At 66.2% G+C, this 55295-nt stretch carries 53 protein-coding genes, 1 pseudogene and 1 riboswitch (1 of these 55 running past the window's edge); of the genes and pseudogenes, 23 read left to right on the top strand and 31 right to left on the bottom strand.

All coding sequences use genetic code 11. The features are described 5' to 3' along the window. The 5 genes from QHC78_RS19400 to QHC78_RS19380 form a co-directional block, all read right to left on the bottom strand. A protein-coding gene (locus tag QHC78_RS19400) for a glycosyltransferase family 4 protein (protein ID WP_319747505.1) crosses the window boundary here: on the bottom strand, positions 1–703 show its 5' portion. Its footprint begins 590 nt before the window's first position; only the first 703 of its 1293 coding nucleotides appear in the window; its start codon is at positions 701–703; its stop codon lies beyond the left edge, outside the window. Positions 704–849: 146 nt separating this feature from the next. Next, the gene (locus QHC78_RS19395) at positions 850–1368 is read right to left on the bottom strand and encodes a hypothetical protein (protein WP_319747503.1); all 519 of its coding nucleotides are present in this window, start codon (positions 1366–1368) and stop codon (positions 850–852) included. After that, positions 1365–4142 (bottom strand): ATP-binding cassette domain-containing protein, encoded by a 2778-nt coding sequence (locus QHC78_RS19390; RefSeq protein ID WP_319747500.1) that lies wholly within the window; start codon positions 4140–4142, stop codon positions 1365–1367. Before QHC78_RS19390 ends, QHC78_RS19395 begins: the two co-directional genes overlap by 4 nt. Before the next feature lie 68 nt (positions 4143–4210). Beyond that, on the bottom strand, positions 4211–5146 hold the full coding sequence (locus QHC78_RS19385; RefSeq protein WP_319747498.1) for a glycosyltransferase family 2 protein: 936 nt from the start codon (positions 5144–5146) through the stop codon (positions 4211–4213). Further along, a complete protein-coding gene (locus QHC78_RS19380; RefSeq protein WP_319747496.1) occupies positions 5133–5816 on the bottom strand; it encodes a PIG-L deacetylase family protein in 684 nt (227 codons plus the stop codon). Before QHC78_RS19380 ends, QHC78_RS19385 begins: the two co-directional genes overlap by 14 nt. A 131-nt stretch (positions 5817–5947) precedes the next feature. Here QHC78_RS19380 and QHC78_RS19375 point away from each other — a divergent pair, with 131 nt between their 5' ends. Then, on the top strand, positions 5948–7318 hold the full coding sequence (locus QHC78_RS19375; RefSeq protein ID WP_319747494.1) for a UDP-glucose dehydrogenase family protein: 1371 nt from the start codon (positions 5948–5950) through the stop codon (positions 7316–7318). 18 nt (positions 7319–7336) lie between these two features. Here QHC78_RS19375 and QHC78_RS19370 read toward each other — a convergent pair whose 3' ends face one another. Next, positions 7337–8215, bottom strand: coding sequence for a manganese catalase family protein (locus QHC78_RS19370; RefSeq protein WP_319747493.1), 879 nt, complete (start codon positions 8213–8215; stop codon positions 7337–7339). 255 nt (positions 8216–8470) lie between these two features. Here QHC78_RS19370 and QHC78_RS19365 point away from each other — a divergent pair, with 255 nt between their 5' ends. From QHC78_RS19365 to aspS, 5 genes are all read left to right on the top strand, one after another. Then, on the top strand, positions 8471–10504 hold the full coding sequence (locus QHC78_RS19365) for a methyl-accepting chemotaxis protein (RefSeq protein ID WP_319747491.1): 2034 nt from the start codon (positions 8471–8473) through the stop codon (positions 10502–10504). A gap of 145 nt (positions 10505–10649) precedes the next feature. Next, a complete protein-coding gene (locus QHC78_RS19360; RefSeq protein ID WP_319747489.1) occupies positions 10650–11927 on the top strand; it encodes a putative Na+/H+ antiporter in 1278 nt (425 codons plus the stop codon). 217 nt (positions 11928–12144) lie between these two features. Continuing rightward, positions 12145–12459 (top strand): FmdB family zinc ribbon protein, encoded by a 315-nt coding sequence (locus QHC78_RS19355; protein ID WP_319747487.1) that lies wholly within the window; start codon positions 12145–12147, stop codon positions 12457–12459. Positions 12460–12507: 48 nt separating this feature from the next. Further along, a complete protein-coding gene (locus QHC78_RS19350; RefSeq protein ID WP_319747486.1) occupies positions 12508–13107 on the top strand; it encodes a DUF502 domain-containing protein in 600 nt (199 codons plus the stop codon). Between the two features lie 75 nt (positions 13108–13182). Beyond that, the gene (aspS, locus tag QHC78_RS19345) at positions 13183–14982 is read left to right on the top strand and encodes an aspartate--tRNA ligase (RefSeq protein WP_319747484.1); all 1800 of its coding nucleotides are present in this window, start codon (positions 13183–13185) and stop codon (positions 14980–14982) included. Between the two features lie 91 nt (positions 14983–15073). Here aspS and QHC78_RS19340 read toward each other — a convergent pair whose 3' ends face one another. Further along, on the bottom strand, positions 15074–15502 hold the full coding sequence (locus QHC78_RS19340; RefSeq protein WP_319747482.1) for a VOC family protein: 429 nt from the start codon (positions 15500–15502) through the stop codon (positions 15074–15076). A gap of 107 nt (positions 15503–15609) precedes the next feature. Beyond that, on the bottom strand, positions 15610–16491 hold the full coding sequence (locus tag QHC78_RS19335; protein ID WP_319747480.1) for a LysR family transcriptional regulator: 882 nt from the start codon (positions 16489–16491) through the stop codon (positions 15610–15612). Between the two features lie 124 nt (positions 16492–16615). On the opposite strand from QHC78_RS19335, the gene QHC78_RS19330 reads away from it, so the two are divergent. Together QHC78_RS19330 and QHC78_RS19325 are read left to right on the top strand one after the other, a co-directional pair. Then, positions 16616–17038 carry a VOC family protein gene (locus QHC78_RS19330; protein WP_319747478.1) on the top strand — a complete coding sequence of 141 codons (423 nt, stop codon included), beginning with the start codon at positions 16616–16618 and terminating at the stop codon, positions 17036–17038. A gap of 51 nt (positions 17039–17089) precedes the next feature. Next, entirely contained in the window at positions 17090–17470 is a 381-nt protein-coding gene (locus QHC78_RS19325) for a DUF423 domain-containing protein (protein ID WP_319747476.1), read from the top strand. A 275-nt stretch (positions 17471–17745) separates the two neighbouring features. Here the strand turns inward: QHC78_RS19325 and QHC78_RS19320 are convergent, their stop codons facing one another. Beyond that, on the bottom strand, positions 17746–18306 hold the full coding sequence (locus tag QHC78_RS19320; protein ID WP_319747475.1) for an NADPH-dependent FMN reductase: 561 nt from the start codon (positions 18304–18306) through the stop codon (positions 17746–17748). Between the two features lie 201 nt (positions 18307–18507). On the opposite strand from QHC78_RS19320, the gene QHC78_RS19315 reads away from it, so the two are divergent. Continuing rightward, entirely contained in the window at positions 18508–19380 is an 873-nt protein-coding gene (locus QHC78_RS19315) for an endonuclease/exonuclease/phosphatase family protein (RefSeq protein WP_319747473.1), read from the top strand. Here QHC78_RS19315 and QHC78_RS19310 read toward each other — a convergent pair. Further along, positions 19372–20724, bottom strand: a complete 1353-nt coding sequence (locus QHC78_RS19310; RefSeq protein WP_319747471.1) for an MFS transporter — start codon at positions 20722–20724, stop codon at positions 19372–19374. The two genes, QHC78_RS19315 and QHC78_RS19310, sit on opposite strands and share 9 nt — an antisense overlap. Before the next feature lie 35 nt (positions 20725–20759). Continuing rightward, positions 20760–21539, bottom strand: a complete 780-nt coding sequence (locus QHC78_RS19305; RefSeq protein WP_319747470.1) for a M15 family metallopeptidase — start codon at positions 21537–21539, stop codon at positions 20760–20762. A gap of 73 nt (positions 21540–21612) precedes the next feature. Continuing rightward, positions 21613–21747: riboswitch (yybP-ykoY riboswitch) on the top strand. A gap of 47 nt (positions 21748–21794) precedes the next feature. Between QHC78_RS19305 and QHC78_RS19300 the strand changes: the two genes are divergently transcribed. The 6 genes from QHC78_RS19300 (at position 21795) to phhA (ending at position 29575) form a co-directional block, all read left to right on the top strand. Further along, complete coding sequence (locus QHC78_RS19300; protein WP_319747468.1) at positions 21795–22355, top strand: TMEM165/GDT1 family protein; 561 nt, start codon at positions 21795–21797, stop codon at positions 22353–22355. A gap of 110 nt (positions 22356–22465) precedes the next feature. Beyond that, positions 22466–24421, top strand: coding sequence for a bifunctional metallophosphatase/5'-nucleotidase (locus QHC78_RS19295; RefSeq protein WP_319747466.1), 1956 nt, complete (start codon positions 22466–22468; stop codon positions 24419–24421). 230 nt (positions 24422–24651) lie between these two features. After that, the gene (locus QHC78_RS19290) at positions 24652–27057 is read left to right on the top strand and encodes a 3-hydroxyacyl-CoA dehydrogenase/enoyl-CoA hydratase family protein (RefSeq protein WP_319747464.1); all 2406 of its coding nucleotides are present in this window, start codon (positions 24652–24654) and stop codon (positions 27055–27057) included. 45 nt (positions 27058–27102) lie between these two features. Then, positions 27103–28302, top strand: coding sequence for an acetyl-CoA C-acyltransferase (locus tag QHC78_RS19285; protein ID WP_319747462.1), 1200 nt, complete (start codon positions 27103–27105; stop codon positions 28300–28302). 81 nt (positions 28303–28383) lie between these two features. Beyond that, the gene (locus tag QHC78_RS19280) at positions 28384–28686 is read left to right on the top strand and encodes a 4a-hydroxytetrahydrobiopterin dehydratase (RefSeq protein WP_319747461.1); all 303 of its coding nucleotides are present in this window, start codon (positions 28384–28386) and stop codon (positions 28684–28686) included. A gap of 1 nt (position 28687) precedes the next feature. Then, a complete protein-coding gene (gene phhA / locus QHC78_RS19275; RefSeq protein ID WP_319747459.1) occupies positions 28688–29575 on the top strand; it encodes a phenylalanine 4-monooxygenase in 888 nt (295 codons plus the stop codon). Positions 29576–29626: 51 nt separating this feature from the next. Here the strand turns inward: phhA and QHC78_RS19270 are convergent, their stop codons facing one another. Beyond that, complete coding sequence (locus QHC78_RS19270; protein WP_319747457.1) at positions 29627–30319, bottom strand: substrate-binding domain-containing protein; 693 nt, start codon at positions 30317–30319, stop codon at positions 29627–29629. A gap of 91 nt (positions 30320–30410) precedes the next feature. Beyond that, on the bottom strand, positions 30411–30806 hold the full coding sequence (locus tag QHC78_RS19265; protein ID WP_319747455.1) for a GFA family protein: 396 nt from the start codon (positions 30804–30806) through the stop codon (positions 30411–30413). Between the two features lie 120 nt (positions 30807–30926). Here QHC78_RS19265 and QHC78_RS19260 point away from each other — a divergent pair, with 120 nt between their 5' ends. Continuing rightward, positions 30927–32171, top strand: a complete 1245-nt coding sequence (locus QHC78_RS19260) for a DUF445 domain-containing protein (RefSeq protein WP_319747580.1) — start codon at positions 30927–30929, stop codon at positions 32169–32171. Between the two features lie 29 nt (positions 32172–32200). On the opposite strand, the gene QHC78_RS19255 is transcribed toward QHC78_RS19260, so the two are convergent. The 6 genes from QHC78_RS19255 to QHC78_RS19230 all read right to left on the bottom strand — a co-directional run bounded on the left by QHC78_RS19255 (position 32201) and on the right by QHC78_RS19230 (position 37090). After that, a complete protein-coding gene (locus tag QHC78_RS19255; RefSeq protein WP_319747453.1) occupies positions 32201–33757 on the bottom strand; it encodes an MFS transporter in 1557 nt (518 codons plus the stop codon). Continuing rightward, complete coding sequence (locus tag QHC78_RS19250; protein ID WP_319747451.1) at positions 33754–35046, bottom strand: RNA polymerase sigma factor; 1293 nt, start codon at positions 35044–35046, stop codon at positions 33754–33756. Before QHC78_RS19250 ends, QHC78_RS19255 begins: the two co-directional genes overlap by 4 nt. A gap of 4 nt (positions 35047–35050) precedes the next feature. Beyond that, positions 35051–35458, bottom strand: a complete 408-nt coding sequence (locus QHC78_RS19245; RefSeq protein ID WP_319747449.1) for a VOC family protein — start codon at positions 35456–35458, stop codon at positions 35051–35053. A 46-nt stretch (positions 35459–35504) separates the two neighbouring features. Continuing rightward, positions 35505–35918: a YciI family protein gene (locus QHC78_RS19240; protein ID WP_319747447.1), complete on the bottom strand. Its 414-nt coding sequence runs from the start codon at positions 35916–35918 to the stop codon at positions 35505–35507. A 120-nt stretch (positions 35919–36038) separates the two neighbouring features. Continuing rightward, positions 36039–36392: a YciI family protein gene (locus tag QHC78_RS19235; RefSeq protein ID WP_319747445.1), complete on the bottom strand. Its 354-nt coding sequence runs from the start codon at positions 36390–36392 to the stop codon at positions 36039–36041. Between the two features lie 119 nt (positions 36393–36511). Beyond that, complete coding sequence (locus tag QHC78_RS19230; RefSeq protein WP_319747443.1) at positions 36512–37090, bottom strand: type 1 glutamine amidotransferase domain-containing protein; 579 nt, start codon at positions 37088–37090, stop codon at positions 36512–36514. Between the two features lie 130 nt (positions 37091–37220). Here QHC78_RS19230 and QHC78_RS19225 point away from each other — a divergent pair, with 130 nt between their 5' ends. Then, a complete protein-coding gene (locus QHC78_RS19225; RefSeq protein ID WP_319747441.1) occupies positions 37221–38669 on the top strand; it encodes an MFS transporter in 1449 nt (482 codons plus the stop codon). Between the two features lie 20 nt (positions 38670–38689). On the opposite strand, the gene QHC78_RS19220 is transcribed toward QHC78_RS19225, so the two are convergent. Next, positions 38690–39289, bottom strand: a complete 600-nt coding sequence (locus QHC78_RS19220; protein ID WP_319747439.1) for an SRPBCC family protein — start codon at positions 39287–39289, stop codon at positions 38690–38692. A gap of 136 nt (positions 39290–39425) precedes the next feature. Further along, on the bottom strand, positions 39426–39797 hold the full coding sequence (locus tag QHC78_RS19215; RefSeq protein ID WP_413816493.1) for an acyl-CoA thioesterase: 372 nt from the start codon (positions 39795–39797) through the stop codon (positions 39426–39428). A gap of 178 nt (positions 39798–39975) precedes the next feature. Here QHC78_RS19215 and QHC78_RS19210 point away from each other — a divergent pair, with 178 nt between their 5' ends. The 6 genes from QHC78_RS19210 to QHC78_RS19185 all read left to right on the top strand — a co-directional run bounded on the left by QHC78_RS19210 (position 39976) and on the right by QHC78_RS19185 (position 45810). Continuing rightward, entirely contained in the window at positions 39976–40887 is a 912-nt protein-coding gene (locus QHC78_RS19210; RefSeq protein WP_319747438.1) for a LysR family transcriptional regulator, read from the top strand. Positions 40888–41038: 151 nt separating this feature from the next. Beyond that, entirely contained in the window at positions 41039–42478 is a 1440-nt protein-coding gene (gene aspA, locus QHC78_RS19205) for an aspartate ammonia-lyase (protein ID WP_319747437.1), read from the top strand. A gap of 90 nt (positions 42479–42568) precedes the next feature. Next, entirely contained in the window at positions 42569–43474 is a 906-nt protein-coding gene (locus QHC78_RS19200; protein WP_319747436.1) for an amino acid ABC transporter substrate-binding protein, read from the top strand. A 129-nt stretch (positions 43475–43603) separates the two neighbouring features. Beyond that, on the top strand, positions 43604–44356 hold the full coding sequence (locus QHC78_RS19195) for an amino acid ABC transporter permease (protein ID WP_319747435.1): 753 nt from the start codon (positions 43604–43606) through the stop codon (positions 44354–44356). Between the two features lie 9 nt (positions 44357–44365). Continuing rightward, the gene (locus QHC78_RS19190) at positions 44366–45058 is read left to right on the top strand and encodes an amino acid ABC transporter permease (protein WP_319747434.1); all 693 of its coding nucleotides are present in this window, start codon (positions 44366–44368) and stop codon (positions 45056–45058) included. 17 nt (positions 45059–45075) lie between these two features. Continuing rightward, positions 45076–45810, top strand: coding sequence for an amino acid ABC transporter ATP-binding protein (locus tag QHC78_RS19185; RefSeq protein ID WP_319747432.1), 735 nt, complete (start codon positions 45076–45078; stop codon positions 45808–45810). A gap of 288 nt (positions 45811–46098) precedes the next feature. Here the strand turns inward: QHC78_RS19185 and QHC78_RS19180 are convergent, their stop codons facing one another. The 10 genes and pseudogenes from QHC78_RS19180 to QHC78_RS19135 all read right to left on the bottom strand — a co-directional run bounded on the left by QHC78_RS19180 (position 46099) and on the right by QHC78_RS19135 (position 55095). Continuing rightward, positions 46099–47514, bottom strand: coding sequence for an aldehyde dehydrogenase family protein (locus QHC78_RS19180; RefSeq protein WP_319747430.1), 1416 nt, complete (start codon positions 47512–47514; stop codon positions 46099–46101). Next, entirely contained in the window at positions 47511–48137 is a 627-nt protein-coding gene (locus tag QHC78_RS19175; RefSeq protein ID WP_319747428.1) for a thiamine pyrophosphate-dependent enzyme, read from the bottom strand. The genes QHC78_RS19180 and QHC78_RS19175 overlap by 4 nt, the downstream gene beginning before the upstream one ends. Then, on the bottom strand, positions 48134–48685 hold the full coding sequence (locus QHC78_RS19170; RefSeq protein WP_319747425.1) for a thiamine pyrophosphate-binding protein: 552 nt from the start codon (positions 48683–48685) through the stop codon (positions 48134–48136). Before QHC78_RS19170 ends, QHC78_RS19175 begins: the two co-directional genes overlap by 4 nt. Positions 48686–48736: 51 nt before the next feature. After that, positions 48737–49723, bottom strand: a complete 987-nt coding sequence (locus tag QHC78_RS19165) for a Bug family tripartite tricarboxylate transporter substrate binding protein (RefSeq protein ID WP_319747424.1) — start codon at positions 49721–49723, stop codon at positions 48737–48739. Positions 49724–49768: 45 nt separating this feature from the next. After that, positions 49769–50770, bottom strand: a complete 1002-nt coding sequence (locus QHC78_RS19160; RefSeq protein ID WP_319747576.1) for an MmgE/PrpD family protein — start codon at positions 50768–50770, stop codon at positions 49769–49771. 74 nt (positions 50771–50844) lie between these two features. Next, positions 50845–51165, bottom strand: a pseudogene (locus QHC78_RS19155) (MmgE/PrpD family protein); the annotation flags it as partial. A gap of 12 nt (positions 51166–51177) precedes the next feature. Continuing rightward, on the bottom strand, positions 51178–52044 hold the full coding sequence (locus tag QHC78_RS19150) for an isocitrate lyase/PEP mutase family protein (RefSeq protein ID WP_319747422.1): 867 nt from the start codon (positions 52042–52044) through the stop codon (positions 51178–51180). Next, entirely contained in the window at positions 52041–52907 is an 867-nt protein-coding gene (locus tag QHC78_RS19145; RefSeq protein ID WP_319747420.1) for an amidohydrolase family protein, read from the bottom strand. The genes QHC78_RS19150 and QHC78_RS19145 overlap by 4 nt, the downstream gene beginning before the upstream one ends. Positions 52908–52916: 9 nt before the next feature. Beyond that, on the bottom strand, positions 52917–54035 hold the full coding sequence (locus QHC78_RS19140; RefSeq protein WP_319747419.1) for a ketopantoate reductase family protein: 1119 nt from the start codon (positions 54033–54035) through the stop codon (positions 52917–52919). A gap of 70 nt (positions 54036–54105) precedes the next feature. Continuing rightward, positions 54106–55095, bottom strand: a complete 990-nt coding sequence (locus QHC78_RS19135) for a Bug family tripartite tricarboxylate transporter substrate binding protein (RefSeq protein ID WP_319747417.1) — start codon at positions 55093–55095, stop codon at positions 54106–54108. Positions 55096–55295: the final 200 nt, after the last annotated feature.

Below are 55295 nucleotides of genomic sequence, written 5' to 3'. Positions count from 1 at the left end.
CGCCTTTGCGGGGCACCATGCGGCCCAACTGAAGTATGGAGTAGCGGTTCGCCTCCCATCCCAGCGCCTGGCGCGCATAGGCCTTGTCCATGGGAACGAACTCCTGCGCGTCGAACCCGCAGGGGATGATGTCGATCTTGGCCGGGTCGGCGCCGTAGAGTTCAACCAGGTCCTCGAGATCCTGCGGGCATTCGGCAATGAGCTTCTCGGCCCGCCGGACCAGCTCGAGTTCTATGGCGTAGCGTTCGGGCGGGAAGTGGTCGGCGTTGCCCTGATGTAACCGGCGCACCCGGTCCAGCGCGTGGAAGGTCATGACCAGCGGGACGCCGAACTCGCGTGTCGCAGGCAGCGAAGCCAGCCCCGACATAAAGAAGTTGGCGTGCACGACGTCGTAGATGGGCCAGTTATTGCGGAAGTAGTGCAGCAGGAATTCGCCGAACTGCCCCATGTAGGGCAGCAGCGATTCCTTGGGTATGGGACGCGCCGGTCCGGCCGGTACGTGAATCACCCGGACGCCCGGTTGCCACGCGAGCGTGCGCGGCTGCGAGGGATCGTCCTGGCGGGTAAAGACATCGACCCGGTTGCCCTGCGCCGCAAGCTCCCGGGCCAGATTTGCAACATAAATGTTCTGACCGCCGCTATCGATGCTGCCCGGCGGCGCAAGCGGGGAGGCGTGTTCACTGACGAGGGCAATGGCGCGCATGGTTGGTATCCCTTCTTGTTGATCAGCACAACGACTGGGGACACCATTCGCATCTTCTGTTCCCGGTTCGAGAAGCGGTTCTCGGTCGGGCAGGGCTTCCTATTCGTCAGTAAGGCTTACACGACCTTGCACTTCTTGCCATGCCTCTACAAGGTCAGTCCGCGCGGCTCGGACAGCGCCCGGCCCTTGACGATGGCTTTCAGGCAGGCGGCGACCGCCATCGCGAAGGCTTCGTCGTACCAGGGATTGGCACCGCTGGCGGCGACCACGTAGCCATCGAGGCAGGCCGTTCCCCACAACGTGGAATCGTTCTTTTGTAACAACTGGGGGTAAACGGTCTGGACTAGATGGCTATCGAGACCGGTGCGCCAGCTCAGGTAGGCCTTGCCCCGCGCGAACGAGGCGTAGTCGGCATCCCATTGTTCAGGGTCGCCGACCGAATGCTCATACAGGATGGCTTCTTCGAACTGGTCGCGGACCGGGGAGCTTGCCGGGTCCATGACGACGATGTAGAGAAAGCCGCTTTCCCCCACCTTCGGGTCCTTCATCGCGGTTTCGATCAGCGGCAGGGCCATGCGGACCGCCTGCGCGGCGGCCTGCCGGTCGGCATAGAAGCTGGGAGCCGAAACAGTCGGCGAGGCGGCGAGGAAAGGATTGCTGTTCATGGGGCGCTCCTGCTCCGGAAATCGTGGTGCGGTTCAGGCCTGCGGTCCCGCGGAGGGTCCGAAGGTATCGAAGAGGCCCTGGGCGGCCTGGAAACCCGAGCCAGCGTCGCGATGGTACCGGCCAGTTCGGCCGGCTCCACCGGTTTGGCGAGATGGACCTGGAAGCCCGCCAACAAGGCGCGCATGCGGTCCATGGGGCGCGTGCGGCCGGTCAGCGCGACGGCCGGCATCAGGTCGGGCAAGGCGGTGGCGCGCTGCGATTCGATACTGCGTATTTCCTGCAATACCTGGTGGCCGTCTTCGTCGCCCAGGGAAAGATCGCACAGCAGCACGTCGGGCCATTGTTCCGAGGGCGTGCGCGTCAGATGCTCCAGCGCCGCCTTGCCGGAGTTCATGGGCAGTACCGAGGCGTCGTAGGTCTCGAGCACCGCGCCTATCTGTTCCAGCACGTCGGCCTGGTCGTCCACCACCATCACGCTTATGCCGGCCAGCGATATTGTGCCGCCTTCGGTCCGGTCGGGGCCGGCGGCCTCGCTGGCCACGGCGCGCAAGGGCAGGGAGAGGAGCCGGGTTTCGCCTCGGCCGGACGGCGGGACGCTGGTGAGCAGCTTCCCGCCTTGACCTTCGACCAGTGCTCGGATGTGCATGGGGTCGAAAATGGTCGACGCTTCCATGGGCAGGGCCGATTCGATCCCGTCTTCACGGGCCACGATGGCCTCGTCGTCCCGGCCGTCGGTAATCGACAGCAGCGCATTGCCGTCCGCCGCGTCCAGCCGCAGCTCCATGCGGCCACCGGGCGGGCTGACCGCAATGGCATTCATGCACAGCTCGGACACGACCTGCTGCAAGGTGCTGGGATCGCCGGTGACCCGATAGGCCTGCGATCCCATGAAGGTGTAGAGCTCGATGGACCGTTCTTCGATGAGCGGACGCAGGCCGTCCAGCACGCTGGCCACCAGCGTCACCATGTTCACGGGCTGCTTGCTCAGTCTGCGCGCAGTGCGTTCCAGCTCGCTCTGTTTGAGCTGCAGGTTCCACATTTGGGCGTATATGCCCTGGCTCGCCAGCAGGGCCTCATGCGTTCCGCGCTCCACGATGCGGCCTTGATCGAGCACCAGGATCTCATCGGCATCGACCACCGTCGAGAGCCGATGAGCGATGATGAGCGTGGTCCGGTCGCGCGACAGCTGGGCCAGTTCGTTCTGGATCGCGCGCTCGGCCATGGTGTCCAGGGCTGAGGTGGCTTCGTCGAAAATCAGTATGGGAGGGTTCTTCAGAATGGCCCGCGCGATGGCGATGCGTTGCCGTTCGCCGCCGGACAGTTTGACGCCGCGCTCGCCCACCATGGTGTCGTACTGCGCGGGCAGGGCGTTGATGAACTCGTGGATGTGCGCCGCCCGCGCCGCTTCGATGATCTCCGCCATGGAAGCGCCCGGACGTCCATAAGCGATGTTGTAGGCCACGGTCTCGTTGAACAGGGCAGTGTCCTGGGGGACCATGCCGATATGCGCGCGCAGGCTCTTCTGGTCGACGGCGTTCAAGGCCTGATCGTCGATCGTGATGCGGCCGCTGTCTGGGTCGTAGAAGCGGAACAGCAGGCGGGCCAGGGTAGATTTGCCGGAGCCGCTGCCTCCCACCACGGCCACCGTGGCGCCTGGCGGAATGCGGAAGTCTACGTTCCAGAGTATCTGGCGCCCCGGTTCGTAGCTGAAGTCGACCGACTCGAAGCGTACTTCGCCGCGGGTCAGCTGCAACGGAGCGTGCGTGCGGGTTTCGTCGATCTCCGGCGGCGTGGCGAGCAGCGAGAACAGCCGCTCGGCATTGATGACCGCGTCTTTGGATTGCCTGAACACCATGCCGAGCGTATTGAGCGGCAGGCTGATCTGGATGATGTAGGCATTGACCAGGACCAGGCTTCCTACCGTCATATTCCCCAGCGCCACCTCGCGTCCTGCCAGCAGCATGACCGAGGCCACGCCCACGGCGATGATCGCACTTTGTCCGATATGCAGGACGGACAAGGCATGCTGGTTCGATACGCCGGTCTGCCGCCAGCGTTTGAGCAGCTTGCGAAACCGCACCAGCTCGTAATGTTCGTTGGTGTAGAACTTGACGGTCTCGTAATTGAGCAGCGTGTCGACCAGCCGGCCGCTGGTCGCCGAATCCGCCGCGTTCATCGCGCGCTGCAGGACGGCCCGCCGCTCGGTCAGTGCGAAGGTGAAGGCGCCGTAGCCGAGCAGCGCGAGCACCACGATGATCGTAAAGCCGATGTCATAGCCTATGGCCAGCACCGCGGCCACGACCACTATCTCGAACAAGGTAGGCAGTACGGTGAACAGCGTGGTACCCAACAGGAAGGTAATGCCGGCGGTGCCCCGTTCCACGTCGCGCGCAAGGGATCCGGTTTGCCGCGTTACGTGAAAGCGCGGTCCGAGCCGGTGCAGGTGCGCAAACGTGCGCTCGTTGAACTCCGCCACCACCTGGTGCAGCACCGGCGAGAAGACCACGTCGCGCAGCTCGTTGAACAAGGTGCCGAGGAAACGCAGCAAGGCGTAGGCAATCAACAGGAACACCGGCAACACCAGGACATTGCTCGGCTGGCTCAGCTCGTCGACGACGACCTTGAGCACCATGGGTACTGCCACCATGACGAGCTTCGCCAGGATAAGCAGCCCGAGCGAGGTCAGCACGCGCCGGCGGGCCGCCCAGACGGGCGGGCCGAGCGTACGCGCCAAGTGTCGGCTGAGGGGCACGGTGCCCTGGTCTGTGGGCATGGACCGCAAACTCCAGGAGTGGCCGCAAGGCCGGTGCGCGGCCGGCAGCAATATGCGTACCTAACACCTCATTGCTCTGGAGACGACGAGGCCGGGGCGTGGCGTGACATAGCGGCGGCGCCGTCGGCGAGGACTGCTTCGTTCCTGAGCAGGCGGCGCATGGCCATGACCTCCGGCGGCACGACCCGGCGTTGAGCGACGATCCAGGGCAGGCCGCGCAGGGCGGCAAGCACGAGCGGCATGAAGCCCCCCAGCTCTTCGCGGGCGCGGCGCCCGACGCGCACGGTTTCGTCCAGCGCATCCAGCAGCGGCAGACGCAGCCAGGCGGTCCAGAGTTCGTTGCGGGCCAGCAGGAACCGTCTTGCGGGTACGTCGCGCTGCGGCGATGGTTCATGGCGCGTGACGATTTCCGGGCAATACACCATATGCCAGCCGGCAGCGGCAAGGTCCAGGGCGAGCAGGGCTTCCTCCGCGCCGATGAAGAAGGCGGGATGGTAGCCGCCTGCCTGCAGGAAGGCACTTGCGCGCATGACGCTCGCGCCCGCCAGGAACCCGAGCAGTGCCTTGCCGGGCAAGCCGTGCGAAGGCAGGGGGCTTTGGGCCATGCGCTCGCAGGTCGGGTCGCTGCGTCCCTCCGCTCCGACGCGAACCTGCGCGCAAAGCGTCGCGACGCGGGGGTGGAGATCGAGAATGTCGGCGGCGCGTTCCAGTGCATGCGGTTCCCAGCAGGTATCGTCGTCGCAGAAGGCGACATAAGGCGTGCGGGCCCATTGCACGCCGAGATTGCGGCCCGCTGCGCCGAGATTGCGGGCGGCGGCAATGACGTGGAGGTCAGGAAAGGCCGCGCGCAGAGCGTCCGCCGTGCCGTCGCTGCTGGCGTTATCGACCACGCACAGACAGATAGGGTCCGGTAACCGGCGCAGCCGGCCTACGGTGCGCAGAACCTCCTCACGCCGGTTGTGCGTCAGGATTACGACGGTGACGCGCATCTCAGTGCGGCTCATGGGCGTCCACCTTCCAATATCGCTCCGGCAGCGCCGTGTCTTCGTAGCCGCCCTTGCCGAAAGCGCGCAGCTGGCTGGCATACGCGCTCACGGCCCGTTCTTTGGCGCGGGGTGGCAGCCGCGGGCCGGCCACGGGCGTCAGCCGCAAACCCTTTTGGAGCAGTTCCGCCAGCCGCTGCTGCAGCAGTCCGGGCAGGCGCCGGTACAGCGCATCTTCGTAGAACAGCCATCTCAGTTCCTGGTGCTCGTCATAAAGCCGCATGCAGGCTTCGTGCGTCAGGATGTGGTCCGAATGGAACAGACCCAGCGGGACAGCCAGCGCTCCCTTCTGGAACCGATCGATAAGAGGGGCAAGGTGCTGCGCAACTTCCTCGGGCGGATGGTTGCCGCCGTATTGGGCATCCAGCAGGTCCAGCCATACCGGCTTGGCGCCGAGTTCGGCCAGCGCGGCGGCGTCTTCCTCGCGGCGCATGCGCACCGCTTCCTCTGCGGTGAGGAAACCGCAGCGCCGGTCCCAATCCGTCAACGGCACATCTCCGGGAAAGCCTGCAAAGACCGTAATGACCTGGCACGAGCGCGCGCGCTCGAGCAGCGCGCCACAGCTGAATACCGCATCGTCCAGATGGGGCGATACCACGGTCAGCCTATCGAGGGTATCGAGCGATTTCATCGGCACATGCGCGGTCTGGCCTTGAACGGCACCTACCTTGCCACCGTTCGTCTGGCACAGGTGTAACGATGTTGGGCGCGATCCGGGGTATGGAACTTGCTGTGCATCGGCGGTTTCATGGGAGCAAGACGATGAATCTAGCTGTCATCGGCGCGGGCTATGTGGGCCTGGTGACCGGCGCCTGCCTGGCCGACGTGGGCAACAAGGTGCATTGCGTGGATAGCGATCCAGCCAAGCTTCGTCTGTTGCGCGGCGGCCATCTGCCTATCTATGAGCCGGGGCTCGAGGCATTGGTGGCCCGCAATACCGCCTCGGGCCGCCTGGTGTTTACGGCTGACCTCGCGTCCGCCGTGGCCGATGCCGACGTCGTCTTCATCGCCGTGGGTACGCCACCGTGCGAGGATGGGGCAGCCGACCTCGGGCATGTCCTGCAGGCGGCTCTTGATATCGCCCGGACGGCGGCCCGTGACACGCTGGTCGTGGTCAAGTCGACCGTTCCCGTGGGCACGTGCGACCGGGTCAGGGAGGTCATGGAAGCCGAGTTGGCTCGCCGGGGTGTTCCTCACGAACTGCGGGTCGCGTCCAATCCGGAGTTTCTCAAGGAAGGCCACGCTATCGACGACTTCCAGCGGCCCGACCGGATCGTGATAGGGACTGACGATGACGAAGGCTGCGCGCTGCTGCGGGCGCTCTATGCGCCGTACAACCGGAATCGCGATCGGCTGATATGCATGGACATCCGCTCGGCGGAGTTCACCAAGTACGCCTCGAACGCGATGCTGGCCGCGCGGATATCGCTCATGAACGAACTCGCAGACCTGGCCGAACGGGTCCAGGCTGACATCGAAGCGGTGCGGCGGGGCACCGGAGCCGACCCGCGCATCGGCTATCACTTTCTATATGCCGGCGCCGGCTATGGCGGCTCGTGCCTGCCCAAGGATGTCCGCGCCTTGATCCGGCTGGCAGAGGAATACGGCGCGCCCACCGACATCCTGAGTAGCGTGCAAGCAGTCAACCTCCGCCAGCGCACGCTGCTCTACCAGAAACTGGAGCGGTTCTTCCGGGGCCGGCTGGCCGGCCGGACCGTGGCAGTCTGGGGCTTGGCTTTCAAGCCCGAGACCGATGACATACGTGAGGCGCCTGCCATCTACCTCGCGGGCCGTCTCTTGCGTGCGGGCGCTACCGTGCGCGCGTACGACCCGGCGGCCGGCGCCAACGCGTTGCGCGCGTTGGGCGGCGAGAGGTTTTCCATCGCGGAGGACGCCTATGCGGCATGCCAGGATGCGGATGCGCTGGTCGTCATGACCGAATGGCGGGAGTTCAAGTCGCCGGATTTCCGGGGGCTGGCTCGGTTACTGCGGGGACGGGCCGTGTTCGACGCCCGCAATCTCTACGACCCGCGCTACGTCGAAGCCTGCGGCCTGCGTTATGAAGGGGTGGGGCGGATGGGCCAGGAGGCGGCCCGGCCGGCGCCGGCTGCCACCTCCGAGACAGCGAGGTAGCGGCCGGCGGACGGCCGCTTAGCGAACCTCGCCCGAGCCCAGCTCGGCGCCGGTAGTGGGATCCACGTCGGGATCCGACATGGTCCGCGTGGCCAGCGCGTCCAATGCGGTTTCCTCGTCCGGCGTCAGCGCCACCTCGGGCAGCCCCTCGCCGCCATCCACCGCGCATTGCTCCTCGCGCTCCGAGACATAGTCGAAGTTCTCGTCGCTGTTCCACGAGCCGCGCATGTCGCCTTCGCCCTGCGACATATTGAAGTAGACGTTGGTGAAGTTGGGGTCTCCCGGCAGCTTGCCCGGAGGGAAGTTCGGCGTCATCGAATACAGCGCCTTCTCGAACGATTGCTGATGCGCGACTTCGCGCGTCATGAGGAATTGCAGCGCGCTCTTGACGCCCGGATCGTCCGTCAGGTTGATCAGGCGCTCGTAGATGATCTTGGCCCGCGCCTCGGCCGCGATGTTCGACCGCAGGTCTGCCGACGGATCGCCGATGGTGTCGATGTAGCCGGCATGCCAGGGCGCGCCGCCCGAATTGATCAGCGCCGGCCCGCCGCCGTAGAGCACTTGCGTCAGGTGCGAGTCATTGCCGGCCCCGGTGATGGACCGGTAGAGTTCGGCCGTTTCCTCGGTGGCTTCGGCCAGCTTGCCCTTGGCACCCTTGTTGAGCATGGCCACGATAGTGCCGATTACCTCGAGGTGGCTCAGCTCCTCGGTGGCGATGTCCAGCAGCATGTCCTTGCGGCCGGGATCCTCCTCGGCCAGGCCCTGCGTGAAATAACGACAAGCGGCGGCCAGTTCTCCCTGTGGGCCGCCGAACTGTTCCAGCATGAGGTTGGCCAAGCCGGGATTGCACTCGGACACCCGGACGGTGTATTGCAGACGTTTGTTGTGCGCGAACATGGGGCTCTCCTTCATGAACGAGGTCCCCGCTCCGCAGGAAGCGTGCCCGGCGGCCGCAACGGCGCGGGATGGCGCGCAACGGGCCGGGAACACGGGTTTTCCCTGGCAAACCACCGCTTTTCGCCGCCGCTTTTCACCTAAAAAAACCTCAACTCTGGGCAGTGGCTGCCGTAAATCCCTGCACGCCTGCCAGTGAAAGGCAGGTCTGCGCGAACCGATCGGCAAGAGCCGGCAACATTGGTGTGGGGTAAGTAAATGGGTGTGTCTCTCGGCTTGGGCCAGCGGTCGCTGGCGAAACAGGTGCTGGTTTTGGCGCTTTCCGTCAGCGCGGTGGTGTCGGTGTTGACCGCGGCCGTACTGGCCTGGCAGGGCTTTCGCGCCGGGAAGGAAGCGGTCGAGCGCGAAATGATGGATGCGCTGGCGTCCATCACCGCCAGCCTCGAGTCCTCCTTCGCTTCCTCGCGCACCCAGGTCGAACGCCAGCTGCTGGTGTTCCAGCGCATGCTGGGCGAGCTTCCCTCGCCTGACGGGACGCTCACGGAAACGGGCGCCGCCGGCGAAATCATGACGGTGCGCGCGGGCGAGACCATCCTCAACGGCAATACGGCGGTTCTGCAGCGCATGCGCAGCTATACCGGCGCCGAGCCCGAGCTGGTCGTGCGCCACGACAACCGCTGGATACGGGCCGCCACGCTGCTGCGCGGCCCCGATGGCCTGCCGCTCACCGGCCAGCCCATTGCCGACGACGACTTCGTCGCCAAGACCATGGACGCGCAACAGGCCGCGACCGACATCGTCTATCGTAACAACCGCTGGTATGCCATCCATGTGCGTCCGCTCAAGGACGACAACGGCAAGGTCTTCGGCGGCATCGCGCTGCAGGTCGATATGTCGGACGACGTCGCGGGCACGCTGGATTTCATCGAGAAAACCAAGGTGGCGGGCTATGGCAGCATGTTCGCGATGACGCCGCGCCTGCAGGGCACCTCGCAGTTCCTGGTGCATCCGCTCTACAAGGGCAAGACCGTGGAGGAAACGCCCGAGGCCGACCGCCCCTTCTATTACCATCTGGTCGACGCGAGCCGGGGCTTTGTCGAGGCGGCACGTTCCACCGACGACTCGACCATGCTGGTGGCTTTCCAGTCCGTGCCCAACTGGGGATGGACGCTGGTGGCCGCCGGGCCGAAGTCGCAGTTCATGGCGGCGCAGTACCAGCAGATCGCGCTCATGGTCGGCCTGTTGCTCGCCGGCGGCGTGGCTACGGGCCTGCTTACCTATTTCCAGATGTCCATGGCGCTGCGTCCCGTCCGCGATGTGGTCGACGGCATCGGCCGGCTGGGAGACGGCGACTTGACGCGCGACGTCCCCGCCGGGCCGCGCGGCTCGCGCAACGAGATCCACATCATGGCCGATCGGATCAACGCCACGCGCGTGCGTATCGCGCAGCTGGCCCAGCAGATGAACGCCACCGGCTCGCAGGTCGCGGCGGCGACCACCCAGACGCTGCAGGCCCTGCACCAGATAGGCAAGGGCACCGAGGTGCAATCCGAGGCGGCCAGCGGCGTCGCGGCGGCCGTGGAGGAACTGACGGTGTCCATTTCCCAGATCGCCGACAATACCCGCGAAGCGAACAACTTCTCCAAGACGTCCAGTTCCGCCGCCGAAGAGGGCGCCGTGGTCGTGACCCAGACCGTTTCCGAAATCGAGAAGATGGCGGCCCAGGTGGCCAGCTCGGCGGAAGTCGTGCAGGAGCTCGAGGCGTCTTCCCGGCAAATCTCGGCGGTGGTCAAGACCATCCAGGAAATCGCCGAGCAGACCAACCTGCTGGCGCTCAACGCTGCCATCGAAGCTGCCCGGGCCGGGGAAGAAGGCCGCGGCTTCTCGGTGGTGGCGGACGAAGTGCGCGGCCTGGCCGAACGCACCAAGTCCTCCACCTCGCAGATCGCCGAGGTCATCGCCGCGGTGCAGAAGCAGACCGCGCTGGCGGCCGAGGCCATGCGCCAGGTCAATACCGACATGCAGCGCTCGGCCGAAGGCGCCCGGCAGGCCGGTGACGTCCTTGGCCGCATCCGCGAGGCCGCCGGACGTACCGCGGAAGTCATCGCCGATATTTCCAATGCCGCGATGGAGCAGAAATCGGCTTCGGAGCAAATCGCCAGCCGCGTCGAGCAGATCGCCCAGTATTCGGAAGAATCCGCGGCCGCGGTGCAGCAATCGGTGGCCTCGGCGGAATCCCTGCAGAGCCAGGCCCAGGTCCTGGACGAGACTATCCGAACCCTGCGCACGTAGCGCTGCCTGGCTTTTCCGCATCCAACGCATCATAACGATCGAATATCGTGCGGCTTACGTCATAACCTCCCGCGCGCCTTGGCGGTTGAACGCGTGTTGCTAAACTCCCGAAGCCCGTCTGCCATCGCCACGACGAACGCCAGCCATGACGCTCCCCTCTGCCAGCGCGATCGAACTGATCGCAACGTTTCTTTTTGCCGTCGCCATCGTCCATACCTTTTCCGTGCCCCTGTTCGCCCGATGGGCGCACCGGGGCGGACGGCACGCCGGGTTGTGGCACTTGCTGTCCGAGGTCGAGGCCGTTTTCGGCTTCTGGGCCTTCGTCCTGCTGGTCGCGATGGCGGTCCTGGCGGGGGCGGGCGAGGCCGTCGAGTACATGGATTCGCGCAACTTCACCGAACCGCTGTTCGTTTTCGCCATCATGGTGATTGCGGCCAGCCGGCCCATCCTGGCCCTGGTGACGCGCCTGGTAGGGGCGTTGGGCACTGTCGTGCCGGTCAACCGATCCGTGGCGATTTATTACCTGACGCTCTCGCTGGTGCCCTTGCTAGGTTCGTTCATTACCGAGCCGGCGGCAATGACCCTGGCGGCGGTCATGCTGCGCGACGGCTTTTTTCACCGTATCGACGACGTCCGGTTCAAGTACTTCACGCTGGGCGTGCTGTTCGTCAACGTATCCATAGGCGGGGTCCTGACATCCTATGCCGCGCCGCCGGTCCTGATGGTCGCCTCCACCTTCGGATGGGATACCGCCTATATGCTGACCCATTTCGGCTGGCGGGCCGCTGGCGCGGTGGTCTTGAATGCGCTGATTGCCACCTTGTGCTTTCGCCGGCTGCTCGCACCAGTATCCGTTGCCCAGGCGGGCGCCGGGGTGCGGAAGCACGCGGTGCCGCCGGCCGTGACGGCAGTCCATGTCGCGTTCCTGGCCGCGGTGGTCCTGTTTGCTCATCATCCTGCGGTATTCCTGGGCCTGTTCCTGCTGTTCGTCGGTTATACCGAGGCCTACAAGGCTCACCAGGCGCCCTTGATGATCAAGGAAGGCTTGATGGTGGGCTTCTTCCTGGCCGGCCTGGTCGTGCTGGGCGGACTCCAGAAGTGGTGGCTGCAAGATCTGCTGGCCGATATGTCGCCGCTGGTGCTGTATTGGGGGGCGACCGCGCTGACGGCCCTGACCGACAACGCCGCGCTGACCTATCTCGGATCGCTGGTAGAAGGAACCACCGAGTTCTGGCGCTACATGCTGGTTGCCGGGGCGGTTACGGGCGGGGGGTTGACGGTCATCGCCAATGCGCCGAATCCAGCCGGCTTCGCCATCCTGAAGGGCGCCTTCCCTGGCGGGACGATCACGCCCCTGGCGTTGCTGCTGGGCGCCGCGCTGCCCACCACCGTGGCCATCGTGTTCTTCTTGTTGCCCGGCTGAATGCCTGCCCGCGCCATGAAAGCTCTGCCTTGTCGCCGGCCCGGGCCCGTATCCGCCCGGGGCGAGAAGCCGGACGCAGTTTTTCGGACAGCTGCGCTAAATACCCAAAAAGTCGCTAAAATTCAAGGCTTTGATCAATTCCAGAACCCCGGTTCGGCCAGATACCGCTGGCGCTTAGACGGGGTTCGGTTCCGAGGTATGCCTGGGGAGTTTGGCGATGCCTATCTACGCCTATAAATGCAGTGCCTGCGGCCATCAGCAGGACGTGTTGCAGAAAATGTCCGATGCGCCGCTGACGGACTGCCCGCAGTGCGGGCAAGCCGCTTATTCCAAGCAGGTGACCGCAGCGGGCTTCCAGCTCAAGGGTTCGGGCTGGTACGTGACCGATTTCCGCAATAACGGCAGTGCCAAGTCGGCCGGCTCCTCGGCCTCGTCCAGTTCGTCCGAGAGCAGTGCATCGTCCAGCGCAAGCTCCGGCTCCGAGGCGTCCGCATCGTCATCTTCGTCGAGTGCACCGGCCACGACGGCCTGAGGTTCGCGCGGCGCCACCGGGCGCCGCGGGCTTTTTACGGGAACCTTCGTGTTCAAACGCTACTTCGTCACCGGATTGCTGATCTGGGTCCCGCTGGTCATCACCGTGTGGGTCCTGGGGCTCGTCGTATCGACGCTCGAGGCGGTCGTGCCGTCCGTACTGACTTCCGACGCGCTGTTTGGCACGCACATCCCGGGGTTCGGGCTGGCGGTGGTGATCCTGGTGGTGCTGCTGACCGGCATGGGCACCGCCAACCTGTTGGGGCGCAAGCTGCTGGAAATGTGGGAAGGCCTGCTCGGGCGCATCCCGCTGGTCCGGTCGATCTACAACTCGGTCAAGCAAGTCAGCGACACGGTGCTGGCGCCCAACGGCCAGGCATTCCGCAAGGCGGTGCTGATGCAGTATCCCCGTCCGGGCGTATGGACCCTGGCCTTCCTGACCGGAGCGCCGAGCGGCGAGGTGGCTGACCGCCTGCCTACCGATTGCGTAAGCGTTTACGTGCCGACGACGCCGAATCCGACGTCCGGCTTCTTTCTGATGGTGCCGCGCGCCGATGTCATGGAACTCGGCATGACGGTGGATGCGGCCTTGAAATACATCGTATCGATGGGGGTGGTGGCGCCGGGATCCCCGGCGCGGGGCAATTGATGGCCCGCCCGTTTGCCGGCGCGCCTGGCGCAGCCGGCCCCGCACCGATACAGACGCAATTTAGACGGAGATTTCATGCGTACCTGCTATACCGGCCAGGTCTCGACCGAGTACCTGGGACAAATCGTGACCTTGTTTGGCTGGGTGCATCGCCGCCGTGACCACGGCGGGGTCATATTCATCGACCTGCGCGACCGCGAAGGCCTGGCGCAAATCGTGTGCGACCCGGATCGCGCGGACACGTTCCAGATCGCCGAGCGGCTGCGCAACGAGTTCTGCGTGCGGGTGACCGGGCTGGTGCGCAAGCGCCCCGAAGGCACCCTCAATACCGCGCTGAAATCGGGCGAGATCGAGGTGCTGGCGCACGACATCGAAATCCTGAACGCATCGGTGACGCCGCCGTTCCAGCTCGATGACGAGAACCTGTCGGAAACCACCCGCCTGACGCACCGCGTACTGGACCTGCGCCGTCCGCAGATGCAGCAGAACCTGATGCTGCGCTACCGGGTCGCCATCGAAATGCGCAAGTACCTGGACGGCCTGGGCTTCATCGACATCGAGACGCCCATGCTCACCAAGAGCACCCCCGAAGGCGCGCGCGACTATCTCGTCCCTTCCCGCGTCAATCCCGGGCACTTCTTCGCGTTGCCGCAGTCGCCGCAGTTGTTCAAGCAGTTGCTGATGGTGTCGGGTTTCGATCGCTACTACCAGATCGTCAAATGCTTCCGCGACGAGGACCTGCGTGCCGATCGCCAGCCCGAATTCACCCAGATCGATTGCGAGACCTCGTTCCTGAACGAGCAGGAAATCCGCGACATCTTCGAAAGCATGATCCGGCACGTCTTCAAGACGGTGAAGGGCGTGGACCTGCCCGATCCGTTCCCGGTGATGCCCTGGAGCGAGGCCATGGGCCGCTTCGGCTCGGACAAGCCGGACCTGCGCGTCAAGCTCGAGTTCACCGAACTGACCGATGTCATGAAGGACGTGGACTTCAAGGTCTTCGCGAGCGCCGCCAACAGCGTCGGCGGCCGCGTGGTGGCACTGCGCGTGCCCGGCGGCGCCGAGCTGTCCCGCAGCGAAATCGACGCCTACACGCAATTCGTGGGCATCTACGGCGCCCGGGGCCTGGCCTGGATCAAGGTCAACGAGCTGGCCAAGGGCCGCGAGGGCCTGCAGTCGCCCATCGTGAAGAACATCAACGATGCCGCGCTGCAGGAGCTGCTGCGGCGCAGCGGCGCGCAGGACGGCGACATCCTGTTCTTCGGTGCCGACAAGGCCCGCATCGTCAACGATTCCATCGGGGCCCTGCGCGTGAAGATCGGCCATAGCGAGTTCGGCCGCAAGCAAGGACTGGTCGAAGGCGAATGGAAGCCGCTGTGGGTGGTGGACTTCCCGATGTTCGAGTATGACGAGGAGGAACAGCGCTACACCGCGGCCCATCATCCCTTCACCTCGCCCAAGGACGGTCACGAAGACCTGCTCGAATCCGACCCGGGCGCCTGCCTGGCCAAGGCCTACGACATGGTGCTCAACGGTTGGGAAATCGGCGGCGGCTCGGTCCGTATCCATCGCGAGGACGTCCAGAGCAAGGTCTTCCGGGCGCTGAAGATAGGTGCCGAGGAAGCGCAGGCCAAGTTCGGCTTCCTGCTCGATGCCTTGCAATACGGCGCGCCTCCGCACGGCGGCCTGGCCTTCGGCCTGGATCGCATCGTCACCATGATGGCCGGTGCGGAATCGATACGCGACGTGATCGCGTTCCCGAAGACCCAGCGCGCGCAATGCCTGTTGACCGGCGCGCCGTCGGTGGTCGACGAAAAGCAGTTGCGGGAGCTGCATATCCGCCTGCGTACGGCCGAGGTCAAGACGGCGCAGTAGGCCTCGCCACGGTCGCGGCTATCAGGCCCCCTTCTTCGGAAGCGGGGCCTTTTTCTTTTTTCCACGGACCGGCGCGGCAGGCGGCGCGACCTCAGGGCGGGTTCAGCTCCGATTCCTGCCAAGGGTCGTAGCTGCCGAAGTGCCAGATATAGCCTTCCGGGTCCTTGAGCGAGTAGCCCTTGCCGCCGTAGTCTTCCTCCTGGATGGGCCGCACGACTAATGCGCCGGCATTGACGGCGGTGGCGTAATGCGTATCCGGATCGGGTACGACGATGTACGGTGTCTGCGTCTGGCGGCCGCCGATATCCTTGGGGAAGGCCGCGATCTCGCGCATGAGCTCGCCTTGCCCGGATCCGAGCATGATCATGCCGTCGCCGAAAGTCAGTTGCGCATGCGCGATGGCGCCGGCTTCACCGGGGACGACCAAGTGCTTGCTGAAGCCGAAGGCCCGGCACAGCCAGTCGATGGCGGCGGAGGCGTCGCGATACACAAGGCAGGGCATGATGGTCGATTTCGTCATGAGGGCCTCCAGGGGAAGGGCAGTCTGCACGAAAACCGTAGCACGAGGCCGATGACGGGTACAACAAGGCGCTGGTAGCGCCGTTGGGATGGTCCGGCACCGCTGCGCTAGCCGACCGTGTCGAGCGCTGCCGCCTGGGTGCGGAGACTTTCGATCAAGGTGCCGAGGACGGCATCCTTGGTTGCCGTCGGGCGGGTGACCACGCCGATTTCCCGGAAAAAGGGCGGGCCCGGCAGTTCGACGATGCGTACCTGCGGGTCGCCGGCGGCGTCTACCAGCGCACCGGGAATGATGGCGCAGCCGAGCCCCTCGCGCACCATGCGAAGAATGACCGCCGGCTCGTCCAGTTCCATGAACTCGTCTACCTGAGACGCATGCCGGTGCAGGAACTGATCGACCAGGTGCCCGCCGTGCGACTTGCGGTTGTAGCGTATGAACGGCAGCGCCGCCGTCACATCGGCCCAATCGCCCCGCGAGGCTCGCGGCGCAATTCCGATATAGCGTTCCCGCATCAGCAGTACCCATTTCAGGTGTCGCGGCAGGTTCAGGTTGGGCTTGATCAGTACAGCCAGGTCCAGCTCTTCCTCATCCACCTGGGCCAGCAATTGTGTCGACATGCCTGGGACCACGTTGACGTGCACGGCCGGGCAGGCCTGGCGGAAACGGCGCAGGGCGCCCGGCAGCAGCCCGACCTGCGCCGTGGAGATCGAGCCGACGGCCAGGGTAGCCGGGGCAGGTTGGCGGCTGGCGCCGCGCATCCGCTCGTAGCGCTGGACGATCTGCTCGGCCTCGGGCAGCAACTGACGTCCGCGTTCGCTGAGCCGCACCGACTTGCCGGCCCGGTCGAACAGCTGGCAGCCCAGGTCTTCCTCCAGCCGCCGGATCTGGGTGCTGACCGCGGATTGCGTCAACCCCAGCCGGGCTCCGGCCGCCGAGAACGACGACGTGCGGGCCGCGGCAATAAAGGTCTGGAGGTAACGGAGGATCATCGTCGATATATAAAAATATTAGATATGAAATGCAAAAAAATTTCGTTTAATATTAGAGATTTTGTTCAATACAATCAAACGCCATAGCCCGGCTGCGGGCGCGTTCCGATAGTGGAGTATCTTCATGGCTGGCCTCCCGCTTTTCCACCTGGCGTTTCCTGTCGATGACCTGGCGCAGGCACGCGCCTTCTACGGCGAGCTGCTCGGCTGCCCCGAAGGCCGCAGTTCGGACACCTGGGTCGATTTCAACTTCTATGGCCACCAGATCGTGGCGCACCTGTCACCCGGCGAGGCGGGTACCCGCCACACCAGCGCAGTCGATGGCGATGACGTTCCCGTGCGGCATTTTGGCGCCATTCTTCCCATGGATGAGTGGGAGGCACTGGCCGCGAAACTGCGCAAGGCGGGCACCGAATTCGTGATCGAGCCGCATGTGCGTTTCAAGGGCGAAGTAGGCGAACAGGCTACTATGTTCTTTATGGACCCCTCGGGCAATGCGCTCGAGTTCAAGGCATTTGGCGACCTCAGCCAGGTGTTCGCGAAATAGCCTCGACGGCGCGCGACCTGGGCCGGGGCCGGTTTCTCAAGGAAGCGCTGCATGTTGTTATCGTCACGAGTATTGCTGGGGTGCGCCGCGCCGATGGGCGCGGCAGGCGTCATGCTGGCCGCCATGACCACGCACCTGTCAGGGGGCGGCATCCTGTCCACCGCTGCGCTTTTCCTGCTCTTGCATGCGGCCGCCGTCACCGGCCTGGCCGCCATGGTGCCCCACTTCCAGCGCGCCCGCCCCGTCCTCGTCGGCGCCACCGGCCTCATCATCGCCGGCACCCTGCTCTTCTCCGTCGACCTCGCGCTGCGGCAACTGGCCGGCACCAAGCTGCTCTGGGGCACGGCCCCCTTCGGCGGCGGCGCCATGATCGTAGGCTGGCTGGGCGTCGCCGTCGCGGCGCTGGTGGATGGACCCCCCCCTACGCGCTGACGCGCGCCCCCCAGGGGGCGGCACTGGCGGACCGGCAAAGCCGGATCCGCGGTGCCCTGGGTCTAAGGCCGCTTTCTTGGCTTGGCGCGTCGGTGCTATCGCTGGCTGCCAGCGGCAGCACGGGGGCGGCGATTCAAGAAATTTTTCTAGATCGAGGGTACCGCGGATCCGGCTTTGCCGGTCCGCTGGTACCGCCCCTTGAGGGGAGTGACCGGAGGTCACGCGGGGTGGGCTTTCCTTCCGGTCCACCCGCATCGCCCCCTGGGGGGCGCGCGTCAGCGCGTAGGGGGGAGCCCCTCCACCCAGGCCACGTATCGATCCACGAAGCCCTGGATGAACTTGGCGCTGGTTTCGTTCGTGATCTTGCCCTGGTCGTCGATCAGGCCGGCTGAGTATTGGACGAAGATGCTGGGTTGGGGCAGGACGGGGATGTCGAGCGCGGACAGGACCATGCGCAGGTGTTCCTGCGCCAGGGCCGTGCCGACCTGGCTGGGCGAGGCGCCCAGGATCCCGGCCGGCTTGCGTGCCCAGGAGCTCTTGCCTGCGGGGCGCGAGCCCCAGTCGATGGCGTTTTTCAGTACGCCCGGATACGAGCGGTTGTATTCGGGCGTGAAGAACAGCAGTCCCTGTACCGATTCGACCTGCTGCTTGAACTTGGCGGCCGGTTCGGGCAGGGCCGTGTCGAGGTCCTGGTTGTACAAGGGTAATTCCCCGATGGGGATTTCCTCGGTCTGCAGATGCGATGGCAGGAGCGCGCAGACGGCCTTTGCCAACTGGCGGTTGAACGAATCTTTGCGGAGACTGCCGATGATCACGCCTATCTTGTAGGTACTCATGGAGATTCCCGGATCTTCTGGATGAGAGACATGGATGCCGGAACCGCCCGTGGCGCGTTGCGCTCGCTAGCCGGAGTTCCGGAACGAGGACTGCCGGCCCATGATAGCGCAGCAGGCTGCGCGCACCAGGTCCTACTTGTATCCGCATGCATACCGCCGGCGATCCACTAGAATGAATGCCTTCTGCCCGTTGCACCTCCGATGTCCGTCGTCCGTATCGTCAGCTACAACATCCACAAGGGCCTGTCGGCCCTGGGGGCGCGCGAGTCCGTGCAAGAGCTGCGCCTGGGGCTGCACACGCTGCGCGCGGACCTGGCTTTCCTGCAGGAGGTGCAGGGCCGCAACGACCGGTACGGCACCCTCCACGAACAGCACGAAATGCTGGCGGCTGCGCTGCGGCTGGAAGCGGCCTACGGCCGCAATGCCGTGTACCGGCATACGGACCACGGCAACGCGCTGTTGTCCCGTTTCCCCATCCTGTCGCACCAGAACCAGGACATCTCCGATCACCGGCTGGAGCAGCGCGGCCTGTTGCATGCCAGGGTGGGCATAGGCAGGCACGAAGTCCATTGCTTCGTGGTCCACCTCGGCCTGTTCGCGGGCAGCCGGTCGCGCCAGGTGGCGGCGCTGGTATCCCGCATCGAAGAGGTCGTTCCACCTGCCGATCCCATCCTGATCGCCGGCGATTTCAACGACTGGACCAATGTGCTGTCCGATATCCTGATCGAGCGGCTGGGGGTGCACGAGGTCTTCGCGACGGCGCCGCGCAGCAACAATGTCGAGCTGCCCCGCTTGCGCGATTCGGTACGCATGCTGGGACGCGCCTTGCGTGGCGGCGAGGTGTCGCCGTTGCGTCCCCGTACCGGACTGCAGGGGCCGCCCAAGCTGGGCATGGGCAACGAGTTGATGGCGCCGCGCCCGCCTCGCACGTTCCCGGCGATATTCCCGTGGCTGCGGCTGGACCGGATCTACCAGCGCGGGTTTTCCGTCAGGCAGGCGAGCGTGTTGTATGGGCGGCCGTGGACGCGGCTGTCCGACCATGCGCCATTGCTCGCGGAGCTGGAACTACCCTGACGGCCGCGTGCCGGGGCGGGCGGCGCTGATGGCCGATGCGGCGGCCAGGAACACGGCGGCGACCACCAGGCCGGTGGTCGGCCCATGCGACGGCACGGCCGTGAACGTGAGTGCGACCAGCGCGGCGCCCAGGGCCATGCCGAATTGCCGCGCGGTTGCCTGCAGTCCGCCGGCACCGCCGCTCCGGTGGCGAGGCGGTGCCGTCAGCATGACGCGGTTGTTCGGCGTCTGGAACATGCCGAAACCCGTCCCGCTGATCACCATGCATGCCATGATCCAGCCGTTGGGGGTCTCGGCCGGGAGCAAGGCGATCAGCAAGAGCCCGAGGGTCACCAGGCCGGCTCCCACCGAACACAGGATTGCCGGCGCGATGGTTTCGGACAGCCGTCCGGCGACCGGGGCCGCGATGGCCACCGCCAGCGGCCAGGGCACCATGAGCATGCCGATTTCCAGCTGGCTGCGGCCCAGCACTTGCTGGAAGTAGAACGGCAGCGATACATAGGACATGGTCTGTCCCGAGAAGGCGCAGACCGAGGCGCCGACCGAGAAGGCAAATTGGCGTATGCGCAGCAGGTCGAGCGGCAGCAGCGGCGTGGGCTGCGCCAGTTCCCGCCGCACCAGGGCCAGCCCGGCCAGGGCGGCGCCGCCCAACAGGATGGCCGCAGTCTTGAAGTCGGGGATCAAACGATCCACGCCTACCACCAGCAGACCGAAAGTGAGCCCGCTCAAGATCGCGCTGAGCGCGTCGAAGCGGCGCTTGGCCAGTTCGGTTTCGGGCAGCATGCGGCTGCCTATGGACAGGATGAACAGGCCGATGGGGATGTTGACCGCGAACAGCCAGGGCCAGGACGAGACGGAAAGTATCAGCGATCCCAGCATGGGGCCGGCAGCCGACGAGGTGGCCACCACCAGCGCGTTGAATCCGATCGCGCGCCCGAATTGTTTCTGGGAGTAGATGAAGCGCAGCAAGGCCGGCGTGACGCTCATGACCGCCGCCGCGCCCAGGCCCTGGAACACGCGGAAGGAGATCAGCATCGTGAAGCTGGTGGACATCGCGCAACCGGCCGAGGCGATGGTGAAGGCCGTCAGGCCCACACCGAAGACCCGCCGGTAGCCCAGGATTTCGCCCAGCGAGGAAAACGGCAGCAGGGCGACGACGATGGCCAGCTGGTAGGTATTGACGATCCAGACCGCTTGCGCCGGCGATACGCCGAGGTCGCGCGCGATGGAAGGCAGCGCGACGTTGGTGATGGTGGTTTCCAGGACGGTCATCGCCATCGCGAGCAGCGTGGCTGCGAGCGCCCAGTACTTGCGCGGCGGCGGGAGTCCGTCCAGGGAAGACATGTTCTTATTGTGGGCACGCCCCGCGCGGGGCGCGGTCAGCGTACGGGGAAATTGAAATAAGTGTCCGGATACGGTTCGTCTGCGAGGGTGTAGTGCCACCACTCCTCGGGCAGATTGCGAAAGCCGTGTCGCGCCATCAGGCCCTTGAGGAACTGACGATTGTGCCGAACATCCTCGGGTAAATCTGGATTGTCGGTATGCGACTTTACATCAAAAAGGTCGAACGGAGTGCCCATGTCCACTTCGCCGTTGGGCAATAGCGGGCCGCGCGTAGGCAACGCCGCCGTCTGTCCGGGATCGAGGGCGGCCAAGGCCAGATCGACCGTGCTGCCGCGGCTATGGCTCGATCGTTGGGCCAGGTACCCGCGTTCCAGCAGCGACTCCTTCGCTACGTCGGGAAAGTATTGCGCCTTGGCTTTCTGGTCATTGGGGTCGCGCGTCCACGAGACGAAGTCGTTGACCGCGCGCTGCGGCCGGTAGCAATCGAATACCTTGAGCGTGAGGCCCTGGGGGCGCAGTTCGCGTTGCACCAGCCTCAGGCGCTGTGCCGCCGGTTCGGTCAGGATGCACGTGGGCGCATCGTAGCCGGCCGCCGGCCGGCCCATGAAGTTCGCGCTGCCGTGATAACGGATGTCGAGCCGCACACTTTGCACGACGTCGGTCAGGTGGACGAAGCCCACGGGAATAGGGAGCGGCGTAGTCTGGGCCTGGGCACCGGGCGCCATCAACGCGGCGGCTGCCAGACAGGCGCCGGTGGCGTGTGCCAGCGGGCGCGCAGGGCCGCGGCCGTCCGGGCCGGGAGGGGGATTCTTCATGCAGACGTTCCGTCGGTAACGCAGCGGGTATTATGCGGCGTCCCCGGCCGGACAAGCCAGATGCGCTATACTCGCCCCCGTCATTGGGGAGTAGCCTCCTCGCGCCGCGGCGCGAGGGTCTGCGTCAACACACTTGCCGACGGCATGGCGCAGACGGTCCTGGACTTGGCAAGACCTTTGATCGTGCAGCGACCGGTGGGCCGGGGCTGATGCGCGATCATTCGGTCAACCGTCCGGCCCGGAGCATCGATCAGCATGGAAGCCTTCCTCGTCTCGACCGGCATCGTGGCCCTGGCCGAGATCGGCGACAAAACCCAACTCCTCGCTTTCTGTCTGGCCGCCCGCTGGCGGCGACCCTGGCCCATCATCCTGGGCATCTTCACCGCGACTGTCGTCAATCACGCGCTGGCCGGCGCCGTGGGCGCCTGGCTGACCCAGGTCGTCGGCCCGGATGCGCTGCGCTGGATACTGGGCGTCTCCTTCCTCGCCATGGCGGTCTGGATGCTGGTGCCCGACAAGCTCGAAGAAGAGGATACCGACCGGCTCAGGCTGGGCGTGTTCGGCACGACGGTGGTTGCTTTCTTCCTGGCCGAGATGGGCGACAAGACCCAGATCGCGACCGTGGCGCTGGTGGCGCATTTCCATGCCTATGCCGCGGTGGTGGTCGGCACGACAGTGGGCATGATGATCGCCAACGTGCCGGCCGTCCTGGTGGGCGGCAAGCTCGCCGACCGGCTGCCCGTCAGGCTGGTGCATGGGATTGCTGCCCTGATCTTCGCCGGTCTCGGCCTGGCCGCGTTGCTGGATCTGGTCTAGCGGGGCGCGCCCTCCCAGCTGTGCAACAAGAAGTTCATGCAATTTTCACGACCGTTTCATGACAAGGGGCGAGGCTATGCGCTCTTCAATGAACGACATGGATAACGGTCATGAAAAAAATCCTCGGCGGGGGGGTAGTGCTGGCTGCGGCCTTGTTGACGGCGGGATGCCTGTCATCGAGCGACGACGATCCCGCCGCGCCGGCGCCGCAGCCGGAACCGCGGCCGCTTGCCCTCACCATTCTGCACGTCAACGATCACCACTCGCACCTGGATGCCGCCTCGGCCACGCTGCAATTGAAGGCGGCCGACGGCACGCGCAAGGCCGTCGACGTTTCGGCCGGGGGGTTTCCGCGCCTCAAGAGCGCCATCGACACGCTGGCGGCACGTTCGCCCAACGTCCTGAAGCTCCATGCGGGCGATGCCATGACCGGCACGCTTTACTTCAACCGCGCGGGCAAGATGGGCGAACCCGACGCCGTGATGATGAACACCGTGTGCTTCGACGCCTTCGCGCTCGGCAATCACGAGTTCGACAAGGGCGACGGCGGCTTGAAGGACTTCATCGACCTGCTGCATGCCGGCGATTGCAAGACGCCGGTGCTGAGCGCCAATGTCAGCTTTGCCGAAACATCGGCGCTGAATCCGTCGCGTGCCCCGGGCGCGGTGTCTCCTTCGCACGTGGTCGAGCGGGATGGCCAGAAAATCGGCATCATCGGCCTGACCATCGCCGCCAAGACCCAGGCTTCCTCCAGTCCTGACAAGGGCACCGTGTTCGAAGACGAAGCGGTTGCCGCCCAGCGCGAAATCGATCGGCTGCGTGCCGAGGGAATCGACAAGTTCATCCTGCTGAGCCACACCGGCTATGGCTACGACCAGCAGATCGTCGCCAAGCTGGACGGCGTGGACGTGGTGGTCGGCGGCGATTCGCACACGCTGCTCGGCCCCCAGTCGATGAGCGATACCTACGGCTTGAGCGGCACACCTGCCGGCAGCTATCCCACCCGGCTGACCGACAAGAACGGCAAGCCGGTGTGCGTGGTGCAGGCTTGGGAATACAGCCAGGTCGTCGGCGAGCTGCAGGTCGAGTTCGATGCGCAGGGCGAGGTCACCAAGTGCGAGGGCACGCCTCACGTCCTGATCGGCGACGACTTTTCCGTCGATGGCGCGGCCGTCGCCGGGGCTGACCGGACGGCGATCCTGGCTGACGTGCAGGCCAGCGGTTTTCTCAAAGTCGTGGCCGAGGATCCCGAGGCCAGGAAATTGCTCGAGCCGTTCAAGAAACAGGTCGATGTCTTCAACCAGACCGTGGTGGCCCACGCGCCCGAAGAGCTTTGCTCGCGGCGCGTACCGGGCGGATCGCCGACGCAGACCGCCGGCTGGAACGACTACGGCCGCTCCAGCGCAGCCTGCAATGAGCTGGGCGACGTGACCCGCCGCGGCGGCGACATCCAGCAGATCGTGGCGCAGGCCTTCCTCGAGATCGCGCAACGGTCCTATGGCGGCGCCGACCTGACGCTGCAGAGCGGCGGCGGCGTGCGCGTGCCCTTGCAAGGGGACATCACGGCGGGACGGGCGATCGAAGTCGTGCCTTTCGGCAACCAGCTGTACCGGTTGGAAGTGACGGCCGCCGAGATCAAGAACATGCTGGAGGACGGCATGGAAGCGACCTACGGCGGTTCCGGCGCGACGGGCCCCTATCCGTACACGGGCGGTTTGCGCTGGGATGTCGATGCGACCCGTCCCAAAGGCCAGCGCGTCAGCAACATCGAGCTGCGCGACAGCGCCACCGGCAACTGGAACCTGCTGGACCTGGGCAACGCCACCCGTACGTACAAGCTGTTCGTGCTGAGCTTCAACGCCAATGGCGGTGACGGCTACGCCACGCTGGCCGCCGTGCCGGCCGGACGCCGCCTGGACGTCGGCGTGCTGGATGCGGACGTATTCCTCGAATACATCGCCGCCCAGCCCGAGGGCAGCAACGGCCTGCCCGAGCTGCGCAAGCTGGATCCTGCGCTGTACAGCACCAAGTCCCACCGGGACGCCTGGACCGCCGTCACGCGCTGACGCAAGCCCCGGCCGAGGGCCGGGCACGGCGCTTCGCATGGCGCCGTGCCGCGGAAGGCCCCGCCCGGGCTCCGGGGGGAACCCTTCCTGGCAAAGGCCTGCCCCGGATGCCTGACGAGGTGGGGCAGGCGGCGGTAGACTATCCGCATGGATAGCCCTATGCGCCGGCATGGCCGGCGCCCGCCCCACATCGGACCGGCCGCGCCGGTCCTCCACCCGCCAGGAAGACCATGTCGAATTTCATCGTCCGCAAAGTCGCAGTACTGGGAGCCGGAGTCATGGGCGCGCAGATTGCGGCCCACTGCATCAACGCCAAGGTTCCCGTCGTGCTGTTCGACCTGCCTGCCAAGGAAGGTCCCAAGAACGGCATCGTCCTCAAAGCCATCGACAACCTGCGCAAACTGAGCCCCGCGCCGCTGGGCGCGCCGGAGCTTGCGTCGCTGATCGAACCGGCCAACTACGAGGAAGATCTGGCTAAGCTCAAGGAGTGCGACCTGGTGATCGAGGCCATCGCCGAGCGCATGGACTGGAAGCATGACCTGTACGCCAAGGTGGGCGCGGCGATCGGCCCGGGTGCCATCTTCGCCACCAACACGTCGGGCCTGTCTATCACGGAACTGTCCAAGGGGCTGGACGCGGCGCTGCTGCCGCGCTTTTGCGGCGTCCACTTCTTCAACCCCCCGCGCTACATGCACCTGGTCGAGCTGATTCCGACCGGCCATACCGATCCCGCCATACTCGACCGGCTCGAGGCCTTCCTGACTACCGTGCTCGGCAAGGGCGTGGTCCGGGCCAAGGACACGCCCAACTTCATCGGCAACCGCGTGGGCGTGTTCGGCCTGCTGTCTGCGATGATCGAGGCCGAGAAGTTCGGGCTGACCTACGACGTGGTGGACGACCTGACCGGCGCGAAGCTCGGCCGGGCCAAGTCCGGGACCTTTCGTACCGGTGACGTGGTGGGGTTGGACACGCTGGCGCACGTCATCAAGACCATGGAGGATTACCTGCCGGACGACCCGTTCGCTGCGCACTACGGCACGCCGCCGGTGCTCGCCGGATTGATCAAGCAGGGGGCGCTGGGGCAGAAGACCGGCGCCGGGTTCTTCCGCAAGCAGGGCAAGGCCATCCTGCGGCTGGATCCGGCCAAGGGCGAATACGTGCCCGCGGACGGCAAGGCCGATGACGCCATCGTCCGCATCCTGAAGAACAAGGACGCAGGCCAGCGCTTGCGCGCGCTGCGCGAGACCGGGCATCCGCAGGCCCAGTTCCTGTGGGCCATCCTGCGCGATACGTTCCAGTACATCGCCGTGCACCTGGCCGACATTGCCCAGACGGCGCGCGATGTGGACTTCGCCATGCGCTGGGGCTTCGGCCATGGCGTCGGCCCGTTCGAACTCTGGCAACAGGCCGGCTGGCTCGACGTCGCGCAATGGGTGGCGGACGATATCGCGGCGGGCAAGACGCTGTCGAACGTGCCGCTGCCGGCCTGGGTGACCAGCGGCCCGGTGGCCGAGCGCGGCGGCGTGCATGTGCCCGAAGGGTCGTGGAACCCCACGGCGGGCAGGTTCGACGCGCGCTCCGATCTGCCTGTGTACCGCCGCCAGGTGTTCCGCGCCTCGCTGGCGGGGGAGGGCATCGTCCCGCTGGCGGCCGGGCAGACCGTCTTCGAGGACGAGGCCATTCGTTTGTGGACCCTGGACCGCCCCGGTCTGGACGACGTGCTGGTGGCCTCCTTCAAGACCAAGATGCATACGATCAGTCCCGGCGTGACGCTGGGGCTGCTGCGCGCCGTAGACCTCGCGGAGGAGCGCTATCGCGGGCTGGTGATATGGAATCCGGGCGAACCGTTTTCGGCCGGCGCCGACCTGCAGGGCATCGTGCCGCTGTTCATGAGCGGCGGCGTGCAGGCGATTGCGCCCGAGGAAGAACGGCTGCAGCAGTTGATGCTGCGGCTGCGCTATGCCCAGGTGCCGACGGTCGCCGCGCTGGCCGGCATGGCGCTGGGCGGCGGATGCGAGCTCTCGGTGTACTGCGCGCGGCGCGTCGCGCATTTCGAGACCTACCTCGGCCTCGTGGAGGTGGGGGTGGGCTTGATCCCCGGCGGCGGGGGACTGACTTACCTGGCGCGCCGCGCCGCAGAGGAACACGCGCTGGCGCCGGAAACCTCCCTGCTCCTGTTCCTGAAGAAATATGCGCTGCAAGCCGCGACCGCACAGGTGTCCAAGTCCGCCGTCGAGGCGCGGCACATGGGCTACCTGCTGGAAGGCGACCCCATTGTCTTCAATGTGCACGAGGTGTTGTACACGGCTATACGCGAGGCGCAGGCGCTCCATGATGCCGGCTGGCGTGCGCCGTGGAAGCAAGCCTTCGCCGCCGCGGGCGCGGAGGGCATCGCTACGCTCACCTCGCAGCTGGTCAATATGCGCGACGGCGGCTTCATTTCCGAGTACGACTTCCACTTGGGCCGCGCCATTGCCGAGATCCTGTGCGGCGGCCAAGTGGAGGCCGGATCGCTGGTGGACGAGCAATGGGTCATGGCGCTCGAGCGGCAGACCTTCATGTCGCTGCTCGGCCAGTTCAAGACGCAGGAGCGCATCATGGCCATGATGCAGACGGGCAAGCCACTGAGGAATTGAGTCCCCGGCGCGGATGCGCGGGGCCAACCACCATAGGAGGGATCGATGTCTCGACAAATTCAGGACGCCTATGTCGTCGCGGCGGCGCGTACGCCGGTAGGCAAGGCGCCGCGCGGCGCGCTGCGGACGGTGCGGCCCGACGACCTGCTGGTCCACGCCGTGCGTGCGGCCTTGGCCCAGGTGCCCGGGCTCGATCCCCAGCGGATCCAGGACCTGATCGCCGGCTGCGCGATGCCGGAAGGGGCGCAAGGGCTGAACGTGGCTCGTATCGCCGCCTTGCTCGCGGGGCTGCCGCAGAGTGTGGGCGGCGTGACGGTCAACCGCTTTTGCGCGTCGGGCCTGACCGCGGTGTCCATGGCCGCGGACCGGATACGCGTGGGCGAGGCGGACGTGATGATCGCCGGCGGCACCGAATCGATGAGCATGGTTCCCATGATGGGATTCAACCCCTCGGTCAACCCGCGCGTGTTCGAGGGCGACGAGAATATCGGCATCGCCTACGGCATGGGCCTGACTGCCGAGAAAGTCGCGGCGCAGTGGAAAGTATCGCGCGAGGACCAGGATGCCTTCGCGCTGGCATCGCACCAGAAGGCTCTGGCGGCGCAGCAAGCGGGCGAGTTCACGGACGAGATCGCGCCTATCGACGTGGTGACGCATTTCCCCGATCTCGAGGCGCAGCAGGTGGCCACGCGCAAGCGCGCCGTGTCGCTGGACGAGGGGCCGCGCGCCGATACCAACGCCGAGGCCCTGGCCCGGCTGCGGCCGGTGTTCGCCGCCCAAGGCAGCGTGACGGCCGGCAACAGTTCCCAGACCTCCGACGGCGCCGGTGCGCTGGTGCTGGTGTCCGAGAAGGCCTTGAAGGAGTTCAACCTTACGCCGCTGGCCCGTTTCGTGACTTCTGCTGTGCGCGGCGTGCCGCCCGAGATCATGGGCATAGGCCCGAAGGAGGCCGTGCCGGCCGCCCTCAAGCAAGCGGGCCTGACGCTGGCGGACATGGACTGGATAGAGCTGAACGAAGCCTTCGCGGCGCAGTCCCTCGCGGTCATTCGCGACCTGGGCGTCGATCCCGCCCGGATCAATCCGCTGGGCGGCGCGATCGCGCTGGGCCATCCGCTGGGCGCGACCGGCGCCATCCGGGCGGCTACCGTGGTGCACGGGCTGCGGCGCAGGAACCTGAAGTACGGCATGGTGACCATGTGCGTGGGCACCGGGATGGGCGCGGCGGGCATCTTCGAGCGAGTCTGAACGATGCGCCGTTCGTCGCGGGGCAGGCCGGACGCCTGAAAGTGGTCTTCGGCCGTGGCGGGCCGGCGCAAGGAGCATGTCATGCAGAAGTTGAACGCTGAACAGATAGAGCAAGCCATGGCGCAACTGCCGGGCTGGGAGCTGGATGCGGCCCGCGGCGCGATCCGGCGCAAGTTCGAGTTCGAGGATTTCGGCCAGGCGTTCGCGTTCATGACGCGTATTGCGCTGCACGCCGAAAAGAACAATCACCATCCTGAGTGGTCGAATGTCTACAACAGGGTGGAAATCACCCTGACCACCCACGACGCCGGTGGCCTGACGTTGCGGGATGTCGAACTCGCCCGCCATGCCGACGAGGCCGCGAGGGCCACCGCGAAGGGATAGGATGAAAGCGCGTCCCGCCTCGCCCAAGCACGGCCTTGCCGCCGGCGAGGCGGGACGGCCTGTGCGGGCGGACTGGACCATAGACCAGGATTGGGAACACTACACGGCGCAGGAGCATGCGCTGTGGAAGACCTTGTTCGAGCGGCAGGCGCGGCTGGTCCGGGGGCGGGCCTGCCGCGAGTTCGAGGCTGGCCTGCGCGATCTGCCCATAGACGCGGACCGTATTCCGGATTTCCGCCGCCTCAGCGACGTCTTGGCCAGGCGTACGGGATGGCAGGTGGTGGCCGTTCCGGGCCTGGTGCCGGACGAAGTCTTCTTCGACCATCTGGCCCATCGCCGTTTTCCGGCCGGACAGTTCATCCGCCGCCCCGACCAGCTCGACTACCTGGAAGAACCCGACGTCTTTCACGACGTGTTCGGCCATGTGCCTATGCTGATGCATCCCGTGCTGGCGGACTTCGTGCAAGCCTACGGCCAAGGCGGGTTGCGCGCGCAGCGGCTGGGTGTCCTGCACCATCTGGCGCGCGTCTACTGGTATACGGTCGAGTTCGGGCTGATCAGCCAGGAGGGGGGCTTGCGCATCTATGGTTCAGGCATTATTTCGTCGCATGCCGAAAGCCTGTTCGCGCTCGACCATCCCTCGCCTCACCGCGTGCGGTTCGACCTGGAGCGGGTCATGCGCACCCGCTACCGTATCGACGATTTCCAGGAAATCTATTTCGTGCTGCACGACCTGGACGAATTGCTGGACCTGGCGCGGATCGACTTCGCGCCAGTCTACGAACGCGTGCGCCGCCTGCCTGAGATCGAGCCGGGAGAGCTGGGGGCCGAGGACGAGGTCCTGGCCCGGGGCACCGGCGCCTATGCGGCCCGGGCCGGGCGCAGCTAGCCGGCCCCTGCGAAGACGGCGGGCCGGCTCGGCTGCTGGCCCCTCAGCCGCTCAGAGCGGCTCCATGCCGTTGCGACGCTTGATCTCGGCGGCGTCGGCGCTGCCCATGAAAGCGAGCAGGGCGCGTACTTCGTCGGCCTGGGACGAAGCGGCGGCGATGCCGGCGGAGAAGGTCGTCAGCACCTGGATCTCGGGCGGCAAGGGGCCGACGATGTCGATCCCGGGCAGGTTCATCAACTCGCTCAGCTGCTGGAAACCGAGTTCGACTTCGCCCTTGGCGATCAGCGAGCCTACCGGTACGCCGGGCTTGGCCTGGACGATGCGGTCCTTGATCTGGCCGGCGATGCCCCAGCGCTCGAACAGCTTGGCCAGGTAGACGCCGCTCGGGCCGGTCGAATAGCCGATGGTGCCGGCTTCCAGCACGGCCTGCTTGAGCGCGGCTTCGCTGCCGATATCCGGGTGCGCGGCGCCGGCCCGGACGGCGACGTAGACGCCGGACTTGACCAGGTCGACCCGGCTGCCGGCCACGATGCGTCCCGCGGCAGTCATGCGGTCGATGACGTCCGCCGCCAGGACGATCGCGTCGAGCGCTTCGCCGGCCTCGACGCGCTTGGCGGCGTCGACGCCGCCTACGGCTTCTACCCGGATGTCCTGTTGCGGGTGCGATTGCTGGAACTGGGCAACGAGGTCGGCAAGCAGCTGCTTGGTTGCCATCGAAGAAATGATATGGATCTGGGATGCCATGTGGTTTGCTTCCTGTAGATCGGACGGCTGGCGGCAGGGGGCCGCGGGTCCTGGGAATTAGACCATAGCGCCGGACCGCGGCGCCTCGTCCTCAATGGTCCGGGTGCCACCCGGGATGGGCCGGCAAGCCGTCCGCGCACAGCCACGGTACATCGTGCGAGGTCCAGATATGTTCCCGCGGGCGGGCGCCGGGATCGTCGTCCAGCGTGGCGACGCGTACCATGACGTGCGGCTGGCCGGCCCGCTCGCCCACCAGGTGCGTGCCGCACAACGAGCAGAAATGACGCAGCTTGCCTGGCGACGACTCGAAGCGCGACAGTTTGTCCTGGCCGGCGATCCAGCGGAAATGCTCACGGGCCACGCCGGCCGTCGTGGCGTAGGCGGCGGCATGCGCCTTGCGGCAGGTGCGGCAATGGCAGTGGCGGATCGGCAGGTCGAGGCGGTCCGCCTCGTATTGCACCGCGCCGCACAAGCAGGATCCTTTCATGACGCGCTCCGCTGGATGAGATACCCGCTGCTGGGTAAAGTGCTGACTATACTTCGCCGGACCATTGATGCCTTGACTTCTTCCACGTCCACCGATCCCCGCCTGAGGCGGCTGCGCCGCATGAAACTGGGCGCCGCCGGGCTGCTGGCCGCCACGCTCGCCGGTTTCGCGCTCAGCCACGCCATGGGCGGCCAAGGGGTCTGGGCCTGGGTGCGGGCGTTCTGCGAGGCCGCCACGGTGGGGGCCTTGGCGGATTGGTTTGCCGTGGTGGCGCTGTTCAAGCGGCCGCTGGGGCTGCCCATTCCGCACACGGCCATCATCCCCAGCAATAAAGAGCGGCTGGCCGAGAACCTGGCGGTTTTCGTGCGCGACCATTTTCTTGAACCCGATGTCTTGCTGGCAAGGCTCAAGGTGTTCGACCCGGCTGCCCGGCTGGGCACTTGGCTCAGCGAGCCCGCCCAGGCCCGTGCCGCAGCCGCCATGGCCCGCACCTGGCTGTCGCAGGCGCTCGACCTGCTGGACGAACGCGCCGTGCGCGATGCCATCCAGGGCTTCGTCGTGTCGCGCCTGCGCGCCTGGGATGCCGGGGCCGCGGCCGGCGAAGTGCTGGGGCTGCTGACCCGGGACGGCCGTCATCATCAGCTCTTGGACGAGGCCTTGCGGCGGCTCGGAGGCTATCTGGACGATGAAAGCGTCAAGGCCCGCGTGTCGGGGCTGATGGTCAAGTATGCCCGCAGGGAGTGGCCCCGGATCGTCGGCACGGTCAACCTCGTCAAGCCGGTAGACAGCATTGCCGACAACCTGGCCGACCGGCTGGCGCGGGCCATGCTGGACGAATTGCACGATGTCCTGTCCCGGCCCGACCACCCGCTGCGCAAGGACTACGAGGCCTGGGTGGACGCCTATGTCGGGCGCCTGCGGGACGATCCCGCGCTGCGCGAACAGATCGCCCGGATCAAGTCCAACTTGATCGACCACGCCACGGTGCAGGAGTATGTGCAGGGCCTGTGGGAGGAAATCCATGCGGCCTTGCGCAGGAACCTCGACAGCGATGCCTCGCCCCTGGTCGGATACCTGGAGCGCAGCCTGGCGGCGCTCGGGCGCCAGCTGGCCGCCAACACCGAACTGCGCGAGGCCATCAACGAACACGTCATGGCCGGTGCCCGCAGCCTGGCCGCCCGCTTGCGTACCGGCGTCACCGAGCATATCTCGCAAACGGTGAAGGGCTGGGACGAGCGGCAACTGGTGAGCGAGATCGAGCTCAGCGTCGGGCCCGATCTCCAGTACATCCGCTACAACGGCACGCTGGTCGGCGGCTTGATCGGCATCGCCCTGCACGCACTGGTGGTGACGCTGGGCGGGTGAACCGCCGTGCCCTATGCGGCCGTGCCGGGTCAGGTGGCGCGGTCGTCCAGCGCCGGGGTGCCCCGCCCGGCGCGCAAGATGCGGGCCGCGGCCAACGCGGCGCCCACGACGAGGATCGCGCCGGTTACCGACATGAACTGCAGCGCGCCGACGAAAGCTGCACGCGCAGCGGACAGCATCGCTTCGCCGGCGGCCCCGGGCAGTGCCTGGGCCGCCGTCACGGCGCCGCCCAGGGTTGCCATGGCGGCGGACGCCGCTGGTTCCGGGATCCCCTCCGGCATGGCGGCCGACAGGCCGGTGCGGTAGAACAGGGTGCCTATGCTGCCCAGGACCGCGATGCCCAGTGCGGCGCTGAGTTCGGCGCAGGTTTCCGAAATGGCGGAGGCCGAGCCCGCGCGCTCGGGCGGCGCCGCCGTAATGATCATCTCGTTGCCGATGGTGATCACCGGCGCCATGCCCAGGCTGACCACAATCATGCCCGCCACGACGGCCTCCAGTCCGTACGGACGGTCGGCCAGCACCAGCAACGCGAAGCCTGCCGCCGCGGCCAGCAGCCCGCCGACGAAAATGACCCGTGGGGAGGCGCGGCGCGCCAGGCGCGGGGCGAACAGAGACCCCAGGACGAAGCCCAGCGCCCACGGAACCGTGACCAGGCCCGCCTGCAAGGGATTGAGCCCCAGGACCAGTTGCAGGTACTGCGTGATGAAAACATAGATGCCGAACATGGCCAGGCACGACAAGGCATAGGTGGCGATAGCCGCGCCGAAGGCCGGCCGCAGGAACAGGCTCATGTCGAGCAAGGGATACGCCAGGTGCCGCTGGCGCCGCACGAAGGCCAGCCCTACGGCCACGCCCGCCAGGATGGCTGCGGCCGACAGCCAGCCCGGGCCGTGTTGCGCGATGTCCTTGATGCCGTAGATGATCGCCAGTACGGCGAACAGCGATTGCGCCACACTGGCCAGGTCGATGGGCCCGGCGTCCGGGTCGCGATATTCCGGCAGCAGGGCCGGCCCGAGCGCCAGCAGGAGCAGCATGACGGGCACCGCGACCAGGAAGACCGAGCCCCACCAGAAGAACTCCAGCAGCAGCCCGCCCACCAGCGGCCCGATCGCGCTGCCCAGCGAGAAGCTGGCGATCCAGATGCCGATGGCCAGCCGCCGTTCGTGCTCGTCATGGAACATATTGCGGATCAAGGACATGGTGGAAGGCGCCAGCGTGGCGCCCGCGACACCTAGCAAGGCGCGCATGGCGATCAGCATCTCGGCGCTGTTCGAAAATGCTGCGATGGTGGAAGCGGCGCCGAATGCGGCCGCCCCGGCCAGCAGAAGCTTGCGCCGCCCGATCCGGTCGCCCAAGGTGCCCATGGTGATGAGCAGGCCGGCCACCAGGAAGCCATAGATGTCGATGATCCACAGGAGCTGCGAGCTCGAAGGCTGGAGCTGCGCGCTGATGGCGGGAAGCGCCAGGTTCAGCACGGTCATGTCCATGGCATAGACCATGCAGGGGAGGGCGATCACGGCCAGTCCTATCCATTCTCGGCGGGTGGCGGCAGGGTAGTTGCTGGGGTGGGGGGAAATCATGGTCATGTCGGCTCGCCGTCCGGCGCCAGGGCCTGGGCGGCCCGCTCCAGAAGCAGCGTCTGTTCTTGTACGTTGCGTGTCATCGCGGCGGCGCGCAGGAACTCCGCGCGCGCTTCGGCGCGCCGGCCAAGCTTGAACAGCAGATCGGCCCGCACGCTGGGCAGCCAATGATAGTTCGCCAGGGCCGGATCTTCCTGCAAGGCCTCGACCAGTTCCAGGCCGGCAGCCGGGCCGAAGGCCATGCCGACCGCCACGGCTCGGTTCAACGCCACGACGGGCGAAGGCGCTACTTGCGCCAAGGCATCATAGAGCGCCACGATCTGGACCCAATCGGTGTCTTCCGGACTGCGGGCCCGGGCGTGGCAGGCAGCCAGCGCGGCCTGCAGCGCATAGGGTCCGCGGGCGCCGCCCAGGGCTTCGGACTGCGCCAGAGCGGCCAGCCCATGCCGGATCAGCAAGGGGTCCCAGCGCGCCCGGTCCTGCTCCCTCAGCAATACTGGCCGCCCTTGCGCGTCTGTGCGGGCCGGGAGGCGGGAAGCCTGCAGCTCCAGCAGCGCGCGCAATCCGTGGACCTCGCTTTCGCCGGGCGACAGTCCGGCCAGCACCCGGGACAGCCGCAGCGCTTCGCTGCACAGCGCGGGCCGCATCCAGTCATCACCAGCCGTGGCCGAATACCCCTCGTTGAAAATGAGGTAGATCACTTCCAGCACGGAGGCGAGCCGGTCGGCGCGCTCTTCGGCGCGCGGTACCTCGAACGGCACCTTGGCCGCCGACAAGGTCCGCTTCGCGCGCACGATGCGCTGCGCGATCGTGGCTTCGGGGACCAGGAATGCGCGCGCGATTTCCGCCGCTGTCAGTCCGCCCAGCAGGCGCAGGGTCAGCGCAACGCGGGCATCGGTAGACAGCACGGGATGGCACGCGGTGAAAATCAGGCGCAGCAGGTCGTCGCCGACCTCGTCTTCCCGGGCCGCCTCCAGCTGCGCCGCCGGATCGGGCGCATGGCCGGCCTGCAGTGTTTCGGTTTCGCGGCCGTATTCCTCCTGCTTGCGCGCGTGCAGGGCGGCTTGCCGCAGCCGGTCGAGCGCCCGGTTCTTGGCAGTCGTCATGAGCCATGCTCCGGGATTGTCCGGAACGCCGTCTTGCGGCCAGCGTTCCAGCGCAGAAACCAGCGCGTCCTGCGCCAGCTCCTCGGCCAGGCCGACGTCGCGCACCAGCCGCGCGACGCCGGCGATGATCCGGGCCGATTCGATGCGCCATACGGCTTCGATGGCACGATGGGTAGCCGCTTGCGTCACGCGATCATTCCTGCTGGACGGCGCTCGGATCCATGTAGAAGACTTCCCAGATGTGGCCGTCGGGGTCGTCGAAGCCATGGCTGTACATGAAGCCGTAGTCCTGCGGCGCGCGGGGCGCCTTGCCACCGGCCGCCACGGCCTTGCTCACCAGTTCGTCGACTTCTCCCCGGCTTTCGCACGTGAGCGCAACCAGGACTTCCGTGCTGAGGGTGGCGTCGCTGATCTCCTTGTTGGTGAAGTCGCGGAAACGCTCGGTCCCGATCAGCATGGCATAGATGTTCTCGCCTATGACCATGCAAGCGGCTTCGTTATTGGTGAATTGGGCGTTGAAGGTGAAGCCGAGCTTGCTGAAGAATTCCTTGGAACGCGGCAGGTCGGCGACGGGGAGGTTCACGAAAATCTGCTTGTGCATGACGGTCTCGCTGAAAGAGGAAGAATCGGGGCAGCTTGCCGGGTGGTCAATAACCGGCGGCCTGGAGCGTGCGGAAACGGTCGATGGTTTCGCCCGGTTCGAAGTCCTCCAGTTCGAACACTTCGCGTACCTCGATCTCTCCGTCTGCATGTTCGCCCATGGGGGCGGGGTAGCGCCGGGCCCATTCCATGGCTTCTTCGCGTGACCGTACCTGGATCAGCGTATAGCCGGCGATGAGTTCCTTGGTTTCGGCAAACGGGCCGTCGATGACCGTGCCTTTGCCGTTGCGGTAGCGGATGCGCCAGCCCTGGGACGAGGCCTTCAGCCCGTTGGCGTCCAGCAGTACGCCGGCCTTGGCCAGCTCTTCGTGGTAGGCCGCCATGGCGGCCAGCAGCGGTGCTTCGGGCATGACGCCGGCTTCGGTATCGGCCGTCGCGCGGACGATGATCATGAATCGCATGGTAGTTCTCCGGTGGTCGCGCGCTCGGGGAAGTGGCGCTCATCTGGACGACGAACGGCGCCGCCGGGAATCGACACGTCCGGCGCAATCCTAGGGTAACTACCTATCCAAGTCCGGAGTCTACATGTAGCACGGGGCCACTTCGCGCACTTCCACCGTGCACCACTGCGCCGCGGGGCAATCCCGGGCCACGGCCACAGCCTCGTCGCGGCTGGCGCAGTCCAGCAGGAAGAAGCCGCCTATCATCTCCTTGGCTTCCGCGAACGGGCCATCGACCAGGCGCGTGTGTCCGTCCCGTTTTTGCACACGTACCGCGTTTTTTTGCGATGCCAGCGATTCGGCGGCCAGCAGGAGCCCGCGCGCCTTCAGGTCTGCCCCGAAGGCAAGCATCTGGTCGTAAAGTTCCCGCCCGGCCTGTTCCGTGCGTTCGGCACGCTGTCCGGTGGGTTCGACGATAAGCAGCATATAGGCCATGGGAAGCTCGCGCGGGAAGACTGGGGATGGGCCGCCGGCGGCGGACGGCCGATTCTTGCAGATTTCCCGTGCACTTTCACGACGGTTGTAAACAGCGGATCGGCCCGGGGACCCGCTCTTCAGGTCGCCTGCGCCGCCGACGGCGTGTCGCTTTTCTCGACCGTCGCGAGGGCCGCAATGAGTTTTTCGTTGAATGCCGGCAAGTCATCCGGCTTGCGGCTGGTAATGAGATTGCCGTCCAGGACGACCTCCTCGTCCACCCAATTGCCGCCGGCATTGCGGATGTCGTCTTGCAGGGACGGCCAGCTCGTCAGCTGCTTGCCGTCCACCAGGCCGGCCGAGACCAGCAGCCAGGCGCCGTGGCAGATGACGGCGACCGGCTTGCCCTGGTCGTGGATGGCCTGGACGAAGCGCCGCGCGCCTTCCTCCATCCGTATCACGTCGGAGTTGAAGACCCCGCCGGGAATCACCACGCCGGCATAGTCCCCCGGCTCTGCGTCGTTCCAGCTCTGGTCCACCGGGAAGCTGTCCGCTTTCTCGTCGTGTTTCATGCCGCGTATCTGGCCAGGACGCGCCGACAGGATCCGGACCGTCGCACCGGCCTGCTCAAGCGCTTCCTTCGGACTGGTGAGTTCCGCCTGTTCAAAGTTGTCGGTGGCGAGTATGGCCACCGACAGCCCCTTCAATCGTTGAGCCATGGAGCTTCTCCCTGTGTGTTGAGCCATGAGCGAGCAAGCCTGATAGCAAGCGCCATACCCGGCGTGCGGAGGGGCTGTTCCCCGTTGGATGCTACGGGTATACCCTCAAGGGAGTATCATTCATACCCAAATGTCGAATCCCCCCGCACCTCATTCGGCCAGCCCCGCCCGCGCCGGCGGCACGGCTGCGCCCGGCAATCAAGGCTTGCCGTCCCCGGTCGAAGATCCTCGCCAGCTGGTCCTGGCATTGGTCGGCATTTGCGCCGTCGTGATGCTGGTCGCGCTGGACTCCACGATCGTCGGCACCATTCTTCCCCGCGTCGTCGACGAGCTCGGCGGCATGGAGCTCTACGCCTGGGTCGGTACGGGCTATTTGCTGGCCTCGGCCATCTTCATTCCCATCTTCGGACGCCTGGGCGACCTGTTCGGGCGCAAGCACTTCATCCTCGCCTCGTTGTGCCTGGTGGCGCTGGGGTCGGTGTTGTGCGGCATCTGCCAGTCGATGCCGCAGCTGATCGCCGCCCGTACCCTGCAGGGCGTGGGCGGAGGCATGATGATCGCGACCGCCTTCGCCGCGCCGGCGGATCTGTTTCCCGACGCCCTGCGGCGGGTGCGCTGGCAAGCGCTGATCTCGACCTCCTTCGCGGTGGCCAGCGGGATCGGACCGATGCTGGGCGGGGCCATCACCGAGGCGTTCGGCTGGCGGGCGGCGTTCTTCGTGAGCCCGGTCATGGCGGTGGTCGCCTTCGTGATGCTGCTGGTCTATTTCCCCTTGCTCAAGCCTTCGCACGACGAACCCCCGCGCATCGACTGGCTGGGCGGGGCGCTGCTGATGGCTGCCGTTGGCGCGCCCATGGCAGCCCTGGAGCTGGGGTTCTCGGCCCATCCGCGTCCCGTGCTGGGAGCGGCTTTCCTGGCCGCCGCCGTCGCCGCCATCGGTTTGCTGCTGTGGTACGAGCGCCGGGTCCCGCTGCCCATGTTTCCCCTGCGGGTACTGGAGCCCAGGGAGTCCCGGCTGCTCAACGTGATCGGCGTGATGGCGGGCGCCGTGATGTTCGTCCTGATTTACTACGGACCGCTGCTGCTGCAGGTCGAAGTGGGCCTGAGTCCGACCCAGGCCGGCATGATCCTGGCGCCATTGGTGGCGGGCATTCCTGTCGGCAGCGTGATCAACGGCCATATGTTTCCGCGCCAAAGCCAGCCGCAGCGCCTGATGGTGCTGGGCGCGCTGCTATTGGCCATCGGCTGCCTGGCCGTCATGTTCCTGGGGCAGGGCTCCTCGACCATATTCGCCGTGGGGGCGTTCGGGCTGAGCGGCGTGGGCCTGGGCTTCATCATTCCCAATCTGACGCTGTTCATGCAGATGATCGCCGAACGCCGTGACGTGGGCGTGGCGTCCGCCTTGATCCAGACCACGCGCGCGCTCGGCAGCGCCATCGGTACGGCGGTAGTGGGCATCGTGATTGCGCGGACCTCGGTGAATACCGGCATCGAGGCCGGCATGGGCATGGCCATCGTTTTCTGCGCGGCCATGATCGCGCTGGCGCAGCGCATCAAGATGAAGAACGTGCGCCGCTGAGGGCGCACGCGCCTGTCCCGTCAGTGCATGAAGGTATGGTAGGCCACCAGCCCGGCGATCACACCCAATACCAGTAACCACGACAAGCGGTTGGCCCACTGCGCCGGCAGGTGCAAGGCATGGGCGCCGCCTGCCGCGGGCCGGGCAGCGCGCGGCGGTTTGGGGGCCGGCCGTTCGAGCGCCCGGCTTGCGCATACCGAGAACAGGGCGAAAAAGTTGTCCATCATCTTGCGGGCGATTTTCTCGGCCTGGTCGGGACGCAGCTGCGAGAGCGCGCCTTGCAGGTCGGCATGGGCCGTGTACGAGACGCGGGTGCTGTCGCCTTCCGGGCTCAGCCGGATGTCGGCGTATCCCTTGGCGGACCCGGCGGCGCCGCCTTCGCCCTCGAAGGTCAGGTGGTAGGAGTGGGGAGCGTGGATGTCGGTCAATTCCAGGTGTCCCTGGAAGCGGGCGGACACGGGGCCGGCCTCGGCCCGCATGTTGATCCGGTATTCGTGTTCGGATAGCCGCTCGACTTTCTCGCATCCGCTGATACAGACCTTCAGCGTTTCGGGCGCGACGAGCTTGTTCCAGGTGCGTTCTTGAGACGCGGGAATCAGGCGCGAACCAGATATTTCCATGATCAGTCTCCTTCGCCTTTGGCGGGCAGGCCTGGGTGCCTGCCGTAGTGGCTTGCCGGTCTACGCCGGCTGGGCTGAAAGCGGTAACGTCCTTGTAGTCAATGTGCCACCATTTGCCAGGAGTGTCCAGGGGGCGCTAGCCGGCCCGCAAGTCGGGCAGCGGCCGGGGGCGCCGCTGGTGATCGGTGGCCACGTAGACCAGGGTGGCCTCGGTGACCTTGACCACTTCCGCGTTCAACCGGATCCGTTCGGCGTAGACCTCGACGGCCACCGTGATCGAGGTGCGGCCCGTCTTGACGATATGCGCGTAGAAGCTGAGCAGGTCGCCGACGAAAACCGGTTCCTTGAATACGAAGGAAGTCACGGCCACCGTCGCCACCCGGCCATTGGCGCGGCCCTGGGCGGGTACCGACCCGGCCAGGTCGACCTGCGCCATGATCCAGCCGCCGAACACGTCGCCCGACGGGTTGGCATCGGCGGGCATGGGGATGACGCGCAACACGGGCATCTGGCCCTCGGGCAGCGAGTTGGGGGCGGGGGGCGGATACGGCAGGGGATGGGTCACGCTGTACTCCAGATCGAAAAGACGACGATACGGCCAAGGCCGTGCGGCACAGTGTAGTCGGCGCGGCTCGCCGATACCGCCAGACGGTACAATTTCCGCCAGTTCCACCACGGTTGCAAGCATGGAAGCCAAGTGGCTCGAAGACTTTATCGCGCTCGCCGAAACCCGTTCGTTTTCGCGGGCCGCGGAGCAAAGGCACATCACGCAACCGGCTTTCTCCCGCCGCATCCAGGCGCTTGAGGCATGGGTCGGCACCGACCTGGTCGACCGAGCGGTCTATCCCACGCGGTTGACGCCCGCGGGCGAGACTTTCCGCGCAGAAGCGATCGCCATGCTGGCCAAGCTCGAGGAAACGCGCGCCATGCTGCGCGGCATGCGGCCTGCCTCGCAAGCCGTCATCGACTTTGCGGTGCCGCACACCTTGTCGTTGACCTTCTTTCCCCGCTGGCTGAGCGGTATCCGGGCCGAGGCCGGCCTGCCCCAGTTCACCGCCAGGCTCATGGCCTTGAACGTGCACGATGCCGCCATGAGCCTGGTACAGGGCGGCAGCGACCTCGCCATGGTGTATTACCACCCCCGGCTGCCGGTGCAGCTCGACCCGCGCCACTATGACATGCTCGTGCTGGGCACTGAGGCCGTCTATCCCTATGCGCGCTCCAATCCCGACGGAACGCCCCAGTATCGGCTGGGCGAGGGCGCGCCCGTCCCCTACCTGGCCTATGCGCCCAATGCCTATCTGGGCCGTATCGCCGAGCTGATCCTGGCGGCGGCGCAACCCCGTCCGGCACTGGACGAGCGCTACGAGACCGATATGGCAGAAGGCCTGAAGGCCATGGCGCTCGAGGGGCATGGCGTTGCCTTCCTGCCCGAGAGCGCAGTGAGCCGGGAAGTGGCCTCGCGCCGCCTGGCCTGCGCCGGCGAGGCCTATACCGAGACCATGGAAATCCGGCTGTATCGGGAACACCCGCAAAGCCGCGCGTCGGCCAGGCCCGTGGTGGACGAACTCTGGCAATACCTGGAGCAGGCGCGTTAGCGCAAGGCCAGCCTTGGACCCGGCCTGCCCGGGCAATGCAAAAAAAACATCGGCCAATGCGAAGATGGCATTGGCGCTATCGGGGTAGACCTGCCTATAGTGTTTTTCATCGGCGCCGCATGGTGCGGCGAACTTTGCGATGGAACATCACATGAGCAGTACAGCCACTTCCGGACCTTTCCGTATCGAGCACGATTTGCTGGGCGAGCGGCCGATTCCGGCGGACGCCTATTGGGGCATCCATACGTTGCGGGCGCGGGAGAATTTCCCGATCTCCGGCGCCACCATAGGCAGCCAGCCGCAGTTGGTGCGGGCCCTGGCGTGCGTCAAGCTGGCGGCAGCGCGCGCCAACCGGGACCTGGGCATCCTGCCCGCCGATCGGGCGGGAGTCATCGTGCAGGCCTGCGAGGAAATCATCGGCGGCGCGTTGCACGACCAGTTCATCGTCGACGTGATCCAGGGCGGGGCGGGCACGTCCACCAACATGAACGCCAACGAGGTCATTGCCAACCGCGCGCTCGAATTGTTGGGCGCGGAGAAGGGCCGCTACGACATCCTGCATCCGATTCAGGACGTCAATGCCTCGCAGAGCACCAACGACGTCTATCCGACGGCACTGCGCATCGCCATGTGCTTCTCGCTGCAACATCTGTTGTCGGCGATGGCCGCGCTGCGGGCGGCGTTCGAGGCCAAGGCGCTGGAGTTCGACGACATCCTGAAGATGGGCCGCACGCAGTTGCAGGATGCCGTGCCCATGACGCTCGGCCAGGAGTTCCTGACCTACGCCGTCATGCTGGGCGAGGACGAAGCCCGGCTGGGCGAGGCTCGCGCCTTGATGCACGAGGTCAACCTCGGCGCCACCGCCATCGGCACCGGCATCAACACCGATCCCGACTACAGCCCGCTGGCGGTGCAGTACTTGTCCGAGATTACCGGCCTGCCGCTCGTGCGCGCTGCCAACATGATCGAGGCGACGCAGGATACCGGCGCCTTCGTGCAGCTGTCGGGCGTTCTCAAGCGTGTGGCGTGCAAGCTCTCCAAGACCTGCAATGACCTGCGGCTGCTGTCGTCGGGACCGCAGGCGGGCCTGAACGAAATCAATCTTCCCGAACGCGCGGCGGGCAGCTCCATCATGCCGGGCAAGGTCAATCCCATCATCCCCGAAGTGGTGAACCAGGTCGCGTTCGAAGTCATCGGCAACGACATGACCATCACCATGGCTTCGGAAGGCGGGCAGTTGCAGCTCAATGCCTTCGAGCCCATCATCGCCTGGAGCCTGGCCAAGAGCATCTCCCATCTTGAGGCGGCGTGCACCACTTTGACGCAGAACTGCGTGCAAGGCATCACGGCCAATCGCGAGCGGCTGGCCCAGGCGGTCAAGCGCTCGGCGGGCCTGGCCACGGCGCTCAATCCGGTGCTGGGCTACGAGGCCGCCACGCGCATCGCGCGCGAAGCCATGCGCACCGGGCGGCCGGTGGCCGACCTCGTGCTCGAGGCCGGCCTGCTGGACGCGGAGACATTGGAGCAGCTCTTGAAGCCCGAGGTGCTGACCAAGCCGTACCGGTTCCGGAAGAAGGCGATGGCCGCGTAAGCGCCGCGCGGCGGGGACAAAAACGGATATCCCCTCGAACGGCTTGTTGCTACACTCGGGCGGTTCGCTACGGAAAGGGGATTCCACTCCATGAAGAAGTTCGTGTTGCTCTCCGCCGCGCTGACCCTGGTTGCCGTTTCGTCCGTCTCGGCGCAGGACCTCACAGGCAGGCTCAAGAAAATCAAAGACTCCGGAACGCTGACCCTCGGCTACCGGGACTCCTCGATTCCGTTCTCCTATCTCGACGACAACCAGAAGCCCATCGGCTACTCGATGGACATCTGTTATAAGATCGCCGACGCCGTCAAGGAACACCTGAAGCTGCCCAAGCTCAATGTGGCGCTGTCGCCAGTCACGTCCGCCACGCGCATCCCGCTTATCGCCAACGGCACCGTCGACCTCGAGTGCGGCTCCACCACCAACAATCTCGAACGCCAGCAGCAGGTGTCGTTCGCGCCGACGACCTTCGTCACGGCCACGCGCTTCGTCGCCAAGAAAAGCGCCAACCTCAACGATCTCGCCGACTTCAAGGGCAAGACGGTCGTCTCCACCGCGGGCACCAGCAACCTGAAGTGGCTCACCGAGACCAACGGCAAGGAAAAGCTCGGCATGCAGATCATCCCGGCCAAGGATCACGCCGACGCCTTCCTGATGGTCGACAGCGGGCGTGCCGCCGCATTCTTCATGGACGACATCCTGCTCTACGGCCTGGTGGCCAACTCCAAGAGCCCGGACCAGTGGATGGTGAGCAGCAAGGCCTATACCGTCGAGCCCTACGGCATGATCGTTCCCAAGAACGATCCGTCCTTCAAGAAAGTGGTGGACGACGCCGTGGTCGCGCTGATGAAATCGGGCGAAGCCGAGAAGCTCTACCAGAAGTGGTTCAACGCTCCCATCCCTCCGCGCAACGTCAACCTGAAGGTGCCGATGAGCGATGCGCTCAAGAAAGCCTTCGCCAACCCCACCGATTCGGGCGACCCGGCAGCCTATCGCTGATGCGGGCCGCCGCGGCCCTGCGCCCGGGCATGCGCCATTCATGACTACGACAACAAACAGGGGACCCGAGTGGTCCCTTGTTTTGTTTCGCCGTAGCGCGCGCAGCCGGTGCCTCTTGCTGGAGTCGTCATGAACTACAACTGGAACTGGAAGATCTTCTGGGAGCTGTCCCCCGACGGCCAGGGCACCTACCTGGACACCATGCTGTCGGGGCTGCAATGGACCCTGGCCACTGCGCTGGCCGCATGGGTGCTCGCATTCATCCTCGGGTCCATCGTCGGCGTCCTGCGCACCACGCCGATCAAGTGGGCGGCCCGGCTGGCGGGGGCCTACGTCGAGCTGTTCCGCAACATCCCGCTGCTGGTGCAGCTCTTCCTCTGGTACTTCGTGATGCCGGAGCTGCTGCCCGAGTCCCTGGGCAACGCCATCAAGCAGATCGCGCCGCCTTGGGGCGCCTACTGGCCGGCGGTATTGTGCCTGGGCTTTTTTACGTCGGCGCGGGTGGCCGAGCAGGTGCGCGCGGGCATCCAGTCCCTGCCGCGCGGCCAGCGCATGGCCGCCACGGCGCTGGGACTGCGCGAGACACAGGTCTACCGCTATGTGCTGCTGCCTATCGCCTACCGGGTCGTGCTGCCGCCGCTGACGTCGGAGTTCATGAACATCATCAAGAACTCCTCGGTCGCGATGACCATCGGTCTGCTGGAACTGACGGGCCGCGCGCGGTCCATGCAGGAGTTCAGCTTCCAGGTGTTCGAGGCCTTTGCCGCCGCTACCGTGCTTTACCTGATCGTCAGCCTGGTGGTCGTCACCTTCATGCGCTGGGTCGAGCGGCGCGTGGCCGTACCGGGCTTCATCGGCCCGGGCCGGGACACGGCGCACTAAGGAGACGTCATGTTCAGCGATTTCGACTTCGACGTCATCTGGCGCTCGCTGCCCTACCTGTTCAAGGAGGGCATGACCTTCACGCTGACCTTGACCGCGATGGCCACGGTCGGGGGCATCATCTTCGGTACGCTGCTGGCCATGATGCGGCTGTCCCGCTTCCGCTGGCTGTCCGCAGCGGCCGGCACCTACGTCAACCTGATGCGTTCGCTGCCCTTGCTGCTGGTGATTTTCTGGTTCTACTTCCTGGTGCCCTATATCGGCGCCTGGATCATCGGATCGCCCACGCCCATCCAGGTCGGGGCGTTCTGGTCGTCCGTCATCACCTTCACCATGTTCGAGGCCGCCTTCTTCTGCGAGATCATGCGTGCGGGCATACAGTCCATCTCGCGCGGGCAGACCTACGCCGCCTACGCGCTGGGCCTGAACTACTGGCAGACCATGGGCAGCATCATCCTGCCGCAGGCCTTCCGCAACATGATCCCGGTGCTGCTGACCCAAACCATCGTGTTGTTCCAGGATACCTCGCTGGTCTACGTGCTTTCGATCACCGACTTCCTCGGCGCGGCCTCCAAGGTGGCGCAGCGCGACGGCCGGCTGGTCGAAATGTACGTGTTCGCGGCAGTCGTCTACTTCATCATCTGCTTTACCGCGTCGAGGCTGGTCAGGCTGCTGCAGCAGCGCGTCGCCATCGTCCGCTGATTTCCAGGGAGTCTCGAATGATCGAGATCAAGCACGTCAACAAGTGGTATGGCTCTTTCCAGGTTCTGACCGATTGCACGACTTCCGTGGGCACGGGCCAAGTCGTGGTCGTATGCGGGCCCTCCGGATCCGGCAAATCCACGTTGATCAAGACAGTCAATGCGCTCGAGCCGTTCCAGGAAGGCGAGATCCTCGTGAACGGCATTTCAGTGGGCGATCCCAAGACCGATCTTCCCAAGCTGCGGGCCAAGGTCGGCATGGTGTTCCAGCATTTCGAGCTGTTTCCGCACCTGTCGGTGCTGGAGAACTTGACCCTGGCCCAGGTCAAGGTGCTGGGCCGTGGCAAGGACGAGGCGGCCGAGCGCGCGGTGAAACTGCTGGACCGGGTAGGCTTGAAGACGCAGCAGGAGAAGTTCCCCGGCCAGCTCTCGGGCGGGCAGCAGCAGCGGGTGGCGATTGCGCGGGCGTTGTCCATGGACCCGATCGCGATGTTGTTCGACGAGCCGACTTCGGCGCTGGATCCGGAGATGGTGAACGAGGTCCTGGATGTGATGGTGGACCTGGCAAAGGAGGGGATGACGATGATGGTGGTGACCCACGAGATGGGGTTTGCCAGGAAGGTGGCGCATCGGGTGGTGTTTATGGATGGGGGGCGGATTATCGAGGATACGACCAAGGATGAGTTTTTCGATCCTGGTAGTGAGCGGTCGGAGCGGGCTCGGCAGTTTCTGTCGAAGATATTGCCGCATTGAGGGGAGTTCTTTAGGGAGGGCGGCATAGCCGTTGGCGGGGGGCAGGCCGGGTGCCCAGTGGCCCATGGGGCTAGCGAAGCCGGTCCCGGCTTTGCCGGGACTGCCCGGACGCCACGCAGGCGGCGGGGCGGGCGCATAACTCGCGCGGGGACAGTCCCCCGGACTGTCCCTACTGCCGCGCTCGGACAGATGCGCCCTTGGGTCCCCGCCGCCCGCGTGGCGTCCGGCGGCTTCGGATAGCCCCATGGGCCACCGGGCACCCGGCCTGCCCCCCGCCAACGGCTATGCCTAGTAGGCGATCGTGACCAGGCGTTCCTCTGTCATTTCGCGTATGGCATAGGCGGGGCCCTCGCGGCCGAATCCGCTGTCTTTGACGCCGCCGAAGGGCATCGCGTCGACGCGGGCGCTGGAGGCTTCGTTGATGTGGATGCCGCCGAAGCGGAGCTTATGAGCGAGGTCGAAGGCCTGGTGCAGGTTGGCGGTGAAGCAGCCTACCGACAGGCCGAAGGGGGTGCCGTTGATTTGAGCGAGGGCGGCGTCGAGGTCGTCGTACGTGATGAGCGAGATGACGGGCGCGAAGATTTCCTCGCAGCGTACGCGCAGGTGGGGGGCGACGTTTGTCAGGATGGTGGGGGCGAGGACGGTGCCTTCGCAGTGGCCGCCCAGCAGCAGCGTGGCGCCGGCGGCCACGGCTTCGTTTATCCAGGCTTGGGCGCGCTGGGCGTGGTGGGCGCTGATCATCGGGCCGATATCGGTGGCGGGGTCGGCGGGGTCTCCGTATCGTAGGGTGCGGGCGGCGGCCAGGAGTTTGTCCTGGAATGGGCCAGCTATCCGGCGATCGACGAACAGCATCTGGGTGGACGTGCAGACCTGGCCGGCCTTGCGGAGGCCGGCATTGAGGATCTTGGGGATCGCGGTATCGATGTCCGCATCGTGGCAGACCAGCGTGCTGGCGATGCTGCCGAGTTCCAGCTGGGTCTTGCGCAGGCCGGCCTCGCGCTGGATGATGCGGCCGACGCGGGTGCTGCCGGTGAAGGCGTAGAAGGCGATGCGCGGGTCGGCAAGGAGTTGGGTGCCGATGGCGGTGCCGTCGCCGTGGACCAGCGACAATCGTTCGGGCGGCAGGCCGGCGTCGAGCAGGGCTTCGCACAGGGCGACTGCGCCCAGCGGCGCGAGTTCCGATGGCTTGATGATGACCGCGTTGCCGCCTGCCAGGGCCGGGGCAATCTTGTGCGCGACGATGTTCAGCGGGGAGTTGAAGGGCGTGATGGCGCAGACCACGCCCAGGGGGAAACGCAAGGTGAAACCCATCCTGCGCTTGATACCGTCCGCGGCCTGCATGGGTACGAGTTCGCCTTGCAGGCGTTTGGCTTCCTCTGCAGCCAGCTCCAATGTCTGGACACAGCGGGAGACTTCGTTCTGGCCGTCGGCCCGGGTGAACCCCGCCTCGTCGCGAAGCAGCTCCATCAACGGTTCGGCGCGTGCGGCAATGATGCGCGAGGCTTCCAGCAGGATGCGGTAGCGCTGGTAGGGGGACAGCGAGCGCTCGGCCACCGCGCGGGCCGCCGAGGCGACGGCTTGGTCCACTTGCCCTGGCGATGCGACGGCCATTTCTCCGTAGACGTTGCCGCGATACTTGTCTCGCAGGACGTCCACGCTGGCGCCGTCGACCCAGGCGCCTTCTATCAGCAGCCGCCCCTTCATGCGTGTTCCCCGGCAAGGGGCGCGACGGGCCGGATGCCTTCCATGAAGCGGGCGCGGATGCGGGACGGGTCTCGCTCGGTGATGCCCGCCGGCGGGCTGGTGTCGGTTTTCACGCCTATCATCATCGGGGCATCGGCATGCAGGGCTTCGTCTATCCAGGCGCCGAAGTGCGCCTCGTCGTGCGCCCAGACCGCCCGGGCCACGCCGGCGCCCCGGGCGATCGCCACCAGGTCGGTGCCGTGCGCCGTGAGCGTTTTCTGGGCGCCGGTGATCTGGTAGCTCTCGTTATCCCAGACCACGATGGCCAGGTTGGCCGGGCGCAGGGCGGCTACCGTTCCCAGGGTGCCCAGCTGCATCAACAGCGAACCATCGCCTTCCAGCGCGAAGACGCGCCGGGCCGGCTGCGCGAGCGCCACGCCAAGGGCGATGGGCACGGTCAAGCCCATACTGCCCAGCATGTAGAAGTTCTGCGGGCGCTGGCCGGCGGCCCATAGGTCGAAGTTGGAATGGCCGATGCCGCCGATCACGGCTTCGTCCTTCAGCTTCTCGACCAGCATGCGGGTCAGTTCGGAACGCTTCATGGTCTTGAGCGGGCGCTGGGCGGCGGGCAGAGAGGCGGTCATGCGGAAATCCTCGCGGAGGCGGGTCGATTGGTCAGCAAGGGGGAAAGAATCATGGCGGCCGGCGCCTGCGTGGCGAAGGCCTGGCGGATCATGCCGTTGACGACGAAATCGACGTCGTCGTTCCGCTCGAGCGCGAAGTGGTCGATGTTCATGGACTGCAGGATGGGCCGCATGGTCCGGCAAACCATGACCTGCCCCAGCTGGAAGTCGCCCACGGCGCCGCGCTCCGAAATCATCATCAGCAGGGGGATCTGGCAGGCTAGCACCAGAGAGGCCAGCACGTTGGGCAAGGTGGCAAAGCCGCTGGTCTGCATCAACACGATGCCGCGCTTGCCCGCCATGTAAGCCCCGGTCACGATGCCCACCGCCTCTTCTTCCCTTGCGGGGACGACGACCGTGAAAAACGGGTCGCTCTCGATGCGGCGGATGAGCGGGGCCAGGACTTTGTCGGGCACATAGGCGACAAGTTCGACGTCGTTCGCTTTCAAGGCCTCGATGACGGCAGCGACCCAGCGCTGTTCCGTCGGTTGGGCGTCAAGTTCGGTCATGATGGTTTTTTCTGGCTATGAGGGAATCGGGGTCCAGGGACAGGATGATCTTCAACCGAGCTTGATGTTTGCCGCCTCGATCATCTTGCGCCATTTCACGATTTCGTCCCGTAGATAATCGGTGGCGTCGCGCGGGTTATTGCCTATCGGTGTCAAGCCGTTCTCTTGCATCATCTTCTTGACTTGCGGGTCCTGAAGCGATTCCACGGCTACCTTGCTGATCCGTTCCACGATGGCAGCGGGTGTGCCGGCGGGCGCGAAGAATCCATACCAGGACTGGATCTCCGGGACTTCCAATCCGGCTTCGCGCATCGTGGGCGTATCGGGCAGGATGGGGCTGCGTTCGTTGGACGTCACCGCCAGCGCGATGAGGGAACCGTCCTTGATCTGCGCCATGATGGGAATGGGGCTGACGCAGAGAAACTGGACGCGGCCGCTCATCAGGTCGGCGGTGGTCTGGCTCGCGCCCTTGTAGGGAATATGGACCACCGAGATGCCTGCGGCATGCTTGACGGCTTCGGCGGCCAGCTGCCCGGGCGATCCGGCGCCGGACGAGGCATACGAGAACTTGTTCGGCTGGGCTTTGGCGGCATCGACGAATTCGCGCAGGCTGCGTATCTTGAGCGAGGCGGGAACGACGCACACCATGGGCGAGGTCGCCAGCACCGAAACTGGCGCGAAGTCCTTCAGGGAATCGTAGGGGAGCTTGGGAACCAGCGTGGCATTGATGGCGTGCGTGACCGTGCCGAACAGCAGGGTATTGCCGTTCTTGGCGGCGCGGGCCACGAAGTCCGTGCCGATCACCTGGCCGCCTCCGGGCCGGTTCTCGACATAGAACGTCTGTTTGAAATGGGTGCCCAGCGCTTGCGCGAAGACCCGGCCGATGATGTCGGTGGCCCCGCCCGGCGCGTAGGGGACGATCACGCGTACGGGCTCCTGGGGGTAGTCCGAGGCGTCCTGCGCCTGTGAGGGGAAAGCGGCGAGCAGCGCCATCAAGGCCGCAGATCCGGCGGCGCCGACTGTTTGCGTAGGTTTCACGTTGTCTCCTGTTTTATGGGTGTCCGATTTCGTCACGGTGTGCGGTCAGTCAAAGGCGCTTCGTATCGCGGCCGCGAGCGTGGAAGGCCCGGCGGCTGCATCGACGTCCTCGACGGCGGCAACGATGCGCGCGGCGGCCTGGTGCGAAATCGCGGAGCCGGCCAGCTTGGCGAACTTCTCGCGGATTTCGTCCGCCGTGCAGGGATCGGCCGGTGTTCCGTGGGCGTCCCAGACGCGGCGTTCGACGGTACGGCCGTCGCGGGTGGTGATTGCGACATGGGTCCCGAAGCGGTCCGGATAGGCCGCATCGACCTCGGCATCGAGGTGCAGCTCGACGCGTTCCAGCATCCGGCGCACGGCCGGGTCTTCCAACCGCGGCGGCAGGAACGCGTTCGGGTCGCGCGCATCGCCGGCCAGGGCGAGCGCTGCATTGAACGGAATGCTGTACTGCGCCGCCATCGGTTCGCGGGGATCCCGGTCGCCGTTCTGGATCAGGCATCGTTCGCTGGTTCCGATCCGGACACGCGCCACCTCTTCCGCATGCAGGCCTTGCTCGCGCCTGATCTGTTCGACGGCCTGGATAGTGGTGTGGATGAGGGCGCAGCACGGATAGACTTTGATCCAGTTGCGGCGGATGGCCCAGTCTTCGCCCAGGCCATCGGTCAGTGCCGCTGGCCGGGATTCCGGGCCGCCGAATACGGCCATCAGGCCGAAATGGCCTCCGATGGCCGCCTGCGGGCCGGAGAATCCCCGTGAGGCCAGTTGCCAGGCCAGCATGCCGTTGGCGGCGCCCAGGCCTCCGTGCAGCCGCTTGACCATGCCGCCGCTGCCTTGCTGGAAGGCTTTCAAGCCCGAAGAGGTCGACGCCGCGATACCCAGCGCCGAAGCCATCGTCCCGGGTGTTTCGCCCGCCGCGATACAAGCTGCCAGCGCAGCGGCCAGCGGGCCGGCCACGCTGGTCGTATGAAAACCCCGGGCAATCGGCGCGGCGCCCAGGGCGGCCCCCAGGCGCGAGTCGAGCTCGTACCCGGCGATGATGCCCGCCAGCAGCCCCCGGCCGGAGGCGCCGGTGATTTCCGCGGCGCCCAGCGCGGCCGGGATGACCCCGCGCCGGCGTGGGTGAGAGACCCCAGGATGACGTCGTCCAGTTCGAACCCATGGATGGCGGTGCCGTTCGCCAGCGCGCCGGCCACGGGCGCAGCCGGCCGGCCGGATCCGAGCAGCGTGACCGGGCCCGCGGCGCCGTCCCCGGCCAGACCGGCGGTGATGCGTGCCCATTCGAACTGGGAGCCGAAAATGGCGCAGCCTATGGCGTCCAGCAAGGCGAGCTTGGCGGCGCCGTAGAGCCCGACAGGGAACGCTTCCGCTGGTCGCCCGGCAAGCTGGTCGAAGAGCCGCTGCGCATGGGCGGCTACCGTGTCGATGGCGCGGGTGTTCTCCATGGCGCTCCTCGCTCAACCGCCCAGCGTGTCGGCGGCGAGCCGGTCGTACGCCTTTCGCCGGGTGAGCTGGTCCACCAGTTCGTCGGATGCGACGGCCTGTATCTGCGCAGGAGGCACGCCGGCTGCGAGTTGGCGCAGGGTGTCGCGCATGGCCTGGATGGCGGCCAGGCAGGGCTTGTGCCCCTGCAGTACGAGGCGCACGCGGTGGCTGGTCAGGAAATCGGCGTCGTCCAGCTCGCGGGTGATCCGGCCAAGCACCAGCGGCAAGCGCGTGGCCTGCGCAATGGCCGAGATCTGGGCGCGAGTCTTGGGGCCGCTCAGGAAGATGGCATCCGCGCCCGCGGTTTCGTAGGCACGGACGCGCGCGACGATGTCCTCCAGCGGAGCCAGCGGCAGCGACGTGCGGGCCACGATGAGGGTTTCCGGGTCGGTGCGGGCGGCGATGGCGGCCGTGATCTTGCCGGTGGCTTCTTCGATGCTGACCAGCGTTTCCTGGTTGGTTCCGAAGGCGCCGGGAAGCTGCGTGTCCTCGATGGTCATGGCGGCGACGCCTGCAGCCTCCAATTCCTGGACCGTACGCTGGACGCTGAGGGCGTTGCCGAAGCCGTGGTCGGCGTCGACCAGCAGCGGCAGGTCGGCGGCGCGGCAGATGCGCCGGCACAGGGCGGCTAGTTCGGACAGGGTCACGATTACGAGATCCGGCGCCCCCAGGATCACCAGCGACGCGACCGAACCCGCCAGCATGGAGACCTCGAAACCTTCGTCCTGGGCACACCTGGCCGACAGTGGGTCGAATACGGAGGCCGGGTGCACGATGCGTGCAGTCGAGATCAGCGCGCGCAGGCGTTGCCGCTTCTCGGTGGCGGAGACGGCTTTCATGCGGTCTTTCCTTGAAGATGGGCGTGGTGGGCCAACGGCCAGCCTACCCAGTTGCATAGCGCCAGGCCCATGATCTGGGCTTGGTCGGCGGCGTCCAGGAATGGCAGTTCTTCCGTAAAGTGGGTGACGATCTGCCTGTAGGGCGCGTCGACGCGCGTCATGTCCGAGCCCCAGAACACCCTGCTGGCGCCGAAGGCATCGATCACCTTGCGCAGCGGGTCGCGCAGGCCTGGGTGAGGATAGGGTTCGCTGGAGTAGCTGGGCAGCGCCGTGGCCTTGACCGCCACATTGCGATAGTCCGCCAGGCGCAGCAGCTCCGGCAGGCGATGAAAGGCCGCGGCGTCCTGGTCGGGACGCTCCAGCCCGAGGTGGTCGACGATGATGCGCAGGCCCGCATGCTCGCGTGCGATTTTCTCGACCGCATGCAAGGCGCGCGGGGCATGTAGCATGACGGGGATGCCGGCTTCGGCCGCCGCGGGCCAGATCCAGTCCGGGGTGCCATTCAGCAGCGCGCGCAGCCCAGCCTCCTTGTGGAAGGTGAATCGCAACCCCAGCATGCCCGGCGCCGTGGCTAGTGCCGCCAGTTCCTCGCGGCCGGCAGTTTCGTCCAGCGGAACCCGGCAAAAGGCCCCGAACCGATCCGGGAAGCGGCGGCTGGCGTCCAGCACCAGGTCGTTGCGGTCTCCCTCCCAGGACGGCGGAATCAGCACGGCGCGATGGACACCGGCTTCGGCCATCTCTTCCAGCAGTTTTTCCGCCGACAGCGGCTCGGGCCGGTGGGCGCGATGGGCTTCCCCCGGCGGCCAGGGACGGTCGGGCCGGTCGGCCGCCCAGATATGTACTTGAGCATCGACGATGAGCACGCTGGATCCTTATCGTTTGGCGCTGAGCGAAGCGGCCCAGGATTCGGGAATATTCGTCGGCGATGCCTCGATCTCGCCGCGTTCGACCCGCTTGACCAGTTCCACCAGGCGCGCGTTGTACGGCGCTTCTATGCCGATCTGCTGGCCCTTGCGCACCACAAAGCCGTTGATCTCGTCGATTTCGGTGCGCCGGCCCTTGGCCATGTCCTGGCCCATGGACGGGCGCTGCAACGCGCCGCGGCCGCCGCCGCTGGATTCCCCCACCAGGATCTCGTTGGCCTCGGCCAGCGCTGCCGCGTCGCCGCGGCTGGCTTTCAGGATCAGGTCCGGCGTGAGCTTGCCCACCTTCTCGAGTTCGAACCCCAGTGCCTGACCCACCTGGACCGCCTCGGCCCCAAGCAGGAGCGTGAGGTTGCGGATGTGGTCGTATTCGTCGATCTGCCGGCCCGACAAGCCGGTCGCTGCCGCGATGCCGTTGCGCATGGCGTTGTGGCACAGCTTGGACCAGCGTTCGCCCCAAAGATTGGTCGTGGACTTGGTGGTGTCGACGATGCTCAACATCTGCACCAGTTGCCGCACGCGCCCGGTTTCACGTCCATGCACCTCGCCCACCCGGAACACGGTGTGGCCGGATGCGCTCTTGGGGGCCTGCCGGCGGATCTTGCCGGGCTCGAACAATTCGACCGAAATGCGCGAGGCAATGCAGCCGACGGTCTTGCCCCATCCCACGATCTCTGCAATGGTTTCTTCGTTGATGCAGTTCTGCAGGGACACCACGTAGCCCGAGGCGGACAGGTAAGGCTTGATCATCGTCGTCACCCATGCCGTGTCGTAGGACTTCATCGTTACGAAGGCGATGTCCACCGGACCGGCCTTGGTGAGCTGGCCGATCTCGTGCATATGGAGGCTTTTGGGGCGGAAGACCTGGCTTTCCTCGGTGCTGAGCCCGGACAGTTGCACGCCGTCCCGCCGGATCGCTTCGATGTGGTCGTGCCAGAAATCGACCAGCGTGACGTCGTATCCCGCGTCGGCCAGGTAGCCGCCGACGTAGCCGCCTACGGCGCCTGCGCCCAGGAAAACGATGCGTGGACTGCCTGTGCTGGACGGGGAAGTGCCGGGGTTGGGCATGTGTGTCTCCTTCATGGGGTCATGGGCCGGCCCGGGGCCGGCGGGTTTCTGGAATGTGGGCTGGCCTGGGTCAGTCGGCCGATGCGCCGGTGCTTTCGACCACCTCGCGCCACTTCGCCGATTCGCGGGCGATGAACTGCGCAAACTGCTCCTCGGATCCGCCGACTACGTCCGCACCCTCATTGCGCATTTGCGCCTCGATGGACGGCAACACCTGGTTGACGGCCTGGTTGAGCCGCGCCACGACCGGTGCCGGCGTCCCCTTGGGCACGAAAAAGCCCAGCCACGAACCGGATTCGTAGTCGGGAAATCCCTGTTCGGCCAACGTGGGCACGCCGGGCAGGGTGGACGACCGCTTGCTGCTGGTGACGGCCAGAGGGAGCAGCTTGTCCGGGCCCAGCTGCTGCACCACATAGGGAATGGTGGCGAACATGTACTGCAGCCGGCCGGCCAGCAAATCGTTCAATACCGTACCGCCGCCTTTGTAGGGAATGTGGGTGGAAGAGGCGTCCACGCGCTGGTTGAACATCACGGCCGACAGATGGGCCGAGGTGCCGACGCCGGTCGACCCGTAGCTCAGCTTGCCGGGGTGCTTGCGCAGATAGGCGATGAACTCCTCCAGGGTCTTGACGGGAACCGACGGGTGGACGACGAGCACGTTCGGAACGTTGGCGACCTGGACGACCGGGACGAAGTCCTTGACCGGATCGGCGGGAAGTTTCTTGTAGAGCGCGGGATTGACGGCCACGGCGCCGACCGTGTTCAGGATGAGGGTGTAGCCGTCCGGCTTGGCGCGGGCGGTGTACTGCGTGGCGACGTTGCCGCCTGCGCCGGGGCGGTTCTCGACGATGAACGACTGTTTCAGGGTTTCACTCAATTTTTGCGACACGGCGCGTGCCACCATGTCGGCCGTGCCGCCGGGGGCAAAGCCTACGACGACATGCACGGGCTGGGCCGGCCAGTCTTCGCCCTGGCCGTATGCGGATGCCGCGGCAAGGCTGGCTGCGGCCATCGAGGCGGCAGATAACGCCCGACGCAAGCGTGTGCTGGGCAACGCCATGTGTTCGTCTCCAGGGGCTCGTTGTTCTGGCGCGCCGCTCTGGACGAGTCTTGTTCACGCGCACCGTCGGGCCAGTCTAGGCGATCCCCCTGGCAGCAGATAGCCGCCGCGCATTAACAGCCCTTAACAGGCCGTTGAAAAAGTGGGCATCGAACGCATCAGGGACGCTGTTTTCGAAGAAACGAGTGGCCCAGACGCGT

Source organism: Pigmentiphaga sp. (assembly GCF_033795525.1).
Classification (GTDB): Bacteria; Pseudomonadota; Gammaproteobacteria; order Burkholderiales; family Burkholderiaceae_B; genus Pigmentiphaga.
This window is presented reverse-complemented; position numbering and strand designations above follow the sequence as displayed.

Excerpts from the sequence above, each read along its gene's own strand:
- QHC78_RS19185 (WP_319747432.1), top strand. The coding sequence starts at position 45,076 with ATGATCGAGATCAAGCACGTCAACAAGTGGTATGGCTCTTTCCAGGTT.
- QHC78_RS19225 (WP_319747441.1), top strand. The coding sequence starts at position 37,221 with ATGTCGAATCCCCCCGCACCTCATTCGGCCAGCCCCGCCCGCGCCGGC.
- QHC78_RS19305 (WP_319747470.1), bottom strand. The coding sequence starts at position 21,539 with ATGAAGAATCCCCCTCCCGGCCCGGACGGCCGCGGCCCTGCGCGCCCG.
- QHC78_RS19290 (WP_319747464.1), top strand. The coding sequence starts at position 24,652 with ATGTCGAATTTCATCGTCCGCAAAGTCGCAGTACTGGGAGCCGGAGTC.
- QHC78_RS19220 (WP_319747439.1), bottom strand. The coding sequence starts at position 39,289 with ATGGAAATATCTGGTTCGCGCCTGATTCCCGCGTCTCAAGAACGCACC.
- QHC78_RS19310 (WP_319747471.1), bottom strand. The coding sequence starts at position 20,724 with ATGTCTTCCCTGGACGGACTCCCGCCGCCGCGCAAGTACTGGGCGCTC.
- QHC78_RS19390 (WP_319747500.1), bottom strand. The coding sequence starts at position 4,142 with ATGCCCACAGACCAGGGCACCGTGCCCCTCAGCCGACACTTGGCGCGT.
- QHC78_RS19240 (WP_319747447.1), bottom strand. The coding sequence starts at position 35,918 with ATGCGATTCATGATCATCGTCCGCGCGACGGCCGATACCGAAGCCGGC.
- QHC78_RS19340 (WP_319747482.1), bottom strand. The coding sequence starts at position 15,502 with ATGACGAAATCGACCATCATGCCCTGCCTTGTGTATCGCGACGCCTCC.
- QHC78_RS19175 (WP_319747428.1), bottom strand. The coding sequence starts at position 48,137 with ATGACCGCCTCTCTGCCCGCCGCCCAGCGCCCGCTCAAGACCATGAAG.
- QHC78_RS19335 (WP_319747480.1), bottom strand. The coding sequence starts at position 16,491 with ATGATCCTCCGTTACCTCCAGACCTTTATTGCCGCGGCCCGCACGTCG.
- QHC78_RS19380 (WP_319747496.1), bottom strand. The coding sequence starts at position 5,816 with ATGAAATCGCTCGATACCCTCGATAGGCTGACCGTGGTATCGCCCCAT.
- phhA (WP_319747459.1), top strand. The coding sequence starts at position 28,688 with ATGAAAGCGCGTCCCGCCTCGCCCAAGCACGGCCTTGCCGCCGGCGAG.
- QHC78_RS19135 (WP_319747417.1), bottom strand. The coding sequence starts at position 55,095 with ATGGCGTTGCCCAGCACACGCTTGCGTCGGGCGTTATCTGCCGCCTCG.
- QHC78_RS19320 (WP_319747475.1), bottom strand. The coding sequence starts at position 18,306 with ATGAGTACCTACAAGATAGGCGTGATCATCGGCAGTCTCCGCAAAGAT.
- QHC78_RS19245 (WP_319747449.1), bottom strand. The coding sequence starts at position 35,458 with ATGCACAAGCAGATTTTCGTGAACCTCCCCGTCGCCGACCTGCCGCGT.
- QHC78_RS19315 (WP_319747473.1), top strand. The coding sequence starts at position 18,508 with ATGTCCGTCGTCCGTATCGTCAGCTACAACATCCACAAGGGCCTGTCG.
- QHC78_RS19395 (WP_319747503.1), bottom strand. The coding sequence starts at position 1,368 with ATGAACAGCAATCCTTTCCTCGCCGCCTCGCCGACTGTTTCGGCTCCC.
- QHC78_RS19180 (WP_319747430.1), bottom strand. The coding sequence starts at position 47,514 with ATGAAGGGGCGGCTGCTGATAGAAGGCGCCTGGGTCGACGGCGCCAGC.
- QHC78_RS19385 (WP_319747498.1), bottom strand. The coding sequence starts at position 5,146 with ATGAGCCGCACTGAGATGCGCGTCACCGTCGTAATCCTGACGCACAAC.
- QHC78_RS19190 (WP_319747434.1), top strand. The coding sequence starts at position 44,366 with ATGTTCAGCGATTTCGACTTCGACGTCATCTGGCGCTCGCTGCCCTAC.
- aspS (WP_319747484.1), top strand. The coding sequence starts at position 13,183 with ATGCGTACCTGCTATACCGGCCAGGTCTCGACCGAGTACCTGGGACAA.
- QHC78_RS19235 (WP_319747445.1), bottom strand. The coding sequence starts at position 36,392 with ATGGCCTATATGCTGCTTATCGTCGAACCCACCGGACAGCGTGCCGAA.
- QHC78_RS19150 (WP_319747422.1), bottom strand. The coding sequence starts at position 52,044 with ATGAAAGCCGTCTCCGCCACCGAGAAGCGGCAACGCCTGCGCGCGCTG.
- QHC78_RS19285 (WP_319747462.1), top strand. The coding sequence starts at position 27,103 with ATGTCTCGACAAATTCAGGACGCCTATGTCGTCGCGGCGGCGCGTACG.
- QHC78_RS19295 (WP_319747466.1), top strand. The coding sequence starts at position 22,466 with ATGAAAAAAATCCTCGGCGGGGGGGTAGTGCTGGCTGCGGCCTTGTTG.
- QHC78_RS19300 (WP_319747468.1), top strand. The coding sequence starts at position 21,795 with ATGGAAGCCTTCCTCGTCTCGACCGGCATCGTGGCCCTGGCCGAGATC.
- QHC78_RS19195 (WP_319747435.1), top strand. The coding sequence starts at position 43,604 with ATGAACTACAACTGGAACTGGAAGATCTTCTGGGAGCTGTCCCCCGAC.
- QHC78_RS19200 (WP_319747436.1), top strand. The coding sequence starts at position 42,569 with ATGAAGAAGTTCGTGTTGCTCTCCGCCGCGCTGACCCTGGTTGCCGTT.
- QHC78_RS19325 (WP_319747476.1), top strand. The coding sequence starts at position 17,090 with ATGTTGTTATCGTCACGAGTATTGCTGGGGTGCGCCGCGCCGATGGGC.
- QHC78_RS19375 (WP_319747494.1), top strand. The coding sequence starts at position 5,948 with ATGAATCTAGCTGTCATCGGCGCGGGCTATGTGGGCCTGGTGACCGGC.
- aspA (WP_319747437.1), top strand. The coding sequence starts at position 41,039 with ATGAGCAGTACAGCCACTTCCGGACCTTTCCGTATCGAGCACGATTTG.
- QHC78_RS19260 (WP_319747580.1), top strand. The coding sequence starts at position 30,927 with ATGAAACTGGGCGCCGCCGGGCTGCTGGCCGCCACGCTCGCCGGTTTC.
- QHC78_RS19280 (WP_319747461.1), top strand. The coding sequence starts at position 28,384 with ATGCAGAAGTTGAACGCTGAACAGATAGAGCAAGCCATGGCGCAACTG.
- QHC78_RS19365 (WP_319747491.1), top strand. The coding sequence starts at position 8,471 with ATGGGTGTGTCTCTCGGCTTGGGCCAGCGGTCGCTGGCGAAACAGGTG.
- QHC78_RS19270 (WP_319747457.1), bottom strand. The coding sequence starts at position 30,319 with ATGGCATCCCAGATCCATATCATTTCTTCGATGGCAACCAAGCAGCTG.
- QHC78_RS19170 (WP_319747425.1), bottom strand. The coding sequence starts at position 48,685 with ATGACCGAACTTGACGCCCAACCGACGGAACAGCGCTGGGTCGCTGCC.
- QHC78_RS19265 (WP_319747455.1), bottom strand. The coding sequence starts at position 30,806 with ATGAAAGGATCCTGCTTGTGCGGCGCGGTGCAATACGAGGCGGACCGC.
- QHC78_RS19230 (WP_319747443.1), bottom strand. The coding sequence starts at position 37,090 with ATGGCTCAACGATTGAAGGGGCTGTCGGTGGCCATACTCGCCACCGAC.
- QHC78_RS19210 (WP_319747438.1), top strand. The coding sequence starts at position 39,976 with ATGGAAGCCAAGTGGCTCGAAGACTTTATCGCGCTCGCCGAAACCCGT.
- QHC78_RS19255 (WP_319747453.1), bottom strand. The coding sequence starts at position 33,757 with ATGACCATGATTTCCCCCCACCCCAGCAACTACCCTGCCGCCACCCGC.
- QHC78_RS19360 (WP_319747489.1), top strand. The coding sequence starts at position 10,650 with ATGACGCTCCCCTCTGCCAGCGCGATCGAACTGATCGCAACGTTTCTT.
- QHC78_RS19355 (WP_319747487.1), top strand. The coding sequence starts at position 12,145 with ATGCCTATCTACGCCTATAAATGCAGTGCCTGCGGCCATCAGCAGGAC.
- QHC78_RS19215 (WP_413816493.1), bottom strand. The coding sequence starts at position 39,797 with ATGCCCGTGTTGCGCGTCATCCCCATGCCCGCCGATGCCAACCCGTCG.
- QHC78_RS19370 (WP_319747493.1), bottom strand. The coding sequence starts at position 8,215 with ATGTTCGCGCACAACAAACGTCTGCAATACACCGTCCGGGTGTCCGAG.
- QHC78_RS19330 (WP_319747478.1), top strand. The coding sequence starts at position 16,616 with ATGGCTGGCCTCCCGCTTTTCCACCTGGCGTTTCCTGTCGATGACCTG.
- QHC78_RS19140 (WP_319747419.1), bottom strand. The coding sequence starts at position 54,035 with ATGCCCAACCCCGGCACTTCCCCGTCCAGCACAGGCAGTCCACGCATC.